At 51.4% G+C, this 56,749-nt stretch carries 57 protein-coding genes (2 of these 57 only partly in view); 28 read left to right on the forward strand and 29 right to left on the reverse strand.

From position 1 onward, the window contains the following. The 6 genes from ACO0LD_RS12435 to ACO0LD_RS12460 all read right to left on the reverse strand — a co-directional run. Positions 1–422: the 5' portion of an RBBP9/YdeN family alpha/beta hydrolase gene (locus ACO0LD_RS12435; protein WP_423007158.1), read on the reverse strand. Its footprint begins 127 nt before the window's first position; only the first 422 of its 549 coding nucleotides appear in the window; its start codon is at positions 420–422; its stop codon lies off the left edge, out of view. A gap of 13 nt (positions 423–435) precedes the next feature. Further along, on the reverse strand, positions 436–1,329 hold the full coding sequence (locus tag ACO0LD_RS12440) for a ParB/RepB/Spo0J family partition protein (RefSeq protein WP_423007160.1): 894 nt from the start codon (positions 1,327–1,329) through the stop codon (positions 436–438). A gap of 2 nt (positions 1,330–1,331) precedes the next feature. After that, positions 1,332–2,108 (reverse strand): ParA family protein, encoded by a 777-nt coding sequence (locus ACO0LD_RS12445; RefSeq protein WP_423007162.1) that lies wholly within the window; start codon positions 2,106–2,108, stop codon positions 1,332–1,334. A 17-nt stretch (positions 2,109–2,125) separates the two neighbouring features. Then, positions 2,126–2,782 (reverse strand): 16S rRNA (guanine(527)-N(7))-methyltransferase RsmG, encoded by a 657-nt coding sequence (gene rsmG, locus ACO0LD_RS12450; protein ID WP_423007164.1) that lies wholly within the window; start codon positions 2,780–2,782, stop codon positions 2,126–2,128. A 126-nt stretch (positions 2,783–2,908) separates the two neighbouring features. Further along, positions 2,909–4,855 carry a tRNA uridine-5-carboxymethylaminomethyl(34) synthesis enzyme MnmG gene (gene mnmG, locus ACO0LD_RS12455; protein WP_423007166.1) on the reverse strand — a complete coding sequence of 649 codons (1,947 nt, stop codon included), beginning with the start codon at positions 4,853–4,855 and terminating at the stop codon, positions 2,909–2,911. A 185-nt stretch (positions 4,856–5,040) separates the two neighbouring features. Next, complete coding sequence (locus ACO0LD_RS12460; RefSeq protein ID WP_423007168.1) at positions 5,041–5,799, reverse strand: sulfite exporter TauE/SafE family protein; 759 nt, start codon at positions 5,797–5,799, stop codon at positions 5,041–5,043. A 20-nt stretch (positions 5,800–5,819) separates the two neighbouring features. Between ACO0LD_RS12460 and ACO0LD_RS12465 the strand changes: the two genes are divergently transcribed. From ACO0LD_RS12465 to ACO0LD_RS12490, 6 genes are all read left to right on the forward strand, one after another. Next, positions 5,820–5,999 (forward strand): hypothetical protein, encoded by a 180-nt coding sequence (locus tag ACO0LD_RS12465; RefSeq protein ID WP_423007170.1) that lies wholly within the window; start codon positions 5,820–5,822, stop codon positions 5,997–5,999. A gap of 37 nt (positions 6,000–6,036) precedes the next feature. Then, positions 6,037–6,912, forward strand: a complete 876-nt coding sequence (locus tag ACO0LD_RS12470) for an alpha/beta hydrolase (protein ID WP_423007172.1) — start codon at positions 6,037–6,039, stop codon at positions 6,910–6,912. Positions 6,913–7,119: 207 nt separating this feature from the next. After that, positions 7,120–8,277 carry an iron-containing alcohol dehydrogenase gene (locus ACO0LD_RS12475; protein WP_423007174.1) on the forward strand — a complete coding sequence of 386 codons (1,158 nt, stop codon included), beginning with the start codon at positions 7,120–7,122 and terminating at the stop codon, positions 8,275–8,277. A 121-nt stretch (positions 8,278–8,398) separates the two neighbouring features. Further along, positions 8,399–9,178: a response regulator transcription factor gene (locus ACO0LD_RS12480; protein WP_423007176.1), complete on the forward strand. Its 780-nt coding sequence runs from the start codon at positions 8,399–8,401 to the stop codon at positions 9,176–9,178. Between the two features lie 284 nt (positions 9,179–9,462). Further along, positions 9,463–10,164, forward strand: a complete 702-nt coding sequence (locus tag ACO0LD_RS12485) for an alpha/beta fold hydrolase (RefSeq protein WP_423007178.1) — start codon at positions 9,463–9,465, stop codon at positions 10,162–10,164. 96 nt (positions 10,165–10,260) lie between these two features. Continuing rightward, the gene (locus ACO0LD_RS12490) at positions 10,261–11,244 is read left to right on the forward strand and encodes a HEAT repeat domain-containing protein (RefSeq protein WP_423007180.1); all 984 of its coding nucleotides are present in this window, start codon (positions 10,261–10,263) and stop codon (positions 11,242–11,244) included. Here the strand turns inward: ACO0LD_RS12490 and ACO0LD_RS12495 are convergent. The 12 genes from ACO0LD_RS12495 to ACO0LD_RS12550 form a co-directional block, all read right to left on the reverse strand. Continuing rightward, on the reverse strand, positions 11,209–11,592 hold the full coding sequence (locus ACO0LD_RS12495; RefSeq protein ID WP_423007182.1) for a hypothetical protein: 384 nt from the start codon (positions 11,590–11,592) through the stop codon (positions 11,209–11,211). The genes ACO0LD_RS12490 and ACO0LD_RS12495 overlap by 36 nt on opposite strands. A 102-nt stretch (positions 11,593–11,694) precedes the next feature. Then, entirely contained in the window at positions 11,695–13,023 is a 1,329-nt protein-coding gene (locus ACO0LD_RS12500; protein ID WP_423007184.1) for a hypothetical protein, read from the reverse strand. A 46-nt stretch (positions 13,024–13,069) separates the two neighbouring features. Next, positions 13,070–13,375, reverse strand: a complete 306-nt coding sequence (locus tag ACO0LD_RS12505) for a transcriptional regulator (protein ID WP_423007186.1) — start codon at positions 13,373–13,375, stop codon at positions 13,070–13,072. Between the two features lie 8 nt (positions 13,376–13,383). After that, entirely contained in the window at positions 13,384–14,073 is a 690-nt protein-coding gene (locus ACO0LD_RS12510) for a hypothetical protein (RefSeq protein WP_423007188.1), read from the reverse strand. Between the two features lie 328 nt (positions 14,074–14,401). Then, entirely contained in the window at positions 14,402–15,382 is a 981-nt protein-coding gene (locus ACO0LD_RS12515; RefSeq protein ID WP_423007190.1) for a branched-chain amino acid ABC transporter permease, read from the reverse strand. Between the two features lie 11 nt (positions 15,383–15,393). Then, on the reverse strand, positions 15,394–16,278 hold the full coding sequence (locus tag ACO0LD_RS12520) for a branched-chain amino acid ABC transporter permease (RefSeq protein WP_423007192.1): 885 nt from the start codon (positions 16,276–16,278) through the stop codon (positions 15,394–15,396). A gap of 318 nt (positions 16,279–16,596) precedes the next feature. Continuing rightward, complete coding sequence (locus tag ACO0LD_RS12525) at positions 16,597–17,817, reverse strand: ABC transporter substrate-binding protein (protein ID WP_423007194.1); 1,221 nt, start codon at positions 17,815–17,817, stop codon at positions 16,597–16,599. A gap of 76 nt (positions 17,818–17,893) precedes the next feature. Then, positions 17,894–18,622 (reverse strand): ABC transporter ATP-binding protein, encoded by a 729-nt coding sequence (locus ACO0LD_RS12530; RefSeq protein ID WP_423007196.1) that lies wholly within the window; start codon positions 18,620–18,622, stop codon positions 17,894–17,896. After that, positions 18,619–19,392, reverse strand: coding sequence for an ABC transporter ATP-binding protein (locus ACO0LD_RS12535; protein WP_423007198.1), 774 nt, complete (start codon positions 19,390–19,392; stop codon positions 18,619–18,621). The genes ACO0LD_RS12530 and ACO0LD_RS12535 overlap by 4 nt, the downstream gene beginning before the upstream one ends. A gap of 188 nt (positions 19,393–19,580) precedes the next feature. Then, complete coding sequence (locus ACO0LD_RS12540; RefSeq protein ID WP_423007200.1) at positions 19,581–21,200, reverse strand: GMC family oxidoreductase; 1,620 nt, start codon at positions 21,198–21,200, stop codon at positions 19,581–19,583. A gap of 20 nt (positions 21,201–21,220) precedes the next feature. Then, positions 21,221–22,258, reverse strand: a complete 1,038-nt coding sequence (locus ACO0LD_RS12545) for an NAD(P)H-dependent flavin oxidoreductase (RefSeq protein WP_423007202.1) — start codon at positions 22,256–22,258, stop codon at positions 21,221–21,223. Positions 22,259–23,088: 830 nt separating this feature from the next. Further along, positions 23,089–24,585 carry a CoA-acylating methylmalonate-semialdehyde dehydrogenase gene (locus tag ACO0LD_RS12550; protein WP_423007204.1) on the reverse strand — a complete coding sequence of 499 codons (1,497 nt, stop codon included), beginning with the start codon at positions 24,583–24,585 and terminating at the stop codon, positions 23,089–23,091. Between the two features lie 113 nt (positions 24,586–24,698). Here ACO0LD_RS12550 and ACO0LD_RS12555 point away from each other — a divergent pair, with 113 nt between their 5' ends. The 4 genes from ACO0LD_RS12555 to ACO0LD_RS12570 all read left to right on the forward strand — a co-directional run bounded on the left by ACO0LD_RS12555 (position 24,699) and on the right by ACO0LD_RS12570 (position 27,386). Further along, a complete protein-coding gene (locus ACO0LD_RS12555; RefSeq protein ID WP_423007206.1) occupies positions 24,699–25,583 on the forward strand; it encodes a LysR family transcriptional regulator in 885 nt (294 codons plus the stop codon). A gap of 127 nt (positions 25,584–25,710) precedes the next feature. Beyond that, positions 25,711–26,439, forward strand: coding sequence for a substrate-binding periplasmic protein (locus tag ACO0LD_RS12560; protein ID WP_423007208.1), 729 nt, complete (start codon positions 25,711–25,713; stop codon positions 26,437–26,439). Further along, a complete protein-coding gene (locus tag ACO0LD_RS12565; RefSeq protein WP_423007210.1) occupies positions 26,439–26,711 on the forward strand; it encodes a hypothetical protein in 273 nt (90 codons plus the stop codon). The genes ACO0LD_RS12560 and ACO0LD_RS12565 overlap by 1 nt, the downstream gene beginning before the upstream one ends. Before the next feature lie 228 nt (positions 26,712–26,939). Next, positions 26,940–27,386, forward strand: coding sequence for an FKBP-type peptidyl-prolyl cis-trans isomerase (locus ACO0LD_RS12570; protein WP_423007212.1), 447 nt, complete (start codon positions 26,940–26,942; stop codon positions 27,384–27,386). A 25-nt stretch (positions 27,387–27,411) separates the two neighbouring features. Here ACO0LD_RS12570 and ACO0LD_RS12575 read toward each other — a convergent pair whose 3' ends face one another. Further along, entirely contained in the window at positions 27,412–27,696 is a 285-nt protein-coding gene (locus ACO0LD_RS12575; protein ID WP_423007214.1) for a hypothetical protein, read from the reverse strand. Positions 27,697–27,871: 175 nt separating this feature from the next. Between ACO0LD_RS12575 and glpK the strand changes: the two genes are divergently transcribed. The 10 genes from glpK (at position 27,872) to ACO0LD_RS12625 (ending at position 37,718) form a co-directional block, all read left to right on the forward strand. After that, the gene (gene glpK / locus ACO0LD_RS12580) at positions 27,872–29,341 is read left to right on the forward strand and encodes a glycerol kinase GlpK (protein WP_423007216.1); all 1,470 of its coding nucleotides are present in this window, start codon (positions 27,872–27,874) and stop codon (positions 29,339–29,341) included. Positions 29,342–29,412: 71 nt separating this feature from the next. After that, on the forward strand, positions 29,413–29,943 hold the full coding sequence (locus tag ACO0LD_RS12585; RefSeq protein ID WP_423007218.1) for an SRPBCC family protein: 531 nt from the start codon (positions 29,413–29,415) through the stop codon (positions 29,941–29,943). 48 nt (positions 29,944–29,991) lie between these two features. Next, the gene (locus ACO0LD_RS12590; RefSeq protein ID WP_423007220.1) at positions 29,992–30,375 is read left to right on the forward strand and encodes a hypothetical protein; all 384 of its coding nucleotides are present in this window, start codon (positions 29,992–29,994) and stop codon (positions 30,373–30,375) included. Positions 30,376–30,556: 181 nt separating this feature from the next. Further along, the gene (locus ACO0LD_RS12595; RefSeq protein ID WP_423007222.1) at positions 30,557–31,771 is read left to right on the forward strand and encodes a DUF3419 family protein; all 1,215 of its coding nucleotides are present in this window, start codon (positions 30,557–30,559) and stop codon (positions 31,769–31,771) included. 8 nt (positions 31,772–31,779) lie between these two features. Continuing rightward, complete coding sequence (locus tag ACO0LD_RS12600) at positions 31,780–32,904, forward strand: hypothetical protein (RefSeq protein WP_423007224.1); 1,125 nt, start codon at positions 31,780–31,782, stop codon at positions 32,902–32,904. 434 nt (positions 32,905–33,338) lie between these two features. After that, complete coding sequence (locus ACO0LD_RS12605; RefSeq protein ID WP_423007226.1) at positions 33,339–33,647, forward strand: hypothetical protein; 309 nt, start codon at positions 33,339–33,341, stop codon at positions 33,645–33,647. Positions 33,648–33,916: 269 nt separating this feature from the next. Beyond that, positions 33,917–34,426, forward strand: a complete 510-nt coding sequence (locus ACO0LD_RS12610) for a DUF2059 domain-containing protein (protein WP_423007228.1) — start codon at positions 33,917–33,919, stop codon at positions 34,424–34,426. A gap of 135 nt (positions 34,427–34,561) precedes the next feature. Continuing rightward, on the forward strand, positions 34,562–35,830 hold the full coding sequence (locus ACO0LD_RS12615; protein WP_423007230.1) for a nucleotide disphospho-sugar-binding domain-containing protein: 1,269 nt from the start codon (positions 34,562–34,564) through the stop codon (positions 35,828–35,830). A gap of 79 nt (positions 35,831–35,909) precedes the next feature. Further along, on the forward strand, positions 35,910–36,260 hold the full coding sequence (locus tag ACO0LD_RS12620; RefSeq protein ID WP_423007232.1) for a hypothetical protein: 351 nt from the start codon (positions 35,910–35,912) through the stop codon (positions 36,258–36,260). A 231-nt stretch (positions 36,261–36,491) separates the two neighbouring features. Beyond that, the gene (locus ACO0LD_RS12625) at positions 36,492–37,718 is read left to right on the forward strand and encodes an arabinose transporter (protein ID WP_423007234.1); all 1,227 of its coding nucleotides are present in this window, start codon (positions 36,492–36,494) and stop codon (positions 37,716–37,718) included. A gap of 60 nt (positions 37,719–37,778) precedes the next feature. Here the strand turns inward: ACO0LD_RS12625 and ACO0LD_RS12630 are convergent, their stop codons facing one another. Both ACO0LD_RS12630 and putA read right to left on the reverse strand, forming a co-directional pair. After that, the gene (locus ACO0LD_RS12630; protein ID WP_423007235.1) at positions 37,779–38,432 is read right to left on the reverse strand and encodes a TetR family transcriptional regulator; all 654 of its coding nucleotides are present in this window, start codon (positions 38,430–38,432) and stop codon (positions 37,779–37,781) included. A gap of 119 nt (positions 38,433–38,551) precedes the next feature. Beyond that, the gene (putA, locus tag ACO0LD_RS12635) at positions 38,552–42,211 is read right to left on the reverse strand and encodes a trifunctional transcriptional regulator/proline dehydrogenase/L-glutamate gamma-semialdehyde dehydrogenase (RefSeq protein WP_423007237.1); all 3,660 of its coding nucleotides are present in this window, start codon (positions 42,209–42,211) and stop codon (positions 38,552–38,554) included. A gap of 150 nt (positions 42,212–42,361) precedes the next feature. Here putA and ACO0LD_RS12640 point away from each other — a divergent pair, with 150 nt between their 5' ends. Then, positions 42,362–42,820, forward strand: coding sequence for an Lrp/AsnC ligand binding domain-containing protein (locus tag ACO0LD_RS12640; RefSeq protein ID WP_110254407.1), 459 nt, complete (start codon positions 42,362–42,364; stop codon positions 42,818–42,820). A 107-nt stretch (positions 42,821–42,927) separates the two neighbouring features. Here ACO0LD_RS12640 and ACO0LD_RS12645 read toward each other — a convergent pair whose 3' ends face one another. Together ACO0LD_RS12645 and ACO0LD_RS12650 are read right to left on the reverse strand one after the other, a co-directional pair. Next, on the reverse strand, positions 42,928–43,572 hold the full coding sequence (locus ACO0LD_RS12645; RefSeq protein WP_423007239.1) for a LysE family translocator: 645 nt from the start codon (positions 43,570–43,572) through the stop codon (positions 42,928–42,930). A 337-nt stretch (positions 43,573–43,909) separates the two neighbouring features. Further along, entirely contained in the window at positions 43,910–44,101 is a 192-nt protein-coding gene (locus ACO0LD_RS12650; protein ID WP_423007241.1) for a hypothetical protein, read from the reverse strand. A 187-nt stretch (positions 44,102–44,288) separates the two neighbouring features. Between ACO0LD_RS12650 and ACO0LD_RS12655 the strand changes: the two genes are divergently transcribed. Beyond that, a complete protein-coding gene (locus ACO0LD_RS12655; protein ID WP_423007243.1) occupies positions 44,289–46,118 on the forward strand; it encodes an AMP-dependent synthetase/ligase in 1,830 nt (609 codons plus the stop codon). A gap of 100 nt (positions 46,119–46,218) precedes the next feature. Here ACO0LD_RS12655 and ACO0LD_RS12660 read toward each other — a convergent pair whose 3' ends face one another. The 5 genes from ACO0LD_RS12660 to ACO0LD_RS12680 are packed head-to-tail and all read right to left on the reverse strand — an operon-like array spanning position 46,219 to position 50,389. Beyond that, a complete protein-coding gene (locus tag ACO0LD_RS12660) occupies positions 46,219–47,475 on the reverse strand; it encodes a DUF4214 domain-containing protein (RefSeq protein WP_423007245.1) in 1,257 nt (418 codons plus the stop codon). A gap of 25 nt (positions 47,476–47,500) precedes the next feature. Continuing rightward, positions 47,501–48,394, reverse strand: a complete 894-nt coding sequence (locus tag ACO0LD_RS12665) for an FAD:protein FMN transferase (protein WP_423007247.1) — start codon at positions 48,392–48,394, stop codon at positions 47,501–47,503. Between the two features lie 32 nt (positions 48,395–48,426). Beyond that, positions 48,427–49,557, reverse strand: coding sequence for a DUF3570 domain-containing protein (locus tag ACO0LD_RS12670; protein WP_423007249.1), 1,131 nt, complete (start codon positions 49,555–49,557; stop codon positions 48,427–48,429). A 59-nt stretch (positions 49,558–49,616) separates the two neighbouring features. After that, a complete protein-coding gene (locus ACO0LD_RS12675; RefSeq protein WP_423007251.1) occupies positions 49,617–49,880 on the reverse strand; it encodes a DUF4266 domain-containing protein in 264 nt (87 codons plus the stop codon). Next, the gene (locus tag ACO0LD_RS12680; RefSeq protein WP_423007253.1) at positions 49,877–50,389 is read right to left on the reverse strand and encodes a TlpA family protein disulfide reductase; all 513 of its coding nucleotides are present in this window, start codon (positions 50,387–50,389) and stop codon (positions 49,877–49,879) included. Before ACO0LD_RS12680 ends, ACO0LD_RS12675 begins: the two co-directional genes overlap by 4 nt. 314 nt (positions 50,390–50,703) lie before the next feature. On the opposite strand from ACO0LD_RS12680, the gene ACO0LD_RS12685 reads away from it, so the two are divergent. From ACO0LD_RS12685 to ACO0LD_RS12700, 4 genes are all read left to right on the forward strand, one after another. Then, on the forward strand, positions 50,704–51,129 hold the full coding sequence (locus ACO0LD_RS12685; RefSeq protein ID WP_423007254.1) for a carboxymuconolactone decarboxylase family protein: 426 nt from the start codon (positions 50,704–50,706) through the stop codon (positions 51,127–51,129). A 27-nt stretch (positions 51,130–51,156) separates the two neighbouring features. After that, positions 51,157–51,657 (forward strand): cupin domain-containing protein, encoded by a 501-nt coding sequence (locus tag ACO0LD_RS12690; RefSeq protein WP_423007256.1) that lies wholly within the window; start codon positions 51,157–51,159, stop codon positions 51,655–51,657. A 156-nt stretch (positions 51,658–51,813) separates the two neighbouring features. Then, on the forward strand, positions 51,814–52,869 hold the full coding sequence (locus tag ACO0LD_RS12695; protein WP_423007258.1) for a sensor histidine kinase: 1,056 nt from the start codon (positions 51,814–51,816) through the stop codon (positions 52,867–52,869). A 19-nt stretch (positions 52,870–52,888) separates the two neighbouring features. Next, positions 52,889–53,632 carry a LytR/AlgR family response regulator transcription factor gene (locus ACO0LD_RS12700; RefSeq protein ID WP_423007260.1) on the forward strand — a complete coding sequence of 248 codons (744 nt, stop codon included), beginning with the start codon at positions 52,889–52,891 and terminating at the stop codon, positions 53,630–53,632. Between the two features lie 583 nt (positions 53,633–54,215). On the opposite strand, the gene ACO0LD_RS12705 is transcribed toward ACO0LD_RS12700, so the two are convergent. Beyond that, positions 54,216–55,211, reverse strand: a complete 996-nt coding sequence (locus ACO0LD_RS12705; RefSeq protein ID WP_423007262.1) for a GlxA family transcriptional regulator — start codon at positions 55,209–55,211, stop codon at positions 54,216–54,218. Between the two features lie 82 nt (positions 55,212–55,293). On the opposite strand from ACO0LD_RS12705, the gene ACO0LD_RS12710 reads away from it, so the two are divergent. Together ACO0LD_RS12710 and ACO0LD_RS12715 are read left to right on the forward strand one after the other, a co-directional pair. Beyond that, a complete protein-coding gene (locus tag ACO0LD_RS12710; protein ID WP_423007264.1) occupies positions 55,294–56,376 on the forward strand; it encodes a DJ-1/PfpI family protein in 1,083 nt (360 codons plus the stop codon). A 65-nt stretch (positions 56,377–56,441) separates the two neighbouring features. Next, positions 56,442–56,749: the start of a serine hydrolase domain-containing protein gene (locus ACO0LD_RS12715; protein WP_423007266.1), read on the forward strand. Its footprint extends 754 nt past the window's final position; only the first 308 of its 1,062 coding nucleotides appear in the window; it begins with the start codon at positions 56,442–56,444; the stop codon falls past the right edge of the window.

The raw sequence follows: 56,749 nt of genomic DNA on the forward strand, positions 1-56,749 counted from the left end.
GCCCAGTCTTGTGCAAGTGACAAATCGCACCAAGGGTCATCGCTGGATGCCACTACCGCAACAGGGACAGGAAAAGGGACTAGAGGCATGGGACTAAAAGTGGGCGCAGGGAAATTTGCCCGGCCCACATTTGGTGGCGCCACCAGGAATGCTGCCCTGATCTTGCTTTTATCCACAACGCCCGGCATGCCTGCTGCCAGCCACCAGGCCGTCAGCGCGCAACCCATGCTATGCGCAACCAGCACCACTTCGTCATCAACCGCATTCACGGCAACTGACAAAGTGGCAAGCCATGCATCCTTGACCGGATGATCCCAGTCTTGCTGCTCTACTCTTTTTACATTCGGCAATTCAGCTTCCCAGCGTGTTTGCCAGTGGCCAGGGCCGGAACTATACAGCCCGGGTAAAGTCAGTATCTGCATGGGTCAAATCTTTTTACTGTCCGCGTATCTTTAAAATAATGCCGTCGAGACTATCCAGGTCGGCAAAGTCTATCAGCATTTGTCCCCTGCCCTTGCTGCCTAATTTAAGAGCAACCTGGGTCGCCAGCAAATCAGACAACTCTTCTTCGAGGCGGGTGATGTCGCGGGATTTTTCTGCCTTGTCACGCGGCTTGCCATTGGTGCTCATCTCAGCCGTGGTCTTGGCCACCAGTTTTTCTGCTTCACGGACAGACATGCGCTTGGCGACGATCTGATTCGCCAGTTGTATCTGGGTGGCAGCGTCTGTTACCAACAGGGAACGGGCATGACCCATATCGATGTCACCAGCCATCAGCATGGTTTGTACAGGCTTGGCAAGGTTCAGCAAACGCAGCAGGTTAGACACTGCACTGCGTGAGCGCCCTACTGCATTGGCTGCCTGCTCGTGGGTGAAAGAAAAATCCGTGATCAGGCGGTGTATGCCCTGGGCTTCTTCCAGAGGATTAAGGTCTTCGCGCTGGATGTTCTCGATCAGCGCCATGGCGGCGGCGGCCTGGTCATCCACATCCTTGACCAGTACCGGCACTTCATCCATGCCTGCCATTTGCGAAGCGCGGAAACGGCGTTCACCAGCAATGATTTCGTAACGGGTTACGCCGTTATTTTGTCCTATAGGGCGAACCAGGATAGGTTGCATCAAACCCTGGGCCTTGATGGAGGCCGCCAGCTCAGCCAGTGCGCCCTCGTCCATGCGGGTACGGGGTTGGTACTTGCCAGCCTGCATTTGTGCCACGTTCAGGCTGGTAGGGGCACCAGTGACGGTAGGTACGGCTTCGGCAAAGTCGGCGGCACCGCCGAGCAAGGCGTCCAGGCCGCGGCCCAGACCTTTTTGTTTTTTGATCGACATACTTATTTTTCCAGTTGTTTAATTCTTTCCACCATCTCTGCACCAAAGGCAATATAGGCTTGCGCCCCTTTGGATGCAGGATCAAACACCACGCCGGGGATACCGTAAGATGGTGCCTCTGCCAGACGCACATTGCGCGGAATCAGGGTCTTGAAGACCTTGTCGCCAAAATGCTGTTCCAGCTGGTCAGAGACTTGTTGCGACAGTGTCATGCGCGGGTCAAACATCACACGCAGCAAGCCGACTATCTTCAAATCAGGATTCAGGTTGGCCGAAACCTTCTTGATGGTATTGGCCAGATCGGACAAACCTTCCAGCGCGTAGTACTCACACTGCATGGGAATGATCACGCCATGCGCCGCACACAGGCCATTCAGGGTCAGCAGGGATAGCGCTGGCGGACAATCAATGAGGATGAAGTCATAGTCAGCATCCACCTTGGCCAGTGCTTCACGCAGACGCTTGTCACGGTTGTCAAGAGAGACCATTTCAACTTCGGCACCAGCCAGCTCGCGGTTGGCGGGCAAGACATCAAAACGACCAGATTCAGAACGCAGTTTGGCCGTTGTCACATCCGACATACCCAGCAAGACTTCATAGATGGAAGCTGTCAATTTGGATTTGTTGATACCTGCCCCCATGGTGGCATTACCCTGGGGATCGAGATCAACCAGTAAGACACGTTGATCGAGTTGCGCCAGCCCTGCGGCGAGGTTAACAGTGGTCGTGGTCTTGCCTACGCCACCTTTTTGATTTGCAACACAAAAGATTTTTGCCATAGAGGATTTCCGTAGGGTCAAGCCGGGGCCAGTTGTTTTTTGATAAAGACGAGATGGCGTTCGGCCTGTAGACCTGGCACCGCGAGGGCTTGCATTTTTTCTACCTGCCAACCATCTGGCAGACGTTCTATCTCTTGATTGGGGGCCACGCCCTTCATGGCAATGAACTGGCCGCCGTCTGCCAGCAAATGACCTGACCAGTTAATGAAATTACATAGCTCGGAAAATGCCCGCGAGGTAATCACATCAAACTTGTCCTTCACCTGCAGTGCTTCTACCCTGCCAGTGTGTACAGTCACATTCTTCAAACCCAGTTCTGTCTTGGCCTGGGTCAGAAATGCAGTCTTTTTACTGACGGTATCAATCATTGATATTTTGATATCTGGATAAGTAATCGCCAGCATCATACCGGGCAAACCACCACCTGCACCCACATCCAGCACATTTTTTGCATCCTTGAAGGCAGGCGCTGCCGACAATGAATCCAGCAAGTGCTGCTTGACCATTTCTTTAGGATCACGGATAGATGTTAAATTATAAACTGAGTTCCATTTTGATAATAATAATAAATAGGCAATCATATTATCAATTTGATCACTATTCAAATTCAGTGACAACTCCTCAACACCGCTCTGCAGCGTCGCTCTCAAGTGTGCATGTTCCACGTGAATCATACGGCCTGGTCCTCGATTAACTTCTTGTTTTTCATTTCACTTTATTCTTCGTTTTTATTCATCACCTGAATACAGGCTATGCTGAAGCACTTTCAAACCTGCCTGTAATTTGATGTTCCACGTGAATCATTCTGCCGCCTGGCCTTCGGCTACAACATCCGTGTTCGCCAAGAACTCTTTAAAACCACGCTTTTTGAGATGCACCAAAAGCAGGGAGATCGCCGCAGGCGTCACGCCAGAAATACGGCCACATTGACCCAGGCTCTCAGGCTGGTGCTTGTTCAGCTTTTGCCTGACCTCGATGGAAAGCCCATTCACTTCCATATAGTCAAACGCTGCCGGCATTTTGAGGTTTTCAAAATGCGCATGGCGTTCAACCTCTTTAGCCTGCCTGTCGATGTAACCGGCATATTTGACCTGGATCTCAACCTGTTCACGGACGTGTGGATCGAGCACACCTGGCCCGGCCAACTCCTGCCCTTCCACACCTTGCAAACTCATGAGGCTTTCATAAGTCACTTGCGGACGACGCAATAAATCAGCCAGTGAATATTCACGCTCCAGGGCCTTGCCAACGACACGCTCGGCTTCTACATCTGCGAGGATGCGCGGGTTGACCCAGGTCGAGCGCAGCCTTTCCATTTCACGTGAAACACTTTCGCGCTTTTCTTCAAACTGCTGCCATTGCGCATCGCTGACACAACCGAGTTGACGACCTATCTCGGTCAGGCGCATATCAGCATTATCTTCACGCAAACTCAGGCGGAATTCCGCACGGCTGGTGAACATGCGGTAAGGTTCTTGTACACCCTTGGTAATCAGGTCATCCACCAGGACACCCAGATAAGCCTCATCACGGCGTGGCACCCAGGCTTCTTTGCCCTGGGTTTTCAATGCCGCATTCAGGCCAGCCAACATGCCTTGGGCTGCTGCTTCTTCGTAACCTGTCGTGCCATTGATCTGACCGGCAAAGAACAGGCCTTCAATCTGGCGGGTTTCCAGCGAAGACTTCAAGCCACGCGGATCAAAATAATCATATTCAATCGCATAGCCAGGACGCAGGATGTAGGCGTTTTCCATACCGCGCATGGAACGCACCAGGTCCAGCTGCACATCAAAAGGCAGGCTGGTAGAGATACCGTTGGGGTAAAACTCATTCGTCGTCAAGCCCTCAGGCTCCAGGAAAATCTGGTGTGATTCCTTACTGGCGAAGCGGTGTATCTTGTCTTCTATCGACGGGCAATACCTTGGCCCCACCCCTTCAATAACCCCCGTATACATGGGGCTGCGATCCAGACCGGCACGGATAATGTCATGGGTTTTTTCATTGGTATGAGTAATCCAGCACGGCAACTGCCTTGGATGCATGCTGGTATTACCCATATAGGAGAACACTGGCACAGGATCAAGATCGCCTGGCTGCTCTTGCATCAGTGAAAAATCGATGCTGCGACCATCTATGCGTGGTGGCGTACCTGTCTTCAATCGACCTTGTGGCAGCGCCAGTTCTTTCAAACGGGCAGATAAAGATATCGCTGGTGGGTCACCGGCACGGCCTGCCGAGTAGTTATTCAAACCCACATGTATCTTCCCATCAAGGAAGGTACCTGCTGTCAGCACAACAGCACGGGCGCGAAACTTGATACCAACCTGGGTCACGGCACCGACAACACGGTTACCTTCAACCAGCAAATCATCAACAGCCTGCTGGAATAACCACAAATTAGGCTGATTTTCCAGGCGACTGCGTATCGCCTGTTTGTACAAAATGCGGTCAGCCTGGGCACGAGTTGCACGAACAGCTGGGCCTTTGGATGAATTCAGGATACGGAATTGTATGCCTGCCTCATCAGTGGCAATCGCCATGGCGCCACCCATGGCATCGACCTCTTTAACCAGATGACCCTTGCCTATCCCACCTATGGATGGGTTGCAAGACATCTGACCCAGGGTCTCGATATTATGGGTCAACAACAGTGTGGACTGCCCCATACGGGCAGCGGCGAGTGCGGCTTCGGTACCGGCGTGACCGCCGCCGACGACGATTACATCGAATTCTTTTGGATAAAACATGGTGGATTTCTGGGAAACTTGGGACGGGAGGCACGATTATAGTTTGTTTTGTGCGTAAACTTTTAGAGAGCTAAAGATTCTCTTTTTATTTAGAACTATGTTTCACGTGAAACATAGGCATCAGGACATAAAAAATGGGACCGAAGTCCCATTATCACTGCCTGATTGTTTCACGTGAAACACTGCTATTTAAGAAAACCATCGTAAGTCGTCTTGCATACCAGCGCCACCACCACGCCAAGGAACATCTTGCGAACAAACGCGGTGCCGTGTTTTATTGCCAAATGACTACCTAAAATAGAACCGCCCACACCGCATACGGCCATCGTCAAACCCAGCATCCAGAGTACGTGACCGCTATAACCAAACCAGATAAGTGCCGCAGTATTACAGGCAACATTCAATACCTTGGCTGCAGCAGAAGCACGCAGGAAGTCATAACCAAAGATACGCACGAACAAAAACATGAAGAAGCTTCCTGTGCCTGGACCAAAAAAACCATCGTAAAAGCCTATGCCTGCGCCTACCAGCATAGCCATATAGGTCTCTTTATTACCTGAAAATACCGGTTTATTGTCCGCCCCAAACTCTTTCTTCTTAAAGGTATAGATAGCCACCGCCAGCAAAATAAAGGGTAAAGCCTTACGTAAATAGGTAGGTGGTATGTGGGTGACCAGAAAAGCTCCGCCAAATGAAAACAGAAAAGCCATCAGGGCAGCGGGCGCAACCATGGCCCAACGCAATCTGACATTTTTCATGTATCGGGTCGCGGCTACTGTCGTACCCCAGATGCCTGCCATTTTATTAGTACCCAGCAAGGTAGCAGGAGCAGTTCCTGGAAGGAAAGAGAACAGGGCCGGGACTTGTATCAAGCCACCACCGCCCACGATGGAATCGACAAAACCAGCAAAGAAGGCAGCAATGCCTAAAAAGAAAATGTCCATATGAGTGTATTTGATCTGTTATGAAATCCACGGTTGTGCAAGCAGGTAAAGAACCTAAAGCTAAAAACACGACACAGATAACTTATACAGAAGCAAGCTATGAGCAACAAGGTACAGGCTATGCCATAACAGTTGCGGCACTAGCTTGCCTGTTTGACTGGCAGAGACAAATCAGACAAGATGCAAATCCGGTGCAATAAATCTGTCGCTACTTTGTCTTTCACAAGGATCAACGCAATGAAGATATCCCTGTCTCTGATGTTTGCAACATGTATCTTGTTCAGTAACAGCAGTAAGGCGCAAGCTGAAATCGAGATCCCCTTATGGCAAAACGGCGCGCCCGGTCTGCAACATCAGCAAGCAGAAACAGCCGAAGACAGGCATGAAACAGGTCGCCTGGACAGATACATCAGCTACGTCAGCAAGCCAACATTGACTATTTACCCTGCCCCCGCTGACAAGGCAACTGGCACTGCCGTGCTGGTCGTACCGGGTGGTGGCTTCCGTTATGTCTGCATAGACAAGGAAGGCATAGAAGCCGCGCAATGGTTGAATGCCCAGGGCATTACCGCTGCCGTGCTGAAATACCGTACGCTGGCACCGGACGGCGACCGCAGCTGGAAGTCCATACAGCCGCTGACGGCAGACACCAGCCGTGCCATGCGGGTGTTGCGGCAACATGCGGGCGAATGGAAAATCGACAGCAAGAAGATAGGTGTGCTCGGTTTTTCTGCTGGCGGTATCATGGCCTTGCAACTATTGGTGGACCAGGACGAAGGCGACTCAGGCGCTGCGGACGCCGCAGAAAAATTGGGTAATCGCGCAGACTTTATCGCCCTGGTATATACCGGTGTGCCCGGTGGAAAAATCCCAAAAGCTGGCAAGAACACCCCGCCCGTATTCATAGTCCATGCCTCGGACGATCCCAAAGCCCCACCAGTAGTCGCCGCAAAAATCTATCAGCAATTACTGGAAGGCAGTGCCCAGGCAGAACTGCATGCCTTCCGCCGGGGCGACCATGGCTTTGGCATGACACCCGCCGACGGCAGCGTGCGCAACTGGACCAGCCTGTATGCCGACTGGATGCGCGACCTCAAGCTGCTGGACAAATAGGAAACCTCGGTATGTGCTAAGGTAGAGATCCCTACAACTAGCTAAGAACCTGTTTACGATCTGTAGCGAGCGAGCGTCAGCGGGGCGAAGAGCAGCGCAAAAAGCGGAATGTACTTCTAGTACATGAGCATTTTGAGCAGCACATGAGCCCCGATCACGCTCGCGCAGTAAGATCGAAAACAGGTTCTAAATGAGAATGAGATAAAGATGAATGACTTTGAATTCAGAACCGTCCCCAGCCTGATCAGCCAAACCGGTGCAGCAACGCGCCTGGGCAAAATCATACGCCAGGAATTTCCAGCGATTAGCCATGTACTGCTGGTGACCGATGCCGGTTTCCTGCGTACCGGCCTGGTCCAACCTGTCATTGACAGCTTGGAAACGGAACAACTCAAAGTCAGTATTTTCTCCGACGTGATTGCCGATCCGCCAGAAGCCATCGTCTTGCAAGCTGTCGACAATGCCCGTAGCCTGCAAGTGGAACTGGTCGTCGGTCTCGGTGGCGGCAGCTCCATGGACGTGGCCAAACTCATCGCCATCCTGGCTGGCAGCGATCAAAGCCTCTCGACCATGTATGGCATAGGTAATGTCAAAGGCAAGCGCCTGCCATTGATACAAATCCCGACCACGGCTGGCACGGGTTCTGAAGTCACCCCTATCTCCATCGTCACTACCGGTGCCACCACCAAGATGGGTGTGGTCGCGCCGCAACTGTATGCCGACATCGCCATCCTCGACGCGCAACTGACGACAGGCTTGCCAGCCAAGGTCACTGCTGCCACCGGCATAGATGCCATGGTGCATGCGATTGAAGCCTATACGACCAAGCACAAAAAGAACCCGCTATCCGACATGCTGGCGGTGCAGGCTTTAAAATTACTCTGGAACAACATCGACGAAGCCTGCAACAATGGCGGCAACCTGGCGGCAAGGCAGGCCATGTTGCTGGGAGCCATGCTGGCCGGGCAGTCCTTTGCCAATGCACCTTGCGCGGCAGTGCATGCACTGGCCTATCCGGTAGGCGGCATCTTCCATGTCCCGCACGGTTTGTCGAACTCCCTGGTCTTGCCGCATGTACTGCGCTTCAATGCCGGCCACGCAGCAGAGCTGTACGCTGAGCTGGCTGCCATCATCGCACCAGAAGCCACAGGCACAGCTGAGCAGCGTTGTCACGCCATGATCAAGGCCATGGAAGACCTCGCAGTACGGGTAGGCATAGAAACCCGCCTGAGCCAGGTAGGCGTCACCGAGAAAGACCTGGACCAGCTTGCCAGCGACGCCTTGCTGCAAACGCGTTTGCTGGGAAATAATCCACGTGAAGTGACGAAGGAAGATGCCAGGGCGATTTACGCAGCAGCTTTGTAAGTAGCAAGGATGAGTTAAGGATGGCGCATGGAGCAGTGGCCATGCGCCGTCTTGCAAGCCTTGGCACCACACCTCCCCAGCATCACGCACATCTTGAGTAGCCTGAAGGACGATTCCAGACATGGTGAACTTTGCGCAGGAAGTCTCCGGGGCATCCATACTGCCCATCATCATGGCGTGTGCAGAAACCCGCAATGCAGATGATTTCAGCCTGATCGCCCAAGGCATTTTGCGCGAAGTCTTGCCGCATGAAATGATGGTCTGCGGCATAGGCGGCGTCAGCCCGCAGGGCAACTATGTGCATAAATTATTGCAGTTCAATTGCCCGGCAGAGAGCTACCACTATTACCAATCCCTGCTCGACAGCAAAGGACGGGCAAATAGCCCTCTGATGCAAAAATGGCGTGAAACCCAGGAACCGGTTTTCTTCCAGGCCGGACGTGATGACCATGCAGTTCCTGCTGACTGGCTGGCTTCATTCAGGAAGCAGAAAATGCATAACACTGTCGCCCACGGCATGCGGGATCTGAGCGGGCATTTCTCCAGTTATTTCATCTTCACAAATCTACCCTTTGAAGTCAGTCATCAACATGCTTATCTGCTGGCCCTGTTGACACCGCATCTGCACCTGGCGCTTGCCCATGCGCTGACAAGCGTAGAAGAATTTCCCATCAAGCCAGGCATCAGCAACAAGACCCTTAGTGAGCGGCAAAGAGAAATCCTGCATTGGCTGCATGAAGGCAAAACCAACTGGGAAATCGCCACCATCCTCAAGCTCACCGAAGTCAACGTCAAATACCACATCGACCAGATCTTCGCCAAACTGGATGTGCGCAGCCGCGTGCATGCCGTCGCCAAAGCCTATGAACTGGGCTTGCTGTTACCAAGCCATAAAAACTGACTCAACATCCTCAGAACCTGTCCACGATCTGTAGCGAGCGTGCGTCAGCGGGGTAAGGGTAACAAAAGAGCAGCGCAAAAAGCGGAATGTACTCTAGTACATGAGCATTTTGAGCAGCGCATGAGGCCGGTATAAGCCACAACCGCGCTCGTGCTTAAGATCGTGAACAGGTTCTCAGCCACTATCTGAATGGATAGTGGTGCTCCTGCCAACTTGCTCCTACCCTGTTTTTTCCCGCGCACCAAAGCGCGGGACTACATAAAAACACCACTGGAGACAACACCATGCAACATCTCACACTCATCCGGGTGCTCATTGCCATGAGCCTCAGCTTTATCGCCTGCGCCAGCCAGGCCGTCTGCCTCGACAATGTGGTACTGGTACACGGCAATGCCGGTTCACCGTCGGACTGGAATGCCACCGTCAGCACTCTCAAAAGCCAGGGTTATACCGATGCACAGTTGTACCGCCCCAACTGGGGTTCGAAAACCAATCCTGCCATCAACGACCACAGCACCGCCAATACCAATCCGGTGAAAGCGTCCTTGCAGGCTGCCAAGGCCGCATCCTGCACCGGCAGGATAGATGTCATCGGCCATTCCATGGGTGTGACGCTGGCGATGAAAGCCATCAATGAGCTGGCCTACTCTACATCCGTCAATTCCTTCATCGGCATTGCCGGTGCCCAGCATGGGCTGGAGTCATGCGGCGTCTACCCTTTCAATATCATGACGCCGACCTGCGGCAGCAATGGTTTGTCCATAGACAGTCCGCTGATACTCTCAGTCAAGAACAAGCGCTATGGCAGCAAGATGTATTCGATCAAAAGCTATATTGATGAAGTTGTGTGTTACGGCAGTTGCTACGTGTATGGTTCGCACACCAGCAATATCGATGGCCAGAATGCGACATATGACTTTGCCCTTGGTCATTTTGGTTTGAAGGACTATACGACGAATACCCAGGCCAGCCTGGTGTTCCAGTGATCAGTATCCTTGAATGAAACGCATGACTCTTGCTCATTGACTAGTGATCAGTACAACGCCACCCGTCAATGAGCGGGCCTTACCCGGATTAAGATCGTGAAAAAATTTCTGCCCCTGCTTGCCCTGCCCCTGCTGGTTTTACTGGTCTCCATATTCATGTTGCCCGGCCAAGATACTGCGGGAGGATCAAGCACACAAAGTGCAGGCCGTGCACAAACTCCGGCAGCAGAACCCGTTAGCAATAGACTGGCCCAGTTCACCAGCCTGTGGAGCAATGCAGGTAGCCCTGGCACAGAGGCAACAAATCCTTTCGACCAGTTATGGACACGCCTGATCTCGCCTGCGGACCAGAACGGTGCTGGTGACGACACCCAGGACCAGTTAAGAAAACTCATGCAAGAGCAGCCCTACTATCTGAAACGTATCATCAGCTTGTACCAGAAAGAACAATCACCTCAGATCAGAGAAATCATCAGGAACCTGCTATCCGGCATACGCAGCCCCGAAGTATTTACCCTGTCCAGGCAACTCGCCAGCAGCGCGGAAAGCGAGCAAAGAATCATGGGCCTGATCATGCTGCGTGACCTGAATATCTACCCGCAAGAAGAGCTCCAATTGATACGCCTGTCACTCAATAATGAACAACAAGCCGCCGTCATCCTGCAGGCACTGGCTGCCCTGAAGCCACCAGCAGTACCGGATGCACCAGCAAGTCGTATTGATGCCAAAACTACGAAAGACATCATCAGCAAGTTGCAAAGCCTGACGCAGAACGCTGATCCAGCCGTCAGAAGCCAGAGCGTATTGCAACTGGCGCAGTGGGATAAAAACGACAGCAGCCTCAATTACTTTTCTGCCGCATTGAATGATCCGGTAGCCAGTGTGCGCCAGACAGCCATCTTCGCTCTCGCCCAGTCAGGCACAAATGCCGATGCCGTGAAACAGTTGCTGAATGGTGTCATCAATAATGCTGGTGAAAATATTGCCATCAAAACCAGCGCAAAACAGGTGCTGGAAGCAATGTCTGTAAAACAGTTATCGACTTTAGAAGTAGCAGAACAGCGCAAAACTCAAGCCTGAACCTGTACCTAGCAGGAAAAAGCAGCTCAGATGCGTCTTGATATCACTCGCAGGAAGATTGCCATTGCCATCGCTTATGACGAACAGCATTCCCCATAAGGTATAGAAAAGGCACAAAAACGCTTCAACAATGACATTCCCAAAGAAAAAGCCCATGCAGGCAAAGACCGTCGATGTGTAAGGTATCAGTGCCAAATGGGCTTTGTGGGTAAAGCCAAACATCAACAGGCAGATGACGGCCGCATAGGCTGCGCCCGTGAAGCCACCGAGCATTAAAAACGCTAGTCTGTCCCATAAGCTGGTATCAGCATTCGGCATGGCAGGTGTATGTGGCGTTTTGGGTTTCATGCAGGCCTGGCAAAAAACAAGAATGGTGAGATATTAAACCACTTGGCTGACATAAAAAATCGCAAGCTGCATGGTTCTCTATTGACAGGTCAGTGATAAAAATTATGCCTCTTCATCACCGGTGTGAACACGAAAGTGCATATTCACCCAAAGACCCGTCAATAGCATCAAGAATGCAAGAGCGATAACCACTGCCCCTTTGCCAATTTCCTTGTGAGGTAATAAAGGGCCCACGGCTTGATAAAGGGCATAGCACGCAGCGCCAGAGAGCAGGCCTATTGCCAGCAGACTACGTGTTCTATAGCTGATCAACAACAGACAGATTGCCAGCACACCAAACTTCCAGGAATACCAGGCTGGCAAGTCCGGTATGGACGCACCATCACCGCTCCAGCCCGACAGGCAAGTTGCGGCAAACATCAGCAGACTCGCTGCCACACCAAGATTTCCATCGCTACGATGCCAGGCCTGCAATCCCATAGCCACAGATAGCAGTATCAGCACATGCGTCAATACGACAGGAGTGAAAAAACTGTTTATCAACATCAGGATGGCAAATTTCCAAATGTCGCTGGCTGCTGTGCGGGTCAACACGCAGAGCAAAAAGTAAGCAGAGAATTGACCGAACACCGCTTGCACGCGTATCGAAGGTTCAGCCACAAAAAACAAGAAAGCCCAGACATGATAAAAGTAAAAACCGATGAATATCCTGAAGGCTGCCTTGATACAACTATCTGCCAGCCTGGCCTGATCCTCATTCCTTGCCCACCCGGATCTCAGGGGTGGACGACGCAGTTCCAACGCCAGCACTATCAAGGTTCCCAGCCAGGCTGCAACTTGCAAACCGACAGCATGATTGCTATCCACGCGGGAAAGAAAGGCAATCAATAAAGGAATGCAGGCCGCCGTCAGCAGTACGGATACATAATGATAAGCCTTGATATCCAGGCGCATGGCAACGGCCATCAGGCGCAATTTCAGGGCCAGCATCAGCAACCACAACACATCAATCGCCACACCAAACCATGACTGCATCGCCAGCCCTTCCAACCTGAAAGTGCAGTCGAACAGCAATACGCATTCAAGCAGACATAGCATTGCCGCAGGACGAATGGCCCCCAGCCTGTGCGCCAGGAACATGGCAGCCGCCAGCAAGCTTAACTCATACAATTGCAAAACCAGCAGCAAGCCAACGGCACTGAAGGGCCCAGACAATATTGTCATGGTCGCCAGGTTACGGTCGATCAGGAATATTCCATACAACATGCAAAAAGCACTGATGAAATACAAGGGGTTGTACTCGACAAAAAAATACTTGAGCCAGGATCTGGCATCGTTTTTTTGTAACCCGTCCTGATCTGGTATCAGTCCAAAATGTCTGGCTGACCTGACAGACCTGGCTTCGGTATCCATCGCTATTGTAGTATCCATATCAGCCTTCAAAGAAAGTCACGGCATTGCCGGTTTTTATTGCGTTTCAGCGTACCTGCTTGAGTAATGATTCAATGGTGTTCAAGTACGTCTGCAAATCCTGTCGTCCGGCGCTCGTGCAGGCATACGTCGTTCTTGGCTTGCGATCGATAAATTCCTTGTTGACACTGATCAGTGTGGCTTCTTCCAGCTTGCGCAAATGGGTAGATAAATTTCCCTTGGTGAGCTCCAGTGCAGCCAGCAGGCTATTGAAATCAACTGGCCCACCAGCGATGGACAAGTGGACCATGATCATCAGACGCACGCGGTCAGATAGTAAGGGATGCACTCTTTGCAAATCCTTAGTGCTCATGATGCCGCCTAGTGCGCTGCAAGCATTTGACTGCGATAACGCAAAACCAGTCTGCCTGCAGACAAACCTGCCACGATGCTGAATGTCAGCAGTGGTACCAATAAGGCAGACGAGCCAACAAAGAATTGATAAGTCCCCAGGCCAAGGCACAATACGCCCAAGCTGACCGCTGCTTTTGAAGGCAGCGTAAACAAGCGTGCCTGGAACAAGTAATCTGCAGTAAAAGCAAGCAAGACTGGTGCTATCCACAGCGCTTTGCCAGCCAGTATCAACAAAGCCAGGCAGATGAATTTCATCAACAGGTCAGATACCAGCGACAATTGGTACATATAGCGAAAATTGCGCCTGATGTAGCTCCCGAGTTCTTCGCCGTTATGTCTGGCAGCACGCCAGATAACAAAGTACAAAACCAGCACCAGGCCGGCCACAATAAATCCCATCAATCCTATGCCCACCAGTATTAATTCAGGATTTTTACTGCCGCTGCTAATTGTCTCCGTCATTGAACCCGCAGTGAACAACTCCAGCAAACTAAGAGCAAGCACAATAAAAAATATCCCAAGCTGCACGAGCAGATTGGCATCCAGTGTGATGCCGGACAATTTCGCATCAGGTGTATCTGCATCTGCTTGCCGTATCACCTGCCGTATCAAGGCAATACTATTGATTGCCTGTTGAATATCATCATCTTTGTCCATATCAATCCTTTATTGAAAACTAGTTTGCAATACAAACCAAAGAATAGCCGAATTAAAAAATATGTCAAGAACCTGAGTTCAAGGTGACAATCAAATTAGATGATCGTGCCAGACCAGCGTAAGTACGGCATCTGATCAAGCATTAGATGCGAAATCCAATTGCAATAGCAGATTCCAGATTAAGGAAAACAGCGCCAGCTACAAGTCCACTAGATACATCCGGGACTCGCACCAGATAAATAAAACAGACATAAAAAAAACCCGCAAATTGCGGGGTTCTCTCATTGGCAGGCTAAGCAGATCAAGCAGACTGTGCAGACCAAAAATTTCAGCCAGCCCTGGCCTTGCCGTTACGCTCAACATACGCCATCAATTCACCGACAATACCGCGCCTGAAAGCCAGTACGCAAACGATGAAGATCAGGCCCGTGACGATAGTGACAGAGTCACCTATGGTGCGGAACCATTCTATCGTCGTGATGTTGGCCAGCAGGTTGCCGAGGTCACCAAGTTTGTTTTCCAGTGCGATGATGATGATGGCACCAACGATCGGGCCTACCAGCGTGCCCAGACCGCCCACCAGGGTCATCAGGACCACCAGGCCAGACATGGACCAGTGTACGTCCGTGAGCGTCTCAAAACCCAGTACCAGGGTTTTGGTGGCACCGGCCAGGCCTGCCAATGCAGCCGACAATACGAAGGCCATAAGCTTGTAGCGGTCTACGTCATAACCCAGCGAGATCGCGCGTGGCTCATTTTCCTTGACGGCTTTCAAGACCTGGCCAAACGGTGAATGCACGGTACGCATGACGATGGCAAATCCGGCAATCGCCACCACCAGCACAAAGTAATACAGCGTCAGGTCAGAACTCAGATCCAGCATACCCAGCAGTTTGCCGCGTGGCACGCCTTGCAAACCATCTTCACCACCGGTGAACTTGGCCTGCAGGAAAACGAAGTACAGCATCTGCGCCAGGGCCAACGTGATCATGGTGAAGTAAATACCCTGGCGGCGTATCGCCAGTGCCCCCATCACCAGGCCTATCAGGGCTGCTGCCCCTACCCCCAGCAAGATGCCAAGCTCAGTCGGCAAACCGGCATCACGCAAGGCCCAGCCAGCGATATAACCGGCAGCACCAAAAAAGGCAGCGTGACCAAAGGACAGCAGGCCAGTGAAGCCGATAAGCAAATTGAAAGCACAGGCAAACAGGGCAAAGCACAAGAGCTTCATCAGGAACACCGGATAGATAATAAACGGCGCTGCCAGTAACAGGGCAAAAGCAATGCCGTAACTGATTTTCTTATTCATGGTGGCTCCGTTTATTTTTCTTTACCGAACAAACCGGCAGGGCGGATCATCAGGACGATGGCCATGACGATGAACACAACAGTCGCCGACAGCTCAGGATAAAACACCCGCGTCAGGCCTTCGATAATACCCAGGCCCAGACCTGTCAAAATCGAACCAAGGATAGAGCCCATGCCACCAATCACCACCACCGCAAACACTGTGATAATCAGGTTGGAACCCATCAAAGGCGACACTTGTATGACGGGCGCTGCAAGCACACCGGCAAAGGCTGCAAGAGCCACACCGAAGCCGTAAGTCAGGGTCACCATCAGCGGCACATTGACACCAAAGGCTTCGACCAGTTTGGGGTTTTCAGTACCGGCACGCAGGTAGGCACCGAGCTTGGTTTTTTCGATGACGAACCAGGTCGCAAAGCAAACGACAAGTGAAGCAACCACAACCCAGGCACGGTAGTTAGGCAAGATCATGAAGCCCAGGTTGGTCGCCCCTGTCAACGCTTCCGGCACCTGATAAGGCTGGCCAGACACGCCATACGCCGAGCGGAACACACCTTCCAGCATCAAGGTGATACCAAAGGTCAGCAGCAAGCCATACAGATGATCCAGCTTGTACAGCCAGCGCAGCATGGTCTTTTCTATGATGATGCCAAACAGCCCCACCAGCAAAGGCGCAATCAGCAGCATGGCCCAGTAATTGATGCCAAAATAATTCATGCCCATCCACGCGAGGAAGGCACCCATCATATACAGGGCACCATGGGCAAAGTTAATCACATTCAGCAAGCCGAAAATCACAGCCAGCCCCAGAGACAGCATCGCGTAAAACGAGCCGTTGACCAAGCCCAGCAAAAGCTGGCTTAGCATCGCTTGCAGCGGAATACCAAATATTTCCATGGCACGCTAAATAAAAAATGGATGGAAAGGTGAAGACCTCTCAACACAGACACACAGAGTCACAGAGAAAATCAGGAGAAAATCATTTCTTTCTGCCTACTCCCTAAGTACTTCTTCTGCGAAAAATCTAGCGTTGAATGACTTCAATTTTGCAAACGTGAAGGTCGCGACAAAGTCCGCGACCTTCCCCGTAAAACAACGGCAATGCTGAAATTCAATTATCGGGATGCAGAGCAAGGCAGAACTTGCAAAAGCGACGTAGCAATACGAAAGTATTGCGAGGCTTTGCAACGCCGCTATGCGCCCGAGAATTGGATTTCACTTCCAGAGGGAGCACTTGGATTCGGATTTTGTGGTAAATGCTTGCTCACCCGGAATAGTCTGTGCCACTTTGTAATAATCCCAAGGCTCTTTAGACTCAGCGCTGGTTTTCACTTGCATGAGGTACATGTCATGGATCATGCTGCCGTCACCACGGATGTATCCGTTTTTGGCATACATGTCATTGACTTTGGCAGCCTTCAGTTTTTCCATGACTTTTGCCGTGTCATCCGTACCCGCAGCCTTGACCGCATTCAGGTAAGTCAGCGTTGCAGAGTAATCAGCGGCTTGCAGGCTGGAAGGCATTTTCTTCATTTTTTCGAAATAGCGGCGTGACCATTTACGCGCTTCTTCGTTTTGATTCCAGTACCAGCTGTCGGTCAGGTACATGCCGTTAGTTGCATTCAGACCCAGGGAGTGGATGTCATTGATAAACATCAGCAAACCAGCCAGCTTCATGGTTTTGGTGACGCCAAATTCATTGGCTGCCTTAATCGCATTGATGGTGTCACCACCAGCATTTGCCAGACCCAGGATTTGTGCCTTGGAAGCTTGTGCCTGCAACAGGAAAGAAGAGAAGTCAGATGCCGACAAAGGATGTTTGACCGCGCCTGCAACCGTACCGCCATTGGCTTTAACAACATTGGCAGTATCACTTTCCAGCGACGCACCAAAAGCGTAATCGGCAGTCAGGAAATACCAGCTTTTGCCACCCTGTTTGACGACTGCAGAACCCGTGCCCTTGGCCAGTGCCACAGTGTCATAGGCATAATGCACGGTCGTCGGTGCGCATTCTTCATTGGTCAGGCGGGCAGAGCCGGCACCGATGGAAATAAAGACGCGTTTCTTTTCTGCCGCGACTTTTGCCATCGACAAAGAAGTACCCGAATTGGTACCGCCGATCAGCATGTCGACGCCGTCACGGTCAAACCATTCACGTGCACGGCTGGCAGCGATATCGGCCTTGTTTTGATGGTCGGCTGTGACCAGTTCAATTTTCTTGCCCAGTACCGTGCCGCCAAAATCGGCAATCGCCATCTTGATGGCTTCTGCACCACCCTGGCCATCGATATCAGAATACAGGCCAGAAATATCGGTGATGAAACCGATCTTGACCGTGTCACCAGATACTTGCGCATTTGCATTCAGCGCAAAACCAGCCAGTGCGGCGGAAACTGCGAGACTTGCTACTTTTAATTTCGTGAATGTTGCTTTCATGCGTCTTCTCCAATCATATTTTTATTCAACCCTGCTTCACCAAGACAGCGAGGCAGTTACCTTACAGATGTACATCCTACACACCCAACAACTCATTCAAGACCGGCATTTTTTCCTGCAATTGCGCAGACGCAAAACTCTCAACGATCTGCCCATGCTCCATGACATAAAACCTGTCCGCCAGCGGAGCAGCGAAGCGGAAATTCTGTTCCACCATGACAATGGTATAACCCTTGGATTTCAACATCGTGATCATGCGTGCCAGGGCCTGGACGATGACGGGTGCCAGACCTTCGGAAATTTCATCGAGCAGTAACAAACGCGCACCAGTGCGCAAGATACGTGCGACGGCCAGCATCTGTTGTTCACCACCGGACAAGCGTGTGCCCTGGCTATTTTTACGCTCAGCCAGATTGGGGAACATTTCGTAAATCTCGGCCACCGACATGCCCTTGTTCTCTTTCGATACCGAAGGTGGCAACATCAGGTTTTCTTCTGTGGACAAGGACGAAAATATCCCGCGCTCTTCCGGGCAATAACCTACGCCCAGATGTGCCACTTTATGCGTGGGCAGGTGGATCGCCTCTTGCCCGTTGATCTTGATCGAGCCCTTGCGTGCACCAGTCAGGCCGACAATGGCGCGCATGGTGGTCGTGCGCCCGGCACCGTTGCGGCCCAGTATGGTCACTACTTCGCCCTGATTCACTTTCAGGTTCACATCATGCAGGATATGCGACTCACCATACCAGGCTTGCAGGCCGGTAATTTCCAGCGCTGGACTAGTGTTTGTATTCGTAGCAATCATGCATGCGCCCCTTCCAATTCACCACTGGTACTGCCCATATAGGCTTCCATGACTTTGGGATTGGTGGATACTTCCTGGTAAGTGCCTTCGGCCAGCATGGCACCGCGCTGCAAGACCGAGATCTTGTCGCAAATACCCGACACCACATTCATATTATGTTCCACCATGAGGATAGTGCGGCCAGCCGACACCTTCTTGATCAGCTCGGTCACGCGATGCACATCTTCATGGCCCATGCCCTGAGTAGGCTCATCCAGCAACATCATTTCAGGTTCCATGGCCAGGGTAGTGGCGATTTCCAGGGCGCGCTTACGGCCATAGGGCAAATCAACCGTCACCGTGTCGGCGAATGAAGTCAGGTCAACTTCGGCCAGCAATTCCATGGCACGCGCATTGAGCTGGTTCAGCGATTGTTCGCTTTTCCAGAAGTGGAAAGAAGTGCCCAGTTTTCTTTGCAAGCCTATGCGCACGTTTTCCATTACTGTCAGGTGCGGGAAAACCGCCGATATCTGGAATGAACGTATGATGCCCTGGCGCGCAATCTGGGCTGGTTTGGCCGAGGTGATATCGCGGCCATTGAACAGGATTTGTCCCGAAGTTGGGACAAGAAATTTGGTCAGTAAATTGAAACAGGTGGTCTTGCCGGCACCGTTAGGGCCGATCAGCGCGTGGATATGCCCACGCTGCACCTGCAAATTAACTTCGCTTACAGCTGTGAAGCCCTTGAACTCTTTGGTCAAGCGCTTTGTCTCCAGGATGACGTCGGTCATCTCTTCTCCTTATTGTCTGGCTTATGGTTATTACTCCAACGCGACAACACTTCCTTTATTTTTTGGAAGTTTTTTATATTAGCTTTTTATAATACCCAGCAAACCGATTTCTAAACAATACGGTATAACTACCATAAGTAATTCCACGCAGAAAAATTTCTTACTGTTCTGATTCAATTTCCGCTGATTTAGCTTGCCAATATACTCCTTGCCGCCTTCTCTGCAATCATCACAGTAGGTGAGTTGGTATTACCTGAGGTTATAGTCGGCATAATAGAAGCATCAGCCACGCGCAGGCCATTTATGCCTATTACGCGCAAATTGCTGTCGACTACTGCCGCAGTATCGTCCACCCGCCCCATTTTGCAAGTGCCTACCGGATGGAAAATCGTCGTACTTATATCCCCTGCTGCCCTGGCCAATTCTTCTTCAGTCTGGAACTGTACCCCAGGCTTCATTTCTTCCGGTTTGTACTTCTGTAAAGCAGGTGCAGCAACTATCTTGCGCGTCAGTGTCAGGGAGGCCGCTGCTATCTTGCGGTCTTCTGCCGTCGTTAGATAATTCGGTACGATTTTTGGTGCTGCAGCGGCATCATTACTGGCAATGCGCACATGGCCACGTGAAGTAGGGCGCAGATTGCAGACGCTGGCCGTGAATGCCGGGAAATCATGCAGAGGGTCACCAAATTTTTCCAGCGACAAGGGCTGTACATGGTATTGCAGATTAGGTGTCGCCTGACTGGCATCCGAACGGGTAAATGCGCCCAATTGTGATGGTGCCATCGACATGGGGCCGCTCTGGAACATGGCATATTCCAGCCCTATGCGCGCCTTGCCTATCAGGCTGTTAGCCATCTTGTTGAGCGTTTTGGCACCAGTGATCTTGAATGCAGAACGTATCTGTAAATGGTCTTGCAAATTGCCGCCGACGCCAGGCAATTCATGCACCAGATCAACTCCAGCCTGTTGCAAATGTGCCGCATCTCCTATGCCCGATAATTGCAAAATCTGTGGTGAACCTATGGCTCCTGCAGCCAATACGGTTTCTTTCATGGACTCGGCAAACCAGCTGCGGCCACCGCCCATGAATTCCACGCCAGTACAACGCTTGCCTTGCTCATCACTCTTGATCACGAGTTTCTGCACCTGGCAACCCGTCATGATGGTCAGATTGGGTCTGTTTGCCGCTGGTCTCAGGAAAGCCTTGGAGGCATTCCAGCGCACGCCACGTTTCTGGTTCACATCGAAATAGCCACAACCTTCATTATTGCCACGGTTAAAGTCATCGCTGTTAGGGATACCGACTTCGGCTGCCGCACTGCGGAAGGCGTCCAGGATTTCCCAGGACAGCCTTTGTTTTTCCACCCGCCATTCGCCACCCATGCCATGGAATTCTGCATCATCGCCGTGGTGGTCTTCACTCTTCTTGAACAGCGGCAATACCTGCTCCCAGCGCCAGCTATCGTCTCCCGTCAGCTCTGCCCATTGCTGGTAATCCCTTTCCTGGCCACGCATGTAAATCATGCCATTGATGGACGAACTACCACCCAGCACCTTGCCGCGTGGATAAATCAGGCTGCGGCCATTCAGGCCCGCTTCTGCCTCAGTACGGAACATCCAGTCTGTGCGCGGATTATTGATGCAGTACAAGTAACCAACGGGGATATGTATCCACACATAATCATCCTTGCCACCAGCCTCTATCAACAAAACCCGGTTGTCAGGATTCTTGCTGAGGCGGTTCGCCAGTACACAACCTGCCGTACCAGCACCGACGACGATGTAATCAAACTGTCCTGCTGCTTCCATACCGTTTTCCTTAATTCTAATTAGTCTTGCATTTCCGCGATCAGGGCAGCCATCAGTTCGGCCACACTCAAATCCCTCACCGCAGCCATGCCCTGCCCGGCCCACATTGACATCAGTTCAGTATTTGCTGCTTTACCTGCCGCTGCGCGTATGGAACCCGTCAGGGCGTTCTGTATCGGATAGGCAGGCACTTTGTCAGCAACTGCCGCCATGGTTTGCATGAAGTGGTTATCCAGACCACGCGCAATGCGGCCAGAAAAAGCGCGGGTCTGGCGTGTGGTGTCACTACTGCTTTCCAGCAGGCGTTGTTTGTAGGCAGGGTGGATGGCTGATTCCTTGGTCGTCAGGAATGCCGTACCCATCTGCACCAGTTGCGCGCCCGCCTGCAAGGCCTGTTTGATCTGTCTGCCATCCATGATGCCGCCAGCAGCGATGATGGGCACCTGCATATGCGGTTTGCAGGCTTCCAGCAAGGCTGACAGACCCAGACTTGAATCTCTTTGCGCACCAATGAAAGTCCCACGGTGACCACCCGCCTCCACACCTTGCAGACAGACAGCATCTGCTCCCATGGCTTGCCAGACGATGGCTTCCTGCAGATTGGTCGCAGTACCCACCACTTTTATTCCCGCATCATGCAGGCGTTGCAACTGGCTGCCGTGCAAGACATCAAAGGTAAAGCTAGCTACTGCAGGGCGGGCCGTGATCAGGGCATCGAGCTGGGCTTCAAAGTCTTCACACCAGCGTGTCGGGGTCGGCAAGTTGTCCCAGCCCAGTTCCTGGCAAACAGCTTGCAGCAGTAACTTGGCAGCTTCAAGGGCTGCAAAATCGACTTGTGGCCGGGTTTGTACGAAGAGGTTGATGGCGAAAGGTTTATCCGTCAGTCTTCTGATGTGCTCAGCCTGTTCTATGATGGCGAGTGGCGTCAGCAAGGGGGCTGCGAGTGAGCCCAGGCCGCCTGCATTTGACACTGCGGCCACCAGTTCAGGTGGGGTGGCACCACCGGCCATGGGGGCCTGGATGATGGGGTGGGGGCAGAGGGTTTGCAGGCTGGGCATTTGGGGCTCCGGGTTTATTTAAGTGAGTTGTTGGAAACAGGTAAATCAGGCTTTCATCAATTTTCGTGTTTGTACGCTAACTCATTTACTCACTTCTGTCACTGTATTGCGATTGCAGGTCGGGGGTAGCCCGACAGCTACTTACTTTTCTTGTCTCGCCAAGAAAAGTAAGCCAAAGAAGGCGACCCAGGCGTAGCCGCCCCTGCGGGGTTCCCGTTTGTGCAGTACAAAAAATGGGAAATGCCCGAAACTCGCTGCGCTCAAACACGTGCATTTCTTAATCCATTTTCTGTACTGCACAAACGGCGGCTACACATGGGAACTGCTAACTTCAAAAACCACTTCAAATTCAAAAACAACCCCAAAACCACTGCTGATTAACGGTGCATAAACAATTTAAAATCCGGTCGCATTGACGTTGCTTTTGGCTCTGTTTTTGACCTTCAACCGCTTGGGACGATGTAATTTGTGTGCCACAGAAAATGGAATTAGAAGAGCCGATGTTTGAGCGGAGCGAGTTTCGGATCTTCCCATTTTTTGTGACGCACAAATTATGCTGGAGCGTAGCGTAAGCACCCGAAGGGCGAGTCTGAGGTCGCCTTTCTTTGAATACTTTTTTTGGCGAAGCAAAGAAAGTATTTCGGCCGCCGGGCCGAGACCCGGCTTGTGTCTACGGAAGGCAATCTCTTTAATAAAGACTCAAGCATGCAACGAACGCCGCTGGGCTCCTGCCTGCGCAGGAGCGACGACAATCTGATTGCCGTTTATCGACAGAACCCCATCCTCATCCCGACCTTCTCCTTGAAGGAGAAGGAGCAAGCACGCAGCCGCTACTTCGCCACCGGCATCGTAAACTCCGCCCCTTTATCTATGCTATCCGGCCACCTTTGCATGATGGATTTATAGCGCGTATAAAAACGTATGCCCTCTTCGCCATAGGCATGCACATCGCCAAACAAAGAGCGCTTCCAGCCGCCAAATGAATGCCAGGCCATGGGCACAGGAATAGGCACATTGATGCCCACCATGCCGACCTGTATGCGGCGTGAGAATTCGCGGGCGGTGTTGCCGTCCGAGGTGAACAAAGACACGCCGTTGCCAAATTCATGGCGGTTGATGAGTTCAACCGCAGAGGCAAAATCAGGGACGCGGACTACGCATAGAACCGGGCCAAAAATTTCTTCGCGATGTATTTTCATGCCCTCTTTGACATGGTCAAACAAACAGCCGCCGAGGAAGAAACCGCCTGCATGGCCAGGCACTTTCAGGCCTCGGCCATCAACCAATAGTTGCGCGCCTTCGACTACGCCTTCAGCGATATAAGATTCAATTTTTTCCTTGTGCTGGGCTGTGACCACCGGGCCCATTTCAGCATCAGACTCCATGCCGTTTTTGATCTTCAAGGCTTCCACTCTGGGCACAAGGGCTGCTACCAGTTTGTCAGCCACATTACCAACGGCAACAGCGACCGAGATCGCCATGCAGCGTTCACCGGCAGAGCCGTAAGCTGCACCCATCAGGGCATCGACGGCTTGCTCAAGGTTGGCATCTGGCATGACGACCAGGTGGTTTTTTGCGCCGCCCAAAGCCTGCACGCGCTTGCCCATGCGGGTGCCTTCGCTATAGATGTATTCAGCAATCGGGGTAGAGCCAACGAAGGAAATCGCCGACACATCGGGATGCTGGAGCAAAGCATCGACAGCCACTTTATCGCCCTGCACCACACTGAAAACACCATCCGGCAAGCCAGCTTTTTTGAGCAAGTCAGCTATCAGCAAGGAACAGGAAGGATCACGCTCGGATGGCTTCAAGATGAAGGTATTGCCAGTCGCAATCGCCAGCGGTGCCATCCACATCGGCACCATGAAGGGAAAGTTGAAAGGCGTGATGCCAGCCGTCACACCCAGAGGTTGGCGCAGGTTGTAATTGTCTATGCCACCACCGATATTGTCAGAGAATTGCGACTTCAACAGTTGCGGCATGCCGCAGGCAAATTCGACGATTTCTATGCCGCGCGTGACTTCGCCCATGGCATCTGACAAGACCTTGCCATGTTCACGGGTGATCAGGGTCGCCATTTCCTTGTGATGCTGGTCCAGCAATTCCTTGAACTTGAACATCACACGGGCGCGTTTTAGCGGGGCAGTTTCTGCCCAGGCAGGTGCAGCGGCCTTGGCAGCGGCGATGACGGCATGCACTTCCTCAACGCTGGCGAGGGCGACACTGCCCGTCACTTCGCCCGTAGCAGGATTAAATACATCTTGCTGGCGGCCACTGCTGGATGCATAAGTCTGGCCATTCATATAATGCGCAATTGTGGATGTCATAAGTAAACCTTAGGGGTGATATGCAGTTTTTTCTGCGGTGACACAGAGATTAATTCACTCGTCCCACTTAATCCAATGAGTTATTATCAATGGCAATATAAGGATTATTAATAATGGACTTGATACAACTACGCGCCTTTGTCGCCGTGGCGAAAGAAGGCAACCTGACGCGGGCAGCAGAGCAATTGCATGTGACCCAGCCTGCCGTCAGCCTGCAGATCAAGTCCTTGCAAGAGAGCTTGCAACTAAGTTTATTCACACGCAGCGCCAGCGGCATGCGCCTCTCCAATGATGGTGCCAAACTCTTGCCTTATGCAGAAAAAGTCATTGCCAGCATGACGGAGTTTCGCCAGGCCGCCCATAGTATGCACAGCACCATTTCTGGCGAGCTGGCGATAGGTACCATACTCGACCCTGAGTTCACCCGACTGGGGCTATTTTTGAAGCAACTGGTCGAGACTTATCCACAGTTATCCACAAAGTTGCAACAAGGCATGTCAGGTACGGTCTTGCAGCAAATCCGTGCCGGTACGCTGGATGTGGGGTTTTATCTGGGGCAGCCGCCAGATGACGGTAAAACGCCTTGCCACAGCCAGGTGCTGACACCATTTACCTATCGCGTAGTAGCACCCAAGGGCTGGAAAAACCGGGTAGCAGGCCAGGGTTGGGCCAGCCTGGCCAAACTGCCATGGTTGTGGACACCGGCAGAATCAGCCCATCACCGCCTGCTGAGCCAGATTTTTGCCGGGCTTGGAGTGACGCCCAACAAGGTCGCCCTGGTAGACCAGGAACCGACCATGCTGGATCTGGTGAAGTCTGGCGTAGGCCTGAGCCTGATCCGCGATTCGATTGCCATACGCGAAGCCCATGCACATGGCCTGGTGATTGCTGATGCGGTCAGTATCACTACGGAACTAAGCTTCATCTGTCAGGAAAAACGCCAGCATGAAGCCATGATAGCTGCCAGTTTTGCTTTATTGAAAACGATCTGGGTTTAGTGAACAGTCACAATCCAGCAGACTGTCGCCTTAGCCGCACAACAGCGCGCAAAACAAGAAAATATCTGCCTTTATTAGAAATTCAGCGGTATATTTCCAGCACTTCTCTATTTTGGAAACTACGTTCGTGAAATTCTTGCTATCCAGTTTGCTGGTATCTCTGGCCACCGTTCCTGCATTTTGCCATGCAGAAACGATCAAACTGCTTATCCAGGAATATGCTCCTTTCACCCATACCGACCTCAAGACCGGCGAAATCCAGGGTGCGCTGACTGAAAAGATTACAGAAATCCTCAAGCGCGCGGGTGACAACTACAGCATCAGCAGCACATCCCTGGCACGCGGTTTGAATTCCACGCTGAATGATGACAATACCTGTTTGTTTGGTTTTCGCCGTACGTCCGACCGGGAAAACTCATATAAATGGGTAGGCCCTCTGGTCACCGACACCTGGGTTTTGTATAGCCGCAAAACCGATAGCCGACTATTGAAAAATTTTGAAGATGCCAAACCCTATTCCATAGGCTCATACAAACATGCTGCTACCGGTTTGCAACTTAGCGAGCAAGGCTACAAAATAGAGTTTGCCGGTCAGGACGATGACAATCCGCGCCTGCTGGTGAATGGCAGGCTGAACTACTGGATAGTCTCGGAATCGCATGGCATGCACCTTGCCCAACAACAAGGATTTGCAAATGATATTGTGCGTGCCATCAAATGGAAAAGCGTAGAACTCAATATGTTATGCAATGTCCGCATGGACAAGCAGCGTATAGAGTTGTACAACAAAATTAATAAAGAGCTGGATAATGACGGCACTATGGAAAAAATCATGCGCAAATACGGGATCAAATAATGGCCAGATCAACCAAGGCCGCCTATGCTGTCAACCGCCTGCGCGAGCGTAGCAATGCAGCTTATTCCATGGTCAGCCTGGCCGATGGACGGTTTTCCCTGACCCTGGCCAATCTGGAACAGCCAGATGAATTGCCAACCAGCGTCAGCGACGCCATGGAAATGGATGAATTTGTCGCTTATGTGAATAACTTGCAAAAACTGGCGCCTAAAAAAGCCAGCAAACTGGATATCGCCTTCGAGAAAAAACTCGCGGCAGCCAAGCAAAAATAAAAGCACTGAAAATAAAAGTATTATCTATAGGACTTAAGCAAAATTGTCCCAGCAAGGCTACCGCTGTGAGAAACATCCCTTGTAAGGGATGTTCGTTACGTCGGCAGTCAACATGTTGTCTGAAACCCCGACTACACCGTAGCGACGAAGACAGTACTTTAGTACGGCTAGGAGCTACAACGCAGCTGGGGCAGTTTTGCATAAGTCCTAATCTATAAGGAAAACCGAATGAAATACAAATATCTTAGCGCCCTGCTCGCCAGCACTCTGTTCACTGGCATCTTGTCCACCTCACCAGCTCAGGCCCAAGCGCCTGATAGTGTGGTCATCAGCAGGTTGACTAAAATTGATGAAAAAGTTGGCACAGGCAAAGAAGCGCTTGCAGGCAACACCGTCTATGTGCATTACACAGGCTGGCTGCATGACCCTTTCGCCAACCGCGAACGTGGTACCAAGTTTGACAGCTCGGTAGGCCAGCAGGCTTTTTCCTTTTCCATAGGCTCGGGCCGTGTCATCAAGGGCTGGGAACAAGGCGTTGCAGGAATGAAGGTAGGTGGCAAGCGCACTCTGATCATCCCGCCAGAACTGGGCTATGGTGCGGCAGGAGCAGGCAATGGCATGATACCGCCGAATTCCTATCTGATCTTTGATATTGAATTACTGGATGTGAGATAAATCCATATGCCTCTGATCAAAACCTTCAGCCTGGCTGCTTGGCTTTGATTTCCTGGACATCTGTCCAGATCGATTCATAAGAATAGATGGCATAAAAGAAGATGGAAATCGCCAGCACCGTCGCCATAGTCCCAGCATAAAACAGCGGGCTAAGACCAGCAGGGAAAATATATTGATACCAACCCAGCAGGCTGGCGGCGACCATGGCAAAAAAAGACAGGTTAATCAAACGGCGGCTTTTACGCATGGTGCCAAAGGCAAATAAGACCAGCACCAGTAAAGACAAAGAAAAATTGAGTAAACCTGCCACAGTGTTGCCTTTCTTGCTTAATATTAAATCAATAATCTACTATATCAAATTCAATCCTGTTTGCCATTGCACGAATGGCTAAAATTGTAACCAGACGTCAGCATCAGGCTGAAAATTTTTCATTCTGCATTTTTCTGATCTTCATCCATGAGGCTCAGATGCATCAGGAATTTTTATGACATATCTGCTTGCACTAGACCAGGGTACTTCCAGTTCGCGCAGCATTATCTTCAATGAGCGTGGGGAATTAATCGCCACCGCCCAGCAAGAGTTTCGCCAGATTTTTCCGCAACCTGGCTGGGTAGAACACGACGCCATGGAAATCTGGCAAAGCCAGTTCGCCACCTGCCAGCAAGTCATGGCCAAAGCCAATTTACAAGCGAAAGACATCGCCGCGATAGGCATCACCAACCAGCGTGAAACCACGGTATTGTGGGACAGGAAGACAGGCCAGCCGCTCTACCATGCCATCGTCTGGCAAGACCGCCGCACCGAGGCTTATTGCGATGAATTGCGCCAGCAAGGCTATGCTGCACGCATACAAGCCAAGACTGGCCTGATACTTGACCCCTATTTTTCTGCCACCAAACTCAAGTGGCTGCTTGACCAGATTCCCGATGCGCGCCGCCGTGCAAATGCAGGTGAACTGGCTTTCGGTACCATTGACAGCTGGCTGGCCTGGCAACTCAGTGAAGGCCGCCTGCATGTCACTGATGTCAGCAATGCCTCACGCACCATGCTGTACAACATCCACGACAATAAATGGGATGAAGAATTACTGTCCTGGTTTGACATACCCAAGGCGCTGCTGCCTGAAGTCTTACCATCCAGCCACCAGTTCGGGCACAGCAAGCTGCTGGGCGCAGCCATCCCCATCGCCGGTATTGCCGGTGACCAGCAGGCAGCCTTGTTTGGCCAGGCCTGCTTTACGCCGGGCATGGCAAAAAATACCTACGGCACGGGTTGCTTCATGCTCATGCATACCGGTGATCAATGCCCAAGTTCGCAAAATGGCCTGATCAGTACGGCGGCCTGCCAGATTGACAAGCGGGCACAATATGCACTTGAGGGTAGTGTCTTCATAGGCGGTGCGGTAGTGCAATGGCTAAGAGATGGTTTGAAAGCCATACAGCATTCCACCGATGTAGAGCAACTGGCAGCAACGGTGCCGGATTCTGGCGGTGTCGTCTTTGTGCCTTCTTTCACTGGCCTTGGCGCCCCCTACTGGGTGCCTTCGGCCAAGGGTGCCATCCTGGGCCTGAGCCGGGGCAGCACGGTGGCCCATATCGCCCGCGCTGCGCTGGAATCGATCGCCTTTCAAAGTACTGCCTTATTGCAAGCCATGGTCAGGGATGCTGTCTTCCCCATCAAGGAATTGCGCGTCGACGGCGGTGCAGCAGCAAATAATATGCTGCTGCAATTCCAGGCAGATTTGCTGGGCATACCAGTGATACGTCCCAAAGTCACTGAAACTACAGCGCTGGGCGCTGCTTATCTGGCGGGTTTGGGAACCGGTGTATACAAAAATATGGAAGAATGCGCTTCGCAGTGGCAAATGGAGACGCAATTCACACCAGCCATGAGCCGCGATGAAGCTGCCAGCCTCATGCAAAACTGGGAAATCGCCATAGGAAAAGTAAGATAATCCAGGCAAGAGATATCCACAGCCAAATATCAACTCTTTCCACCATTTACATTACTAACGGGAGAATAAAAATGAAAATTATTAAATGGTCTGCAGGCATACTTATTACTGCCATCGCCCTGATACTGGCGATAGCCTATTCGCTGCCCAATGAATACAAGGTCGTGCGCAGTGTGCAGATACATTCGACACCAGCCAAGATCTTCCCTCTGATCGCCACACCCAAGGAGTGGAAAAACTGGTCAGTCTGGAACCAGCGTGACCCAAACATGAAGATGGAATTTTCTGGCCCTGAATCAGGCACGAATGCCGCCTGGGAATGGAAAAGCGCATCACAAGGCAATGGCGGCATGAAACTCAGCCACGCCAGTCCCTTCCGTGAAATTGATTATGAACTGCACTTTGAAGGTATGGGTAAACCATCGACTGGCAGTTTCTTGCTGGAAGCCCAGCCTGACGGCACCAAAATCACCTGGACCATGCTGGGTACGACCGAAGGTAATTTGATGATGAAGCTATTTGCCCCATTTATGGATAAAATGGTGGGTCCCGATTTTGAAGCTGGCTTAAGTAATCTGAAAAAGTTTGCCGAGAAAAATTAATTGCACTTGTAGTCAAAACTACATCGCATCTTCTACCCGATTGCATCAATGAAACTCAAGTATGTCCTGATCCTGGCTTTGCAAATGCTGACTGCATTGCCAGCTTCCCCGGTTTTTGCTGCAGCAGCTGGCAATACTTCGGCCCCAGCCAAAGCAGCGCCAAGTACGCAAGCAGTGTTCGTGGTCGCGCCAGAAGATTTGCCCAAGCAAAATTCTGGCGTACAGATAGACACACCCAAGCAAGTTGCCACCGAGAAAAGCAATAAGCCTGATGTACCCATCCTGGTATGGTCTGGCCCCGTCCCCCTGGCTGGTGGCCTGTGGATACTGGTCGCCTCCATGCCCGTGCTGGCGTCCCTGTATTTCGCTTATCAGTTATTCATGTTCATCAAAGCCAGACGCCGCCGCTTATCCACAGAACGCGGTAACTGAGTACATCTGGACTTAAACAAGAAAAGCATGAATCACATTGGTTCATGCTTTTTTCTTAAGTGCGAGAGTTTTGCAAAATTCCCTTATTTGTTTTTCATATAATCTTCATCAAACTGTCACCAGCCTGTCACCTCTACGTCCTAAAGTCTCCCTTAACCTACAACCATAAGCGGAGACCAGCATGTCCACCAAAGCCCTGATAGACAGTGCCGTTTTCAATTCAACCACGTCCGGCCGCAAGGGTCTGGCAGACAAATTGTTTGCCCACTGGTTCAGCCGCCTCGTGTATGCCCAGATCTGGGAAGACCCACAAGCTGATCTGGATGCGCTGCAATTAAAGCCAGGCGCAAATATCCTGACCATTTCTTCTGGTGGCTGCAATGCCCTGGCTTATTTGTCCGCTGAACCGGCTGCAGTGCATGCCGTGGATTTGAATGCGGCACACCTGGCCATGCTCAATATCAAGCAAACTGCCATCAGGCATTTGCCCGACTATGATGCAGTGCTGGCATTTCTGGGTAATGCCGACAAGCCAGATAACCTGAAACGCTATAAGCGACATATACGCACACAATTGTCAGACGATGCCAGCAACTTCTGGGAAAGTCGCTCTTTGTCTGGCAAGCCGCGCTACCATTATTTTACTAGCCAGGCTTATCAGCATGGTTTGTTGGGTAACTTCATCGGCTTTGCGCATTTCTTTGTGCGCCTCATGGGCGGCGACATGAGCAAGCTCATGCAGGCTAACAACCAGCAGGAACAGGCACAATTATTCGAGCAATATGTCGCGCCAGTATTCGAGACCCGCTTATTCCGCCTCATCGCCAGCCAGCCATTGGCGCTATATAGCCTGGGCATACCACCTTCGCAATTTGCTGAATTGAAACACGAAGCCAAAGATGGCTTGCATCTCTTATTCAAGGAAAGAATGCGTCATCTGGCGTGTGATTTTCCGCTGGAAGAAAACTGTTTTGCCCAACAGGCATTTGGCCGCCGTTATGACACCAAAAAACAGGCCGCCCTGCCCATGTATCTGCAGCAAGAACATTTCCACACCCTGCGCCGCAATATAGACAGGCTGCATCCCCATCATCAAACCCTCACTGACTTTTTGCTGGGCCAGCCACGGGCTTCCATGGACGCCTATCTCTTCCTCGATGCCCAGGACTGGATGGATCAACAACAATTGACAACACTCTGGCAAGAAGTGAGCCGCACTGCAGCGCCTGGGGCCAGGGTGGTATTTCGCACTGGTGGTAGCGAGTCCCCGCTGGAAGCCAAGTTACCGGCAGAGATACTGGCCGCCTGGCATACCGATGCGGCCCATAACCGTGCCCTGTATGCCACTGACCGTTCTGCCATCTATGGCGGCATGCACCTGTACACCAAGATTTAATCACTAAATTGCATACCTCATTACCGCCACGCGTGGTGGCAGATGCCCTGTGGCTGTTGACTGCGCGTTCACGTGGTGGCCAGCACTGGCTCAATAATGCCACTTGCGATATCGATGCCGTAGAAATCGCCGGGCAAAGCCAGCCAGTCACTTTGCTGGATCAAAGCAGCTGGCAAGAAAGCTATGTCGCCAGCCCGCGTTCTACCTGGTTGCGTTATCCACGCCAGGAAACACTACGGCAAGTCGGTCCAGCATGGACGCAAGCCATCAAACTGGGTAGTTGCGCCATCTTCGGGCCGCTCTCCGCCCTGTTCAAAGCCAGCAAACTGGATCAGGCAGCCATCATTGCCAACCATCTGGTCTCAACCAATCTGTACCCTGACTGGTCAGCAACAGAGATCAGCACTGTTACCAATAAGTTACTAAACACTTATCCACAGCGTCCGCTGATGATGCGTAATATCTGTCCACAGGTGAATCCTGAACTGACTGAAAGCCTGCTCAGCGCTGGCTGGCAATTATTCCCAAGTCGCATGATTTACCTCTGCGACCCACAACAGACCAGCGTCTGGAAGCACAATCATGTCAAACAGGATGCCCGCTTGCTGGACAATCATGAAGTAGAAGTGTTTACGCATGAGCAACTGCAAATGCAGGACATCGCCGTATTACAGCAACTCTACCGCCAGCTCTTCATCGATAAACATTCTTACCTTAATCCAGACTTCAGCGCCGCCTTCTTTGAACTTTGCCTGGAAACCCAGTTCCTTGAAATGCATGCCCTGCGCTGGCAAGGCCGCCTGGTTGGGGTGCTAGGTATTTATACGCATCCAGAGCATGGCTGGCTGACAACACCACTGATAGGGTATGACACCAGTCTGCCAAAAGAGCTGGGTTTATACAGAAGGCTAATGGCTTTATTACTTAAAACAGCCAAAGATAAAAAGCTGAAACTGCACTACAGCTCAGGTGCCAGCCAGTTCAAACGCGCTCGCGGTGGCATCCCGCAGCTTGAATATACCGCCATCTATAACCGTCATTTATCCACAACTACGGTTCAAAGTGCCGCGCTCTTTGGTCGTTTACTCACTACTTTTGCGCCAGCAATATTGAAAAAAGCCGACCGACTTTGAACACCCCTAACAAACAACAATTGTAGTCAGGACTGACGAAAAATCGTCCCAGCAAGGCGTCAGCGACGAAGACAGTACTTTAGTACGGCTAGGAGCTGCAACGCAGCTGGGGCGGTTTTTCGTCAGTCCGCCCTATTTTATCTGTGGATAAGCCTATGCATATCCACAGGATGAACTGTGCAAAACCAGTGAAAGTCGTAGCTGAAGATTTTTTATCCCAAAACCGTCCTTTTTTCATACAGGACTTATCAGCACATCTATACATGAACTAAGTACTTGTTTCTGTGGATAAATTAGGACTTATCCACAAAATATCGCGACGTTAACTACTATTACTATGTATATATAAACTAAGTTATCTAATTAAACCCTTTTTGGAAAACCCTGGAAGTTTTTCCTGAAAGATCTGGTTTTGATACAAATAAAAATGATTGATGAAGAAATTTGATATTTCAAAAAAAAAGAACCTGGCAGCTTTCTTCACCTTTCATAAAAATGCTGGATTCCCCAAAAAACATTCATTTTTTTTATTGCAGGCAAATTCAAGTTTTGAAAACTGCCTTGCTTTAAGAAATTCATCTGATCACTTTGCCAAAGATCGTCAGCATTCCTTTTTTTCTAAAAAATCTTCCCTGCAAAGCTATAAATTAGTCTTTTTCAGGAAATTCGCGTCGAAAAACAACATTTTTCAAAAAAACTTTGTGGATAAGTCTGCTGATATCCACTGCATCCATTGTGCGTAACTCTAAATTTACTCATCTACAAGTTTACTGTTCAGATTTTGTCCTGTGGATATACAGACTTTTATCACCGCCTTATCATTTGCCTAAACTCTTGATCCTGTGGATGTTTACTGACTTATCCACAGCAACATGCCTGCGTTAACAACTACTACTATTTATATATAAAGTTATTCAAGTTAAAGGTATCCACAGCTCAAAAAAAGCAAAAAAACAAAAGCAAAAAACTGTCGTAGAATCCGTAACTCATTCAATCCTCCTGGGAAAACACCATGAAGCTGTGGTCAAATCTACTGTTCATTAGCCTGCTGGCTTGTGGCACGGCACATGCGGAAAAACCTACAGAGGCATCGGTCAGAGAATTGCTGGTCTTGACGAATAGTCAGCAAATATTGAAAAGTACCGAAGACCAGATGGAGGCTGTCATGAAAAACATGATGAAAGCAGCCTTGAAAGACCAGTCCATCAGTGCTGAGCAGCAAAAAATAATGGATAAATTCAGGGATAAAGTCATGGATATCCACAGGGCAGAAGTGACCTGGGAAAAACTTGAACCTATTTTTGTCGAAATTTATAGCAATTCTCTCAGCCAGGAAGATGTCGATGGCATCAGTGCCTTCTACCGCTCTCCAGCAGGCAGGTCTTATGTCAGCAAAATGCCGGTCGTCATGCAGCAAAGCATGAATGCCATGCAAAAAGTGATTACGCCCATGATGGAAAAGATGTTTGAAGCAGCAAAGAAAATGGGTGAAGAATTACGTGAGTTGAATAAAAATAAGTAATAACGATAAATTTGACACCTGATGGGATGTAATTAGAAGAACTTAAGCAATTTAGCCGATTTATTTAGCTATATAAATTAACAGCTCATTCAATAATTTTTTAAAAAGAAGAGCCTTTGCAAACAGATAAAAATAATGGCTGAATCCAGGCATTTCATTTTCCTGGGAATGGGTACGCTGGGAGATATATTCCCTTTCCTGAGTCTGGCAGTAGAAATGCAGAGACGCGGGCATATTGCCACGATGTTGCTTTCCCCGGTTCATGCCAGACATGCAGAAATGGCAGGTATTCCTTACCAAATACTGGGCACCCAGGCTGAATATGATACGGCCTTGCGTAATCCTGATATGTGGGATACACGCAAAGGCATGGGTATAGTGCTTGAATCATGTAAGCCAGTACTCACTGAGGTTCCAGACTATGTTGCCTTTTTGCCAGTAGAACAAAATTGTGTATTCGTCGCCCATCCCCTGGGTTTGCCTGCAGCAGATATCGTGCGCAGTTTTCGTCCTGATATTCCAATTGTCGCAGCTTACCTGGCACCATCCAATTTAAGGACTGTGCATGATCCCCTGGTCATGGGTGATTTATTAATACCGCGCTGGCTGCCAACATGGATGCGTGAATGGCTATGGGCTTATGCAGACAAGAATTTTATTGATCCGGTTGCTGTTCCCATCATCAATCAAGCCAGGCAAACCAGGAATTTACCGCCAATTAGCAGCCTGCCACCGTATATGTATGCTGCACCAGACTTGAGTATCAGTTTTTTTCCTGCATGGTTTGCTCCAGCGCCGCCAGACTGGCCAAGCCCTATGGTCATGGGAGAATTCCAGTTATACGACAGCAACCCGGATGCAGACTTATCCACAGAGCTGCAAGAATTTCTTGCAGCAGGCGATGCACCACTGATTTTTACCCCGGGATCAGGGAATATACAGGCCAGTCATTATTTTTCATGTGCTCAGCGAGCAGTGCAAAAACTGGGTATGCGGGCAATTTTCCTCAGTTGTCATCGTGAACAGATCCCGGCTAACTTGCCCACCAACATACTTTGGCAAAGCTATTTACCCCTGCGCAGTATCTTGCCACGCGCATCAGCCCTGATACACCATGGTGGCATAGGCACAACAGCAGAAGCACTCAGGGCAGGCACCCCGCAACTGGTGACGCCGCTGGCCTTTGACCAATTCGATAACGCTGCACGTGTGAAGAAATTGGGTGTTGGCGACTATCTGCGCATGTCGCGCCTGACAACAGGCAAATTGTCGCGTAGTTTGTCGCAATTGCTGGGTTCAACATCAATCAAAACCAATTGCGCACTTGTTGCTGAAAAATTCAAGAAATCTGGCCATGCAGATTCTTTATGCAATGCCATTGAAGCGGTAGAATTAAAAAAATAAGTAATCAATTTCAACTGCAAATAGAGTAAAACTCAAATAGCCAGACTTATCCACAGCTTATTATTGCCTATAATTTTTTATGCGCGATTTCAAGTGGTCAGATACAGAAAAGAAAATTGCGCGGGCAGCGTATGACACTGCATTGCAAAAAGAATTGACAGCGATCATGGCGAAATTTAAAGAACTTGCCGTTGCTGTCAACTCACCAGGAGATATGTGGGACATAGAACACTATCTTCAAAATGCAAGGAAAGACATAGATGCAAAATATGTTTATCGTTATTCACGATTGCTGGCATTGCTATCTCAACTGGTGCTTGAAAACCTGATCAAGCGCGAAGACTTACAAAAACTTGCACAAGACAAGCTGGAAATCATAGACAGCTTGTTAGAAAAACATAGAAATTATTTATCTGAAGATGATGAATAATTGACTCAGATTGAATTTCCAAGTACATACAACAAGTGCCTGCGCCGCTATTTAAAACGCGAATACTTTGCGTTTTAAATAAAAAATAAATATCTCTAAAATACGTAAAGCCACGTCCCATCTGGCTTTCAAGGTGACTCAATGTTACCCGGATTACGCGACTATTCGACTTGGATGAAGACTTTTATCATATCCAGCATCAATCACATGATTATGTCTGGAGTTTTTTTTATGTCTTTATCATCTCAATCTTCGCAGCCCTTGTCTGCTGCACCCGCTGCCGTTGGCCGCAGTGTTTTTCTGAAATTGCTGCCTCTGACACTGGCTGTTTTTATCGGCTTCCTGACCATGGGTATGCAGTTACCTGTATTGCCGCTGTACCTGCATAACAGCCTGGGCATGAGTACCCTGGTCGTAGGCCTGGTCATCGGTGCACAATTTACCGTCGCCCTGCTGTCACGTGCATGGGCTGGTAATTTTGCAGATATGCGCGGTGCCAAGCGCGCTGTGGTAACTGGCTTGTTCACCGTCGCCAGTTCTGGTTTTGTCTACCTGGCGTCATTGCCCTTTGTAGCTACACCTGCTGTATCGGTCTGGATATTGCTGGCAGGGCGTGTCTTGCTCGCCATAGGTGAAAGCCTGGTCGTCACAGGGGCCATGGGCTGGGGGATAGGCCTGGTGGGGCCGCAGAATGCTGGCAAGGTGATGGCCTGGGTAGGCATCGCCATTTATGGGGCATTTGCGCTGGGCGCACCAATAGGCGTGGTCGTGAATGCGAACTGGGGCTTTGCTGGGATTTCTATTGGAACTATATGTTCACCACTGGTGGCATTGCTGGTAGCCGCCACTGTGCCAGCGGTGTTACCCACAGCAAGTATCCGTATTCCTTTTTACAAAGTACTGGCTTTGGTGCTGGTACCAGGCATGGGCCTGGCGCTGGCCAGCATAGGTTTTGGTGTGATTACGGCCTTCATTGCTTTGCTGTTTGCGGCAAAAAACTGGGGCAATTCTTCCCTGGCCTTCACGGCCTTTGGTGTGGCTTTCATAGGTGCACGGATATTATTTGGTCATCTGCCAGATAAGCTCGGCGGAGCCAGGGTTGCCCTCGTTAGCGTAGTGATTGAAGCAGCAGGATTACTGCTGATCTGGTCAGCAGATACAAGGACTATTGCTTACCTTGGTGTTGCCCTCACAGGATTTGGTTACTCGCTTGCCTTCCCGGGCTTTGGTGTAGAAGCGGCACGCCGTGCGCCACCGCAAAGCCGTAGCGTTGCCATGGGCGCTTACGTGGCATTCCTGGATATTTCGCTGGGTATTGCCAGTCCGCTGGCTGGCCTTATTGCCGGGCAGTGGGGTGTGCACACAGTATTCCTCGCGGGTGGTGTGGCGGTTGGCTTGTCTTTGCTGGTAGCTGTGCGTTTGCTGGGTAAAGCATCTGCAAGTGCGCAAGGTGCTTGAATTTTGGATGGTGCGCATGGTGCACCCTGCAAAACTGTATTACATAAATTGATCAGGCTTTCATGAAGTCTGATCAATTTCTTTTTTTACTTTGACGCTGCTCAAGTAAACACAAAACATATCGGCCATGGCATCTGCATATTCATCTATCCTGTCGGCAGGATAGCCATTCGCCGAGACATGTTCGCCAGCACTGCTCAGCGTGGTAGAAATCAGTTCCTCAACGATAGAACGTGTTGCCGCTGACGCCTCGGGCAGCAACTCTTCAATAAATACCTGTACGGTATAGTCCCAGTATTGCCATGCTTCTTGTGCTTCCAGGTCATCGTTATACTGCGGCGCGATATCGGTGAGGGCATTACGCATTTCAGCCTCTTCACATTCTGACCGCAAAAAGGCATGGACAAGGGTGCGCAAGCGATCCAGTGGTGCCTGTTGAGCGTCCCGCAGTATGTTGCGTAACATCCCACCAGTCTGCCGCCATTCATCGCTTTGCAAGCGGAACAGGATGGCCGCCTTGTTCGGGAAATACTGATACACAGAACCTACGCTGACACCCGCTCTTTCTGCCACCCGCGCCGTGGTAAATTTTTGTGCCCCTTCCCGCTGCAAAACCTGAAGGGCCGCTTCCAGTATGGTGGCCACCAGATCAGCCGAGCGGCTTTGCTGGGGCCGCTTTCTTGAAGAAATTGGAGGGGTTTGAGGTTTGCTCATGGGAATAAGAAATGAGATTCAGGTTAGTACTTGGGATGATACGCACTATATCCCCCATCTATAAAAAAAGCTCCTGAACACAGGAGCTTTTCCAGTTATAGCGACAGGACAAAAAGTGATCAGGTCGCCAGTGTCATCAAACTCGCATTACCACCGGCAGCCGTGGTATTCACACAGAGTGCCCGCTCTGCCATCAAACGCCACAAAGGTATTTCTGCATGGTCATGGGTTTCAACGACGGAGACGATGGCTTCATCCAGACCGGCAAACAAGAGTTTGTAATGCGACAGCAAGCCGCCCTCGACCAGGGCCAACTGGGCACCGCATTGTTCTGCTTCCGCAGCGATGATGAGCTTGCTGACTTCGGCTGGCAAGCCTGCAGGCAGGATCGCCAGGGTCTGTGCAGGCAGTACAGGCAGGTTGCCAGTCGCCAGCGTCGCCGCCAGCTGGTTGATGGCACAATTGACTGTCGTTGCCGCGCAAAAGATGCGGCCACGTGGCGCAAATGACAGGGTATTGCGCTCACCAGTCGGGCCAGGCAAGACCTGGGTCACTTTGTAAGGGCTGTTGTGGGCATAGTGCTCACCCAGCTCGGCAATTTTTTGATGCCCCTGTTTTTGCGCCCAGACCAGCAAGGCTTCCAGCGCTGGTGGTGACTGGCGTTCATACACGATATGGCCACCCAGGCCAGTCACAGGTGTGCGCTGCAGGCGCTTCAGATACAGCGGGCCACCGGCTTTGGGGCCAGTACCGGATTTGCCTTCCCCACCAAAGGGCTGTACACCCACTACCGCACCAACGATATTGCGGTTCACATAGATATTGCCGACATGGGCGCGGGAGACGATGAAATCGATAGTTTCATCAATACGGGTATGGATGCCCAGGGTCAGCCCAAAACCTGTGCCATTGATCTGGTCTATCAATGCAGGCAAGTCATTGCGCTTGTAGCGCAAGACATGCAGCACCGGGCCGAAGACTTCTTTTTTCAGGTCGGCCAGGTTAGAGATTTCGATGACGGTAGGGGCGACAAAAGTACCGGCGCGGCAAGTGGCTGACAGGTCCAGTGTATAGAAGGACTTGGCCTTGCCACGCATGCCATTGATATGGCTCATCAAATTGTTTTGCGCTTCGGTATCGATGACCGGGCCGATATCGATAGCCAGGCGGTCTGGCTGGCCTATGCGCAATTCCTGCATGGCACCGTGCAGCATTTCTATGGTCTTGTCGGCTATATCTTCTTGCAGGCACAGTACGCGCAGAGCCGAGCAACGCTGGCCGGCACTGTCAAAAGCTGAAGACAAGACATCATTGACGACTTGCTCAGGCAAGGCACTGCTGTCTACGATCATGGCATTCTGGCCACCGGTTTCTGCAATCAGCGGGATATCGATGCCTTCCGCCACAGCGCGTTTCGCCAGCGTGCGGTTGATGATTTGTGCGACTTCAGTCGAGCCAGTAAAGATCACACCCTTGACGCGGTGATCAGCCACCAGTTGCGCGCCAACGACTTCACCCGTACCTGGCAAGAATTGCAGGGCACCACGTGGCACACCTGCTTCATGCATCAGTTGTATGGCGCGGTAGGCGATCAGCGGGGTTTGCTCTGCCGGCTTGGCCAGCACCACATTACCTGCGGCCAGTGCTGCGCTGACTTCACCAATGAAGATGGCCAGCGGGAAGTTCCACGGGCTGATACAGACTACCGGCCCCAGCGCTTGGGTATTTGGCAAACCTTCTACCTGGGCTGCGTAATAGCGCAAAAAGTCTACCGCTTCGCGCACTTCTGCCAAGGCATTCGGCAAGGATTTACCGGCTTCGCGTATTGCGAGTGCCATGAAATCCAGGGTTTGCGCTTCCAGCAAATCTGCCGCTTTTTTAAGGGTGGCGGCGCGTTCTACCGGCGCTGTGGTTTGCCAGTCCATTGCATATTGTTCTGCTGCATGCAGGGCTGTTTGCACATCCTGGGCATCGGCTTCGATGACCTCGCCAACGACATCCAGCTGGTTGGCAGGGTTATTCACAGGGCGCGCTTGCGTCGCAGATACCTGGCCATGCAGGATAGGTGCAGCTATGAGGGACTGCTGGCTGCTTTCGGCAAAGTGTGCGCTGATTTTTTGCAGTTCCAGCTCATTCGAAAAATCCAGGCCAGACGAATTTTTTCTTTCCTTGCCAAACAAATCCTTGGGCAAGGCGATGGCTGCATGCGGTGCGCCACCGAGTTCACGCGAGACCGCGATAGGGTCAGCCAGCATGGATTCTATAGACACATTTTCATCAACGATCTGGTTGACGAAGGAAGAGTTCGCGCCATTTTCCAGCAAGCGGCGTACCAAGTAAGCCAGCAAGGTCTGGTGAGAGCCGACCGGGGCATAAATACGGCAAGGTTTGTCCAGCTTGTCTTTACCTACCACCTGGTCATACAAAGTCTCACCCATGCCATGCAGGCACTGGAATTCATAGTCAGTGATACCGGCTTTTTGTGCCCAGGTATAAATGGTAGACAGAGTCAGGGCGTTATGCGTGGCAAACTGTGGATAAATCACATCAGTGGCGGCCAGCAGTTTCTGCGCGCAAGCCAGGTAAGACAAATCGGTATACACCTTGCGGGTGTAGACCGGGAAACCACTCATGCCATCGACTTGTGAACGCTTGATTTCTGCATCCCAGTATGCACCCTTGACCAGGCGCACCATGAACTTGCTGCCGCTGCGGCGCGCCAGGTCAACCAGGTAATCGATCACGAACGGGCAGCGTTTTTGGTAGCCCTGCACGACAAAACCTATACCTTCAAAACCTTTGAGATCGGCATCAAAGGCCAGTGCTTCCATCAGGTCCAGCGACAATTCCAGCCTGTCGGTTTCTTCTGCATCGATATTCAGGCCTATGTTGTATTGCTTGGCCAGCAACAGCAATTTTTTCAGCAGCGGCAGTAATTCATTCATCGTGCGCTCACGCTGGGCACGGGAATAACGCGGATGCAGGGCAGACAGTTTGACCGAAATGCCGGGGCCATTCTTGATACCGCGGCCATTCGAGGCCTTGCCTATCGCATGGATCGCTGTTTCATAGGCCTTGTAATAGAAGGCAGCATCCTTGGCTGTCAACGCTGCTTCACCCAGCATGTCATAAGAATAACGGTAGCCGCGCTTTTCATTGTCCTGGCTGTTTTTCAGGGCTTCTTCTATGGTCTGGCCGGTGACGAACTGGTTGCCCAGCATGCGCATGGCCATATCAACGCCCTTGCGTATCAGTGGCTCACCACCCTTGGCGATCAGGCGTGTCAGGGCAGAACCCAGGCTTTGTTCGCTATTCGTACTGACCAGCTTGCCAGTCACCAGCAAGCCCCAGGTGGCGGCATTCACAAACAAGGAAGGTGATTCACCCAGATGCTTGCGCCAGTCACCTTTGCTGATCTTGTCGGCAATCAGGCGGTCGGCGGTTTGATGATCGGGGATACGTAACAAGGCCTCGGCCAGGCACATCAGGGCCACGCCTTCTTCTGACGATAATGAAAATTCATGCATCAGGGCATCGACTCCAGAAGCGCGCGTGCGTTGCTGGCGTACATTGCTGACCAGGCGGTGTGCCAGTTCTGCAACACTCTTTTGCTGGTCCTCATGGGCATTTACATTGCCGAGCAGCCATTGCACAGCATCTGGCTCTGATCGGCGGTATGCTTCTGTGATGGCAGTCCTGAGGGGGCTGGCAGGAGGGAGCAGCTCTGCTTGCAGGGCAGAAAAAGGCGAGTTATTAGTTGGCACAGTCATCACAATCATATAAAAATAATCAAAACAAATATGATTTCATTGTATAGATGCTCTTCGATGATTAATTCTGGAAATCAGAACATATATCGAAATTTTCTATTTTGTGAGAAAATTATGCCGAATATTATTAATCACCACACTGACGATTTTTGACTTCTTATGCTCGACAAAATCAGTAAAAGAATTCTGGCCGAATTGCAAAACGATGGCCGTATCAGTAATGTAGAACTGGCAACAAGGGTTAACCTCTCCCCTGCTGCCTGCCTGGAACGCGTGCGCAAGCTGCAAGAGTCCGGCTACATACTAGGATACACAGCCCAGCTCAATCCTCATCTCCTGGATGTGGCCCTGCTGGTTTTCATTGAAGTTGTGCTCGACCGCACGACACCAGACGTGTTCGACGCTTTCCGGCGTGGCGTACAAGCCATCCCTGAAGTGCTGGAATGTCATATGGTGGCGGGTGGTTTTGACTATCTGGTCAAGGCGCGTGTCAAAGACATGAATGCCTACCGCGACTTCCTTGGCAAATCCTTGCTGCAATTGAATGGTGTGCGAGAAACGCATACTTATGCAGTGATGGAAGAAGTTAAAAATACCAGTTGCCTGCCAATTAAATAGGCATTTGATTACTGGTGTTCTTCAGGCTCTTTGGGATCTATCCAGAGCCTGGCATTCATGCCGCATTTCTTAAGGATGCGGCATGTTTTCATTTGCGTGCCTGATTTCTAATGCTTGCCTGACAGCGCCAGCTTGATACCAAAAGAAACAAACATCAGTCCGATAAAGCGGTTCAGCCACAGCGTGACAGCCTGATTGACGCGCATGCGCTGCCTGGCAAATGCCGTCGAGACCGCCAGGAAGTGGCACCACAACATGCCATTGAAATTGAAGATGCAACCCAGGACGATCAGCGCCAGTGGCTTGTTGCTGGCATCGGCGGCGATAAATTGCGGCACAAAAGCCAAAAAGAAAATCGCCACTTTGGGATTCAATACATTCGTCAAAAACCCTTGCATGAAAATCTTGCGGTGGCTGAGTGCGGGCAGGCTGGCTTTAGCCTCAGTGGTCGCGATAGCAGATTTTGCCTTGCTGAACAGCATGGACGTACCAATATACAAAAGATAAGCCGCACCAGCCAGTTTGACAACAGTGAAGGCCGTTGCCGAAGTCGCCAGCAAAGCCGACAAACCCAGCGCCGCCGCCATGATATGGACTAGCGTACCCGTACCTATGCCCAGCGCTGCAGCCGAGCCCGCACGCCAGCCCTGCGTCGCGCTGCGCGTCATGATGAGGATGGAATCGGGGCCTGGAGCGATATTGAGTAAGATACCGGCAATGATGAACTGGACAAGGTCTTGCGTGCCTAACATGGAGAACTCCTGTGTGGGGTGGGGCGGACAAGAACTCGATTATACTGATATTCAATAAACGCTTTGTGAAGTGAATTTTCCATGTTCACCTATTCAACAATGAAATCGTTCTGGCAAAATTTATCCCCGCTCTGGAAAACCCTTACAATCTGCCTTGTGACGGAAGTCATCTTGTTTGGTCTGCTGATAGCACTCAGTCATTCACTCACGTTCACTTTGATCGTGCAAGTAGTAGTGCTGGGGCCACTAAGTCTTTTCCTTGCACCTGCCATCTACAGAAAATATAAAGCCCCTGGCAAAAGAAAAAAGTTTTCACTTTCAAGATGAAGAGAATTAACTACAACTGGGTTTGCCATGCATGTGCCGCAGAGAACGGCAAGTCTTTATTGCAGTGCCAGGCTTGCGGCTGTGTTGCTTTTGCCAGCGTGCAGGCGATGGAAAAACATGCGAAGGGCCAGCGTAAAATTGATTTGCAGATATCGCGTGAAGTCGCAATGACTGTACTGTTTTGGGCTTTTATAGGTGGCATTGCGTTATTCTTCAAATTGGCGACGTAGATTTGAATCCGGCCTTTTGTGCTCCCGCAATAATCCCTTTCCCAATATGTTGCATAATGACGCTTTTAGCAGGCATTTTCGTTTAATTTCGAAAAATTAAAAGTTTTCTCCGGGTCCGGTGGAGACTTGCCGCTTGATATTCAATTTCTTCAGCATTTCATGTCTACCTCTGCGCAAACAACCATATCCCCAGACTTATCCACAGTGCAAACCCTGGCAGAATTATTTGCCTGGCGGGTAGCACAAACTCCTGATGCAGAAGCCTACCGGCAATTTGACGAGCTAAAAGGGCAGTGGATATCTTATTCGTGGCAACAGACGCAAGAACGCATGCAGGGCTTCATCAAAGCTTTGTCACCGCTGGCGCTGGAACACGGTTCACGCGTCGCCATACTGCTGCCAAATGGCTTGCATGCAGTTTGCATGGACCAGGCTGTGCAGGCTTGCGGCTTTGTGCCCGTGCCCATGCATGCGCTGGATAACCCGGCCAGTATTGCCTATATCCTCAGTGATAGCGATGCTGCATTTTTAATCGCCGCGACTGACCGGCAATGGAAAGATATTGCCAGTGCAGGTCTGGAATTGCCCGCCTTGCGCCAGGTGGTGGTGTTGGAAAAGCTGCTGGAGGCTGCAGCCCTGCCAGCCAGTGTCCCTGTCATGCAAATCGATGAATGGCTGGCCAGCGCAGCGCATCTGCAAGCCCCTGTAAAAGGTCCGGCAGCCGATGACCTGGCAGCCCTGGTCTACACCTCGGGCACGACAGGCAAACCCAAGGGTGTCATGCTGACGCATACCAACGTGGTGTCTAACGTCAAGGCAGTTGTCCACAGGGTTTCTCCTGTCATCAGCGATGTGTTTTTATCCTTCCTGCCCTTGTCGCATACCTTTGAGCGCACTGCCGGTTATTACCTGCCAGTGGCGGCGGGTGCCTGCGTTGCCTTCTCGCGCTCGGTCAAGCAATTGCCGCAAGACTTGCTGGAAGTACGGCCGACAATCTTGATTTCTGTGCCGCGTATTTATGAACGTGTATATGGCGTGATCCAGACCAAGCTGTCGGCATCAAAACTCCAGGCGAATTTGTTCAATCTGGCGATTGCCACGGGCTGGCGTCGTTTCAGCCGTGAACAGGGCTTGCTCAAGGGTGACGGAATGACAGCCTTGCTGGATGGCCTGCGCTGGCTGGTGCTGGAACCGCTGATTGCCAGCAAGCTCAAGAACCAGTTTGGTGGCCGCTTACGGGTTGCCGTCAGCGGTGGTGCGGCCTTGTCGCAGACGATTTCACAATGCTTCCTGGGCCTGGGCATACCCATCGTACAGGGTTATGGCATGACCGAGACTGCGCCTGTGGTTTCCTTTAACGCACCAGATGATAATGACCCTGCCACCGTTGGCCGCGCTGTCGAAAATGTGGAAGTACGCATAGGCGAGAATGCAGAATTACAGGTACGTGGCCCGAATGTCATGCGCGGTTACTGGAAACGGGAAGAAGACACAGTCAAGACCTTTATCGATGGCTGGCTGCGTACTGGTGACCAGGCTTCTATCGTCGATGGCCGCGTGCGTATTTTGGGACGTGTGAAAGAAATCATCGTCACGTCTACAGGTGAAAAAATCGCTCCGGTTGATCTGGAACTGGCGATCATGAATGACGTGGTGTTTGAGCAGGCATATGCATTTGGTGAGAATTCACCGTTTATTGCCTGCGCTGTTGTGCTGAGTCGTGCGTATTGGCTGGAGCTGTCCAGCTCGCTGGGCCTGAACCCGGATGATGCCGCCAGCCTGAAATCACCGCAGGCGCAAAAAGCTGTCGTGCAGCGTATCAAGGCGCTGACGAAGAATTTTCCCTACTACGCGCAGCCGCGGGCCGCTATTTTGACGCTGGAACCCTGGACAGTGGAAAATACCCTGATCACCCCTACCCTGAAGCTCAAGCGCAATAATTTGCTGGCGCATTTTGCTGCGGATATTGAGGCTGTTTATAAGAGGTAAAAAGAAAAGGTAAGCGCAGAGGTAACGCAGGGGTAAATACCGGCTTATCCACAAGGACGGATGCTGCAGGCCTGCAGCATCCGTTTTGAAAGTCAGCAAGTCAGCCAAACGGAATAAAGTCTATGCCGTTCTGTATTTTGGCGATCACCTGCACCTGATTTTCTGTACTCTCACTAAAGCTGGCGAGTATGTCGGCCCGTGTCATACCCTTGCTGACCTGCCCATTCCAGTAATCAAAGCCTGCCTGGTCTGGCGTCCGGTGCAGCACATTGCTGTACAGGGCAGTCAGGAAGGCATTGTCAGAGATATTCGCCCCATACAATTGCTTGAACTCGGCCGAAATGACAAAGCTGGCGGCAACCTGGTTGAGGGTTGATCCCTTATCCATCTGCCCTATCCAGTAACCCAGCCCGGCCAGATCCGGCGTGCGGTTGAAGGCGGCCTGGTAAATGCGGTAAGCCACGCCAGCCGTGCTATTGATATCCAGCGCTACCGACATGTCGGCAAACTGTAAACGTTCTACCTGATTGACAGTATCTGTACCCTCGGCCCCGGTTTTATCCTGCACGGTAAAATTCGTACCTGAGGCGGTAACGTTAAAGTCAGCACGTTTGCCTGCATAAAGCGCTATATCCAGGCCAGCGCCGCCATTGATGATGTCATTTCCGGCCAGGCCGTTGAAACTGTCATTGCCTGCGGTACCTGTCAGGGTGTCACTGCCTGCCGTGCCTACAATGCCGCCTGGCACAACCTTGGCCACCGTGGTGAAAGAATAAGTACTGGTACCGATGAAGTTATTACCCGCAACATCCTTGATCGCACCAGAAGGAATGGACAGTTTGTAAGTGCTGCCATTATTCAAGTCATTGGTCGGGTTGATGGTGACAGTATTGCCGTTGACCGTGACATTGCTGCTTTGTGCGATGTTGTAGTTGGCCACCACGCTGCCATCGGCATTCATGAGGCTGATGGTGCCACTGCCAGCAGTGACGGTCTCACTGAAGGTCAGCACGATGTCGCTATTGGTTGCGACACTGGTTGCCAGTGTGGCTGGGCTAAAGCTGATGACTGTAGGCGGTGTGGTATCGCCAAAGAAACTCAGCAAATCCAGCACATCCTTGCCGTTATTGAAGACCAGCCTTTCCATGTTGAGCAGCGTCGCATGCAACTCACCGCTGGCGCCAGAGAGAGTATCGACATGAACGGAACCATCCGCTGCCAGCGTGATCTTGTACTCCGAACGCAGCGAAGTACCAAGATTGAGCGTGTCTATACCTCCCTTGCCATCTAGCGTAAAGGTCGAAGGATTAATAACGGTCCAGGTGTTGTTGCCGTCGTCGCCAACTATTGTTGCCATGATAAATACCCCTTAAATGCTCTGTTCAGGCAGTAGCCTGAGTGTGTACTTTGCCCTGTTGATCAATTGCCAGAAAACGTAATCCGGTTTTCTGCAAATACGCCAGTGCATCTGCTTCTTTCAACATGCCTATCGTAGTGCAACTGCCAGCCAGCGCCGCCAATGGCGCCAGCACGCTGATGCTGCGCCAGTGGCTGACCGGCATGCCGGTATGTGGATTCAGGATATGGCAATAACGTTGCCCGCCCACTTCAAAATATCTTTCATAATCACCACTGGTGGCCAGCGCTCCTGTCGTCAAAGGGATGCTGGCAGCGATCTTGTCCTGCTCGCGCGGGTCTTGTATGCCCATGACCCAGGCTTGCTCGTCTGGTTTGGGGCCAAGTACCCGTATATCGCCACCCAGATTGACATAGCCATGCGTCACACCGGCAGCCTGCAACACTGCTGCGGCCCGGTCTGCCGCATATTCCTTGCCAAAGCCACCAAAATCGATTTCCATACCTGCCAGCGGCAATCTGAGTTTGTTACTTGTGCGCTCCACCTTTGTCCAGCCTATACGCTGGCACAAGGACTGCAATTCATCTGTTGCCGGCACCCGCTGGCTCTTGAAATCCCATGCCTGGCGCAAGATGCCTGCCGTGATGTCGAACAAGCCATCACTGGCCTGGTGCAGGGCCTGGGCATAATCAAACAAGGCCACGGTTTCTTCATCACAGGCCACTGCATCACCCCCGGCCTGGCTATTGATGCGCGAGACTATGCTGTCTGGCCGATAACGCGAATACTTGACTTCTATCCTTCTTACTTCTGCAATCGCCTCCTGTGCCTTGGCAAACATCAGCTGTTCATCGGTATCAACGATCACGACTTCACAGCTACTGGCCATGGCCTTGAAAGGGATGCGGTAAATCTGCATAAAAACCTGAACTCAATAACTAAATTCAATAACTAAAACTGGCGCGACAGTCCGACTTGTATGGTCTTGGCATCAAATGGCAATAAGCCAGTGCTGCCACTGCCAAACAAACGGTATGAAGCGCGCTGCTGGTATTGCTCAAATTTCACATCGACCTGCCAGTCTTCATTGATCTGCTTGGCCAGCTTGATACCGACAGTACGTGCGCCATAGGCCGAGACTCTCTGGTCTTCGGAATAATTCTGCGCACCATCTGGCGGGTTGGGGGCAAACGGATAAATATCTGGCTGTGCATCTACGTAAAAACTGGCAGCGCTCTGGCTGTAAAAGCGCAGTATCGGCGTCACACTCCAGCCCTGTCCAAACGGCTGGGTATATTCCAGGTTGAAGGTATGCGACCTGATCTTCCAGCTATCGCCAAAATAGCGGTAGCTGACGCGCGCACTGCCACCTGTGGCATCAAAATGGTGGTTCCAGCGAGTTAATAAGGTGTAGCTATTGCGCTCATCCGGGCGCTTGTCAAAAGCCTTGTAGGGATCAGACAAATAACCTTTGGCATGGGCCAGGCCAAGGTTGATCTGCACAATATCATTCATGCTCATGACCTGGGTCAGGCCCAGCAAGGCATCGGTCACCTGTTTGTTTTCACCCCTGACCTTGCCGGTGGAGGCGCTGACAGTATCATTGGCAAAACCCAGGCCTGCAGTCCAGGTAGTATTTTTGTCTTCACTGAACTGGCTGCCCTGTAGCGACATGCCGCGCGAAATATAATCTGATTCGCTCGATGTGCTGGCACCCAGGGTCAGGGTATGGTGGGAGAAATAACGGGTGACTTCAGCATCCAGTGCCCTGCGAAAGTCCCTGAGCTTGACCAGGCCATAGCTATGGAAGGCTGGCGAGGCACCAGAAATACTGTCCGTCACATAAGTCGCACCGACTGACCATTCATCCGACAGCGGTGCCATGATCTTGAGCGCACTGGCCTGCACCTTGACGCGGTCCTCACCAGGCTGGCTGTCTTTATAGTCAAGTAATTTCAGGCTGATAACACCCTTGTCTGGTGCCGATTCTGCATGGGCAGCCTGCATCATGGGCAGGGCCAGCGCGGCTGCCAGCAAAGTAGTTGCCAGATTGTCAGGTGTTCTGGAAGTGACTGGTTTCATGCTTTTTTCCTGAGTCTTATCCAAGCTTGTTCTTCAATTTCATGCTTCAATTTTATTCTTTAATTGCAACCACAACCGCCACCGCCAACACCGCTGCCACCAAAGGCAGATTCCTTGCTGGAATAAGTATGTTCGGCAAATTTGTTTTCCAGCACGTCGTGGTCGAAGGTCATTTCCTTCTTGGCCAGCTTGCCTTTTTCCCAAGGCTGTACGGCTTGCACCAACTGCATATTGCCGCAGGCTGTGCATGACAGCACCAGGCCGAGCAGAGCAAGCAGGGTCAGTTTATGCAGATGTTTGAAGTTGCCACATTGTTTCATCATTTACTCCCCAGACTTGCCACGATGGCCTGTTCGATTTTAGCCTTGCTGGCTTCATTAAAGCCCGCATGCTGCGACAGTATCTTGCCATCCCTGTCTATCAATATGCTGCTGGGCATGCCCTTGATTTCATACTGGCGAGGCATAAGGCCCTTAGGGTCATAGGCTATATGAAAATTGCCAGGAGTGGCTTTTAAAAATTCCAGCGCATCTTCCTGTTTGGTATCCAGATTGATAGCTACTACCTGCAAACCTTGCGCACCGTATTTGCTTTGCAGCGCATTCATCCAGGGAAAGGATTGCTTGCAAGGCCCGCACCAGGAAGCCCAGAAATCCAGATAGACGACTTTGCCGCGATAATCAGCCAGTTGTATATTGCCCTTGCTGCCCTGAGCAGTAAATTCCGGTGCCGGTTTGCCGGTTTCCAGCGCCAGCGCTGGCGCACTTAAGCCCAAGGCGAAAGCCAGGGATGTCGCTGCCGATATTGCCGTCTTCAGATTCAGAAGTTTCATGGTGCTGCCTTGCCTGTCTTGCAGGATAAGTTGTTGCCGATGCTGCATAAGCAGCTTGCGCTAATATCCATCATAAGCCTTGTGCAGCGCAAATAAATCTTGGCTTAGGTAAAGATACCGGGTTTTCTGTAATGAACTGTAACGGGAGTATGTACTTAAAACAAGTCTGCCCTCAAACAAGTTTCCAAATTAACATATTTTCCCTTGAAAACAGCATTGCTACCTAAAAACAACAAATTGCATTGCCGTTTTGACCCCTTCCGCTGTTCTGGCTAGCATGCCTTTACAGAAAACCATATGGAGCCCATATAGCAATGGATAAGCAAACAGATTCGCAAACAGATCAGCAGTTTCAAGATGGCCTGCACATACGCAAACAAGTCATGGGTGATGCCTTTGTGGAAAAGGCATTCAGCAATACTGATGCCTTTACTGCACCCCTGCAGGAATTTGTCACTCGTAATGCCTGGGGCACGGTCTGGTGCCGTAATGGCCTGGATTTAAAAACCCGCAGCCTGATCACGCTCTCGATGCTGACAGCCCTGGGACGTGCACACGAGATCAAGGGTCATGTACGCGGCGCTGTTAATAACGGCGCAAGCATGAAAGAAATACAAGAAGTACTATTACATGCCAGCGTGTATTGCGGCATGCCGCTGGCCATCGATGCCTACCGTTCCGCCCATGAAGTCTTGCTGGAGATGGGAAAAATAGACGCAGACCAGCCGGATCACGCATAGCCACCTGATATTCCTAAGGAAGCAGATATGACAGAGAAAAGAAAAGCCATCGCACTCACTGAAGACGGGGTAACCCGTCCGTTTGCGGTGGAGGATGTACCCTGGGATGAATATTCCCACGGCCAGAGTTTTGGTTCACGTTATCGCCAGCTAGGCCAATATGGCGGCTGCCAGCATGTAGGCGTGAGCCTGGAAGAACTGGCTCCCGGTAAACTTGCCTGCCCCAACCATTATCATTATCTGGAAGAAGAACAATTGATGATGCTGGACGGCAGCCTGACCCTGCGTATGGGCGAGCAGACTTATGTCATGAAGGCGGGGGATTACATGGTATTCCCGGCCGGGCAAAAGGTGGGCCACAGTCTGTTCAATCACACCGATGCAGTATGTCGTTATCTGGTCATAGGCGAGCGTAATCCCCATGATGTGATTGTTTATCCTGATAGCAACCGTATCAGTGTGGTGCTGGCTGGTGAAGGCTATGACAAGGCGGCGACGCTGGAATACTGGGAGCGCGAGAAAGATTGAAGGGATTGAAAAGGATTAATCAGTGGCGCAAGCTTTGCAACTAAGTTCCCTAATTCCTCATTTGGTGTCATCACCGTAGCTGTCCGGCAAGAATTGCCGGATACTGCATGCATGGCTCAGATTTGTGGATTGTGGAAAGGATAGGTAATGCGCCGCATGTGGCTTTTTTATACTTTGGCATGGATAGCATATTCCATACTGATCGCGTTTGCGATACAGATTGATGGCCTGTCCAAAGGGCAATTCGATTTGCAGCTGGCGCTGTATTCCGAAATCAATACTTTGCCAGCGGCCGTGACCCTGGCTTTTATCTGGCCCCTGACTGGCCTGATAGAACGCAAGGGTTTGCGGCCTGTCAGTATCGTGTTCATCCATATCCTGTTGTCCGTGGTATTCGGTTTTTTCTGGCATTATCTGGTCAGTGGTTTCATGCAAATGATAGTGCATGTCAGAGAGGTAGAAGAAGTCCGCCCCCTGAGTGCCTATATCTGGCCCTTCCTGTACAGCCTGATGATGTATGGCGTAGTTGCCGCTATTTTTCATTCAGTGCGTTCCAGCGAGGCACGCCGCATGCAGGCACTGGCCGCGACCCAGGCCCAGGGTTTGCTGGTGGTGGCGGAGCTGGCCAGCTTGCGCAATAAACTCAATCCCCACTTCCTGTTCAACACTTTGCATTCCATCATTGCCCTCATGCGCAAGGATGGCAAGGCGGCTGAGGCCGCGCTATTCCGCTTTTCCGACATGCTGCGCTATGTGCTCGATAGCGAGAAAAACGGTACCACTCATGTCGCCCTTGAAGAAGAATTGAATTTCGTGCGTGATTACCTGAACCTGGAAGCCTTGCGCCTGGGACACAGGTTAAACGTCAACTGGCAGCTTGATGAAATGGCGGGCGGATTTGGTCTGCCAGCGCTGAGCGTGCAACCGCTGGTAGAAAACAGTATCAAACATGCCTTCAACCCGCGCGCCCAGCCTGGCAACTTGCTCATCAAGACCAGGCTCAAGGCCCTGCATGGCGAACTGGAAATTACCATCCGCGATGATGGCCCCGGAGCAGACCTGGCAGAAGTGCAGGCTTCCAGCGGCATAGGCGTGAAAACCGTAGAGCGCCGCCTGCACCTTGAATATGGCGGGCGTGCCAGTTTCACCATCAATACTGCACCTGGACAGGGTTTTGAAATATGCTTGACGATACCTATCTCTTCGTTGTGACGCTTGGTTGGACTACATCATGAGCAAAATAAAAACCGCCTTTATCGCAGAAGACGAACCACTGGCCCGCGAAGTCTTGCGTGATGCCGTCAGCGACAGACCAGAACTTAGCCTCATCGGTGAAGCTGCCGATGGCGTCACTGCCCTCACGCAAATCAATTTGCTAAAACCTGACGTGGTTTTCATGGACATACAAATGCCCGAGATGACTGGCCTGGAAGTCTTGCGCCGCCTCAGCCATTTACCCGAAATCGTCTTCACCACAGCGTATGACCAGTATGCCGTTACTGCCTTTGAACTGCATGCAGTTGATTACCTGCTCAAGCCTTTCACACGTGAGCGTTTTGATGCCGCCGTAGATCGTTTGCTGGATGCGCCACCATCCATGCAAGCCATGGAGCACGCGCTGAACCTGGCTGCTGGCCGTGAAACCAGCCGGCTGGAACGCATCCTCGTGCGCGACCGGGGCCATATCTTCCCGGTCAATGTGAATGACATCGCCTACCTCAAGGCCGATGCAAAATACACCGCCATCATCGTCGGTGACAGGACGCATCTGGTCAGGCTGGGCATCACCGAACTGGAAACCCGGCTGGACCCGGCGCGCTTCATACGCATACACCGTTCGCTGCTGGTGAACCTGGATTTTGTCGAGTCCATGAAGGCCGATGAGCAATCGCAATTGCGTTTGCATATGCGCGATGGGAGTGTGTTGCTGGCGAACCGGGAGGCTTCGAGGATGTTGCGGGATATGTCGATTTGAATTTTTGCCACGCATCTCTAAGCCGCTTGCAAGCGGCGCGGTGGGGAAGGTTGGGATGAGGATGGGGTTCTTTCGATAAACGGCAATCATAAGTTCGTCGCGTAGGTTGGGCCGGGCCTCGCTAGGCTACGCTTTATCAGCCCAACACTGGGCTTATCAAGCACGTATTCGTCGCTGTGAAAGCTGGAAACCACAGGGCTGGAGCCCAGCGGCGTTCGTTGCCTACTTGAGTCGTTATTAAAGCGGTTATCCTCCGTGGACACAAGCCGGGTCTCGGCCCGGCGGCCGAAATACTTTCTTTGCGTCGCCAAAGAACGTATTCAAAGAAAGGCGACCCAGGCGTAGTCGCCCCTAAAGGGGTTCCCGTTTGTGCAGTACAAAAAATGGGAAGATCCGAAACTCGCTTCGCTCAGACAGCGGCTCTTCTTAATCCATTTTCTGTACCGCACAAACGGCGCCTACACATGGGAACTGCGGAAAATCAAAAGCAACTGCAACCCCAAAGCAAAACCCAACAGCAACGTCAATGCGATCGCTGCCTGACTTCATTTGTAACACTTGGCCACGTATTCATTATCTGTTCTCAACCCAAACCCCCAAACCTCTCCCTGAAAAACCCTGGCGTAATCCCCAGATGTTTCATGAAACTGCGATGCAATGTATCCAGACTGTTATAGCCAGACCGATCTGCAATTCTTGCTAGTGGCCAAGTGGTAGTGACCAACAAATTCTTGGCAAACTCCAGACGGGCGGCTTCTACAAAGCGGGCCGGAGTGCTGCCGGTTTCTTGCTGGAAGATACGTGAGAAAGTACGTTCGCTCATGCACACGCGGGCGGCAAGTGCCGGGGTGCGCAGGTCGCCAGTGGGCTGGGCGAGGATATCGCTGAGCAATTGCTGCAGGCGCGGGCTGGCCTGGGTTTGTGATGAGATTTGGGTTTGCAGGGTGTGGCTGTATTGTGATTGTCCACCGGCGCGGCGCATATACAGTACCAGTTCACGCGCAACTGCCAGACTAAGGGCCGGGCCGCCGTCGGCTTCCAGCAGGGACAGGCAGAGGTCTATGCCTGCGGTCACACCTGCTGAAGTATAGATGGGGCCGTCGGCGGTGAAGATGGCGTCGGCATCCAGTTTCACCTCTGGGAACAGTTTTTGCAGCAGCGCGCAGCTATTCCAGTGCGTAGTGGCACGGCGGCCATTCAGCAAGCCAGCAGCGGCCAGTACCAGTGCGCCGGTACAGACGCTGGCGATGCGGCGGGTGTTTTTACTGCGTGCCTGCAGCCAGGGCAGCAGGATATTTTCAGCAGCAGCCTCCCGCATCGCAGCTTCACTGCCGCCGGTGACGATGATGGTATCGATCTCTGTGGGCAAATCCCTGAGTGCGCATACCCCATGTATTTCCAGCCCGGCGTTAGTAGTGATACTGCCGCCCTGTGGGCTGGCAACGATCAGGTGATAGGCCGGCATGCCGTGCGGTCTGTGTTGATTGGCGACAGCAAATACTTCCATGGGGCCACTCAGGTCCAGGCTTTGTACGCCATTCAGAGTGATGAAGACTGTGGTGCGAGTATTGTTATTCATGGCAGAATTTGCGACAAAATTGGCATTTCAGCCAAGATGTTGATGATTATAGTGTGCCTGTGGATAAATCCCCGGTGTACTGATGAAAACAAAAATCTTGTTGTTCCTGTTACTGACCTTGAGCTTTTCCCTGACTTCTGCTGATACCTTGTCCGCGCCTTTACCTGCCTATCAGCCACGTTTTGGCCGCGACAAGCCTGTCATTGCCGTGGTAGTGGATAATGAAATGACCGAGCTGACGGATTTTGTCGTGCCTTATGCGGTACTCAAGGCTTCAGGTGTGGCGCAGGTCTTTTCAGTGGCGACGGGCAGCGGCGTGGTGAACCTGTATCCGGCACTGAAAATGCAGGCACAGGCAAGCATGGCAGAATTTGACCAGACTTATCCACAGGGGGCTGATTATGTCATCGTACCGGCTGTGCACAATGTGCAGGCAGCAGTCTTGCAAAACTGGGTCAAGGCACAGTCTGCCAGGGGCGCAGTGATCGTCGGCATCTGCGATGGCGTGTGGGTTCTGGCGCATGCGGGTTTGCTCGACAAGCACCGCGCTGTTGGTTTCTGGTATTCCATGGATGGTTTGCAAAAACAATTCCCAACCACGACCTGGGTGCGCAATCAACGCTACCTGGCCGATGGCAAGATCATCACCACGACCGGGGTGACGGCATCTTTGCCTGCATCGCTGGCTCTGGTCGCAGCGTTTGCAGGCCACGAGCGTGCCACTACCCTGGCAAATGAGCTGGGGATAAGAAACTACTTATCCACGCACGATAGCCAGCAATTTCGCCTGAGTGCTGCCCATATCACCACCATCGCCAGCAACTGGCTGCGCTTCTGGTCGCATGAAGAAATCGCCCTGCCACTCAGCGATGGCGTCAATGACATCGCCCTGGCCCTGTATGCCGATGCCTGGTCGCGCACCTACCGCTCGCAAGTGAAAACCTATGCCAGTAGCATGCAGGCTGTGAATACGCGGTATGGTTTGCAATTGCTGCCGGATGCAGTGGCTGATGTACCTGCCATGGACAGCTTGAAAAAAGAACACAACTGGCTGGCTGACATCGCCACGGCCAAAGCCATGGACAGGGCCTTGCAGGAGATAGGCAAGGCTTACGGGCTGGCGACCAGGGCGCTGGTCAGCACCTTCATGGAATATCCACAATAGAAGAATCGGGGAACCAAGTCATTGTATTCAGGTCAGGTAGACTATGCTGATGCGAAAGGGTATCCATGGCTACATACAAAATCAAATTACTGACCTTGCTGCTGACGAGTTTTGCACTGACGGGCAATGCCGCCACAGTTTTCCCTGGCACGGAATGGGACAGCGTTGCCACGACTAGTGCCGAATGCAAAAAGGGACAGGCCGAGCTGGATAGCTACGCGCAAAAGCAGGCCACTACGGCTTTATTGGCCATCAGAGGTGGCCGTGTTTTGTATAGCTATGGCCGTACCGATGTGCCGGGCATCATAGAGTCTCAACGCAAAAGCATCTTGTCCATGCTGTATGGCAAATACGTTGCCAATGGCGCAGTCGA

The sequence above is a fragment of the Undibacterium sp. Ji83W genome (assembly GCF_049340385.1).
Taxonomy (GTDB): domain Bacteria; phylum Pseudomonadota; class Gammaproteobacteria; order Burkholderiales; family Burkholderiaceae_D; genus Undibacterium.

Bases quoted from the DNA above. Each gene is read 5' to 3' on its own strand.
- ACO0LD_RS12440 (WP_423007160.1), bottom strand. From the start codon at position 1,329: ATGTCGATCAAAAAACAAAAAGGTCTGGGCCGCGGCCTGGACGCCTTG.
- ACO0LD_RS12445 (WP_423007162.1), bottom strand. From the start codon at position 2,108: ATGGCAAAAATCTTTTGTGTTGCAAATCAAAAAGGTGGCGTAGGCAAG.
- rsmG (WP_423007164.1), bottom strand. From the start codon at position 2,782: ATGATTCACGTGGAACATGCACACTTGAGAGCGACGCTGCAGAGCGGT.
- mnmG (WP_423007166.1), bottom strand. From the start codon at position 4,855: ATGTTTTATCCAAAAGAATTCGATGTAATCGTCGTCGGCGGCGGTCAC.
- ACO0LD_RS12460 (WP_423007168.1), bottom strand. From the start codon at position 5,799: ATGGACATTTTCTTTTTAGGCATTGCTGCCTTCTTTGCTGGTTTTGTC.
- ACO0LD_RS12465 (WP_423007170.1), top strand. From the start codon at position 5,820: ATGAAATCCACGGTTGTGCAAGCAGGTAAAGAACCTAAAGCTAAAAAC.
- ACO0LD_RS12470 (WP_423007172.1), top strand. From the start codon at position 6,037: ATGAAGATATCCCTGTCTCTGATGTTTGCAACATGTATCTTGTTCAGT.
- ACO0LD_RS12475 (WP_423007174.1), top strand. From the start codon at position 7,120: ATGAATGACTTTGAATTCAGAACCGTCCCCAGCCTGATCAGCCAAACC.
- ACO0LD_RS12480 (WP_423007176.1), top strand. From the start codon at position 8,399: ATGGTGAACTTTGCGCAGGAAGTCTCCGGGGCATCCATACTGCCCATC.
- ACO0LD_RS12485 (WP_423007178.1), top strand. From the start codon at position 9,463: ATGCAACATCTCACACTCATCCGGGTGCTCATTGCCATGAGCCTCAGC.
- ACO0LD_RS12495 (WP_423007182.1), bottom strand. From the start codon at position 11,592: ATGAAACCCAAAACGCCACATACACCTGCCATGCCGAATGCTGATACC.
- ACO0LD_RS12500 (WP_423007184.1), bottom strand. From the start codon at position 13,023: ATGGATACTACAATAGCGATGGATACCGAAGCCAGGTCTGTCAGGTCA.
- ACO0LD_RS12505 (WP_423007186.1), bottom strand. From the start codon at position 13,375: ATGAGCACTAAGGATTTGCAAAGAGTGCATCCCTTACTATCTGACCGC.
- ACO0LD_RS12510 (WP_423007188.1), bottom strand. From the start codon at position 14,073: ATGGACAAAGATGATGATATTCAACAGGCAATCAATAGTATTGCCTTG.
- ACO0LD_RS12515 (WP_423007190.1), bottom strand. From the start codon at position 15,382: ATGAATAAGAAAATCAGTTACGGCATTGCTTTTGCCCTGTTACTGGCA.
- ACO0LD_RS12520 (WP_423007192.1), bottom strand. From the start codon at position 16,278: ATGGAAATATTTGGTATTCCGCTGCAAGCGATGCTAAGCCAGCTTTTG.
- ACO0LD_RS12525 (WP_423007194.1), bottom strand. From the start codon at position 17,817: ATGAAAGCAACATTCACGAAATTAAAAGTAGCAAGTCTCGCAGTTTCC.
- ACO0LD_RS12530 (WP_423007196.1), bottom strand. From the start codon at position 18,622: ATGATTGCTACGAATACAAACACTAGTCCAGCGCTGGAAATTACCGGC.
- ACO0LD_RS12535 (WP_423007198.1), bottom strand. From the start codon at position 19,392: ATGACCGACGTCATCCTGGAGACAAAGCGCTTGACCAAAGAGTTCAAG.
- ACO0LD_RS12540 (WP_423007200.1), bottom strand. From the start codon at position 21,200: ATGGAAGCAGCAGGACAGTTTGATTACATCGTCGTCGGTGCTGGTACG.
- ACO0LD_RS12545 (WP_423007202.1), bottom strand. From the start codon at position 22,258: ATGCCCAGCCTGCAAACCCTCTGCCCCCACCCCATCATCCAGGCCCCC.
- ACO0LD_RS12550 (WP_423007204.1), bottom strand. From the start codon at position 24,585: ATGACATCCACAATTGCGCATTATATGAATGGCCAGACTTATGCATCC.
- ACO0LD_RS12555 (WP_423007206.1), top strand. From the start codon at position 24,699: ATGGACTTGATACAACTACGCGCCTTTGTCGCCGTGGCGAAAGAAGGC.
- ACO0LD_RS12565 (WP_423007210.1), top strand. From the start codon at position 26,439: ATGGCCAGATCAACCAAGGCCGCCTATGCTGTCAACCGCCTGCGCGAG.
- ACO0LD_RS12570 (WP_423007212.1), top strand. From the start codon at position 26,940: ATGAAATACAAATATCTTAGCGCCCTGCTCGCCAGCACTCTGTTCACT.
- glpK (WP_423007216.1), top strand. From the start codon at position 27,872: ATGACATATCTGCTTGCACTAGACCAGGGTACTTCCAGTTCGCGCAGC.
- ACO0LD_RS12585 (WP_423007218.1), top strand. From the start codon at position 29,413: ATGAAAATTATTAAATGGTCTGCAGGCATACTTATTACTGCCATCGCC.
- ACO0LD_RS12590 (WP_423007220.1), top strand. From the start codon at position 29,992: ATGAAACTCAAGTATGTCCTGATCCTGGCTTTGCAAATGCTGACTGCA.
- ACO0LD_RS12595 (WP_423007222.1), top strand. From the start codon at position 30,557: ATGTCCACCAAAGCCCTGATAGACAGTGCCGTTTTCAATTCAACCACG.
- ACO0LD_RS12605 (WP_423007226.1), top strand. From the start codon at position 33,339: ATGAAGAAATTTGATATTTCAAAAAAAAAGAACCTGGCAGCTTTCTTC.
- ACO0LD_RS12610 (WP_423007228.1), top strand. From the start codon at position 33,917: ATGAAGCTGTGGTCAAATCTACTGTTCATTAGCCTGCTGGCTTGTGGC.
- ACO0LD_RS12615 (WP_423007230.1), top strand. From the start codon at position 34,562: ATGGCTGAATCCAGGCATTTCATTTTCCTGGGAATGGGTACGCTGGGA.
- ACO0LD_RS12620 (WP_423007232.1), top strand. From the start codon at position 35,910: ATGCGCGATTTCAAGTGGTCAGATACAGAAAAGAAAATTGCGCGGGCA.
- ACO0LD_RS12625 (WP_423007234.1), top strand. From the start codon at position 36,492: ATGTCTTTATCATCTCAATCTTCGCAGCCCTTGTCTGCTGCACCCGCT.
- ACO0LD_RS12630 (WP_423007235.1), bottom strand. From the start codon at position 38,432: ATGAGCAAACCTCAAACCCCTCCAATTTCTTCAAGAAAGCGGCCCCAG.
- putA (WP_423007237.1), bottom strand. From the start codon at position 42,211: ATGATTGTGATGACTGTGCCAACTAATAACTCGCCTTTTTCTGCCCTG.
- ACO0LD_RS12640 (WP_110254407.1), top strand. From the start codon at position 42,362: ATGCTCGACAAAATCAGTAAAAGAATTCTGGCCGAATTGCAAAACGAT.
- ACO0LD_RS12645 (WP_423007239.1), bottom strand. From the start codon at position 43,572: ATGTTAGGCACGCAAGACCTTGTCCAGTTCATCATTGCCGGTATCTTA.
- ACO0LD_RS12650 (WP_423007241.1), bottom strand. From the start codon at position 44,101: ATGCCACCTATAAAAGCCCAAAACAGTACAGTCATTGCGACTTCACGC.
- ACO0LD_RS12655 (WP_423007243.1), top strand. From the start codon at position 44,289: ATGTCTACCTCTGCGCAAACAACCATATCCCCAGACTTATCCACAGTG.
- ACO0LD_RS12660 (WP_423007245.1), bottom strand. From the start codon at position 47,475: ATGGCAACAATAGTTGGCGACGACGGCAACAACACCTGGACCGTTATT.
- ACO0LD_RS12665 (WP_423007247.1), bottom strand. From the start codon at position 48,394: ATGCAGATTTACCGCATCCCTTTCAAGGCCATGGCCAGTAGCTGTGAA.
- ACO0LD_RS12670 (WP_423007249.1), bottom strand. From the start codon at position 49,557: ATGAAACCAGTCACTTCCAGAACACCTGACAATCTGGCAACTACTTTG.
- ACO0LD_RS12675 (WP_423007251.1), bottom strand. From the start codon at position 49,880: ATGATGAAACAATGTGGCAACTTCAAACATCTGCATAAACTGACCCTG.
- ACO0LD_RS12680 (WP_423007253.1), bottom strand. From the start codon at position 50,389: ATGAAACTTCTGAATCTGAAGACGGCAATATCGGCAGCGACATCCCTG.
- ACO0LD_RS12685 (WP_423007254.1), top strand. From the start codon at position 50,704: ATGGATAAGCAAACAGATTCGCAAACAGATCAGCAGTTTCAAGATGGC.
- ACO0LD_RS12690 (WP_423007256.1), top strand. From the start codon at position 51,157: ATGACAGAGAAAAGAAAAGCCATCGCACTCACTGAAGACGGGGTAACC.
- ACO0LD_RS12695 (WP_423007258.1), top strand. From the start codon at position 51,814: ATGTGGCTTTTTTATACTTTGGCATGGATAGCATATTCCATACTGATC.
- ACO0LD_RS12700 (WP_423007260.1), top strand. From the start codon at position 52,889: ATGAGCAAAATAAAAACCGCCTTTATCGCAGAAGACGAACCACTGGCC.
- ACO0LD_RS12705 (WP_423007262.1), bottom strand. From the start codon at position 55,211: ATGAATAACAATACTCGCACCACAGTCTTCATCACTCTGAATGGCGTA.
- ACO0LD_RS12710 (WP_423007264.1), top strand. From the start codon at position 55,294: ATGAAAACAAAAATCTTGTTGTTCCTGTTACTGACCTTGAGCTTTTCC.